The organism is Arthrobacter sp. P1_D4 (genome assembly GCF_056406115.1).
Map to the genome: position 1 here is coordinate 114,670 of NZ_JBFUAU010000007.1, position 57,671 is coordinate 172,340.

At 62.6% G+C, this 57,671-nt stretch carries 49 protein-coding genes and 1 tRNA gene (2 of these 50 only partly in view); 35 read left to right on the top strand and 15 right to left on the bottom strand.

Annotated elements, in window-relative coordinates; all coding sequences use genetic code 11:
• From gltB to pyk, 3 genes are all read left to right on the top strand, one after another.
• A protein-coding gene (gltB, locus tag AC1D0A_RS08410) for a glutamate synthase large subunit (RefSeq protein ID WP_476945566.1) crosses the window boundary here: on the top strand, positions 1 to 4,040 show its 3' portion. It extends 577 nt beyond the left edge of the window; 4,040 of the gene's 4,617 nt are visible here — the last part of the coding sequence; the start codon falls outside the window, past its left edge; it ends in the stop codon at positions 4,038 to 4,040.
• Positions 4,033 to 5,490 (top strand): glutamate synthase subunit beta, encoded by a 1,458-nt coding sequence (locus AC1D0A_RS08415; RefSeq protein ID WP_476945567.1) that lies wholly within the window; start codon positions 4,033 to 4,035, stop codon positions 5,488 to 5,490. The genes gltB and AC1D0A_RS08415 overlap by 8 nt, the downstream gene beginning before the upstream one ends.
• 69 nt (positions 5,491 to 5,559) lie before the next feature.
• Positions 5,560 to 7,062 (top strand): pyruvate kinase, encoded by a 1,503-nt coding sequence (pyk, locus tag AC1D0A_RS08420; RefSeq protein ID WP_243179062.1) that lies wholly within the window; start codon positions 5,560 to 5,562, stop codon positions 7,060 to 7,062.
• A gap of 129 nt (positions 7,063 to 7,191) precedes the next feature.
• Here the strand turns inward: pyk and AC1D0A_RS08425 are convergent, their stop codons facing one another.
• On the bottom strand, positions 7,192 to 7,797 hold the full coding sequence (locus tag AC1D0A_RS08425) for an ANTAR domain-containing response regulator (RefSeq protein ID WP_018772478.1): 606 nt from the start codon (positions 7,795 to 7,797) through the stop codon (positions 7,192 to 7,194).
• A gap of 204 nt (positions 7,798 to 8,001) precedes the next feature.
• On the opposite strand from AC1D0A_RS08425, the gene AC1D0A_RS08430 reads away from it, so the two are divergent.
• The 4 genes from AC1D0A_RS08430 to AC1D0A_RS08445 all read left to right on the top strand — a co-directional run bounded on the left by AC1D0A_RS08430 (position 8,002) and on the right by AC1D0A_RS08445 (position 10,611).
• Positions 8,002 to 8,083: transfer RNA gene (locus tag AC1D0A_RS08430), tRNA-Leu, on the top strand.
• 87 nt (positions 8,084 to 8,170) lie between these two features.
• Complete coding sequence (locus AC1D0A_RS08435) at positions 8,171 to 9,301, top strand: tyrosine-type recombinase/integrase (protein ID WP_476945568.1); 1,131 nt, start codon at positions 8,171 to 8,173, stop codon at positions 9,299 to 9,301.
• Positions 9,302 to 9,437: 136 nt separating this feature from the next.
• Positions 9,438 to 9,710, top strand: coding sequence for a hypothetical protein (locus tag AC1D0A_RS08440; RefSeq protein WP_476870112.1), 273 nt, complete (start codon positions 9,438 to 9,440; stop codon positions 9,708 to 9,710).
• A 433-nt stretch (positions 9,711 to 10,143) separates the two neighbouring features.
• On the top strand, positions 10,144 to 10,611 hold the full coding sequence (locus tag AC1D0A_RS08445; RefSeq protein ID WP_476945569.1) for an HNH endonuclease family protein: 468 nt from the start codon (positions 10,144 to 10,146) through the stop codon (positions 10,609 to 10,611).
• A 220-nt stretch (positions 10,612 to 10,831) separates the two neighbouring features.
• Here the strand turns inward: AC1D0A_RS08445 and AC1D0A_RS08450 are convergent, their stop codons facing one another.
• The gene (locus AC1D0A_RS08450; RefSeq protein WP_476945570.1) at positions 10,832 to 11,635 is read right to left on the bottom strand and encodes a hypothetical protein; all 804 of its coding nucleotides are present in this window, start codon (positions 11,633 to 11,635) and stop codon (positions 10,832 to 10,834) included.
• A 144-nt stretch (positions 11,636 to 11,779) separates the two neighbouring features.
• Here AC1D0A_RS08450 and AC1D0A_RS08455 point away from each other — a divergent pair, with 144 nt between their 5' ends.
• The 5 genes from AC1D0A_RS08455 (at position 11,780) to AC1D0A_RS08475 (ending at position 15,520) form a co-directional block, all read left to right on the top strand.
• Positions 11,780 to 11,962, top strand: a complete 183-nt coding sequence (locus tag AC1D0A_RS08455) for a hypothetical protein (RefSeq protein ID WP_476945571.1) — start codon at positions 11,780 to 11,782, stop codon at positions 11,960 to 11,962.
• 440 nt (positions 11,963 to 12,402) lie between these two features.
• The gene (locus tag AC1D0A_RS08460) at positions 12,403 to 12,891 is read left to right on the top strand and encodes a hypothetical protein (RefSeq protein WP_476945572.1); all 489 of its coding nucleotides are present in this window, start codon (positions 12,403 to 12,405) and stop codon (positions 12,889 to 12,891) included.
• Complete coding sequence (locus tag AC1D0A_RS08465; protein WP_476945573.1) at positions 12,888 to 13,925, top strand: hypothetical protein; 1,038 nt, start codon at positions 12,888 to 12,890, stop codon at positions 13,923 to 13,925. Before AC1D0A_RS08460 ends, AC1D0A_RS08465 begins: the two co-directional genes overlap by 4 nt.
• A complete protein-coding gene (locus AC1D0A_RS08470; protein WP_476945574.1) occupies positions 13,915 to 14,358 on the top strand; it encodes a hypothetical protein in 444 nt (147 codons plus the stop codon). The genes AC1D0A_RS08465 and AC1D0A_RS08470 overlap by 11 nt, the downstream gene beginning before the upstream one ends.
• 139 nt (positions 14,359 to 14,497) lie before the next feature.
• Positions 14,498 to 15,520 carry an alpha/beta hydrolase family protein gene (locus tag AC1D0A_RS08475; protein ID WP_476945575.1) on the top strand — a complete coding sequence of 341 codons (1,023 nt, stop codon included), beginning with the start codon at positions 14,498 to 14,500 and terminating at the stop codon, positions 15,518 to 15,520.
• On the opposite strand, the gene AC1D0A_RS08480 is transcribed toward AC1D0A_RS08475, so the two are convergent.
• Positions 15,412 to 15,831 carry a helix-turn-helix domain-containing protein gene (locus AC1D0A_RS08480; protein WP_476945576.1) on the bottom strand — a complete coding sequence of 140 codons (420 nt, stop codon included), beginning with the start codon at positions 15,829 to 15,831 and terminating at the stop codon, positions 15,412 to 15,414. The two genes, AC1D0A_RS08475 and AC1D0A_RS08480, sit on opposite strands and share 109 nt — an antisense overlap.
• Positions 15,832 to 15,942: 111 nt before the next feature.
• Between AC1D0A_RS08480 and AC1D0A_RS08485 the strand changes: the two genes are divergently transcribed.
• Complete coding sequence (locus tag AC1D0A_RS08485; protein ID WP_476945577.1) at positions 15,943 to 16,452, top strand: hypothetical protein; 510 nt, start codon at positions 15,943 to 15,945, stop codon at positions 16,450 to 16,452.
• Between the two features lie 31 nt (positions 16,453 to 16,483).
• Here AC1D0A_RS08485 and AC1D0A_RS08490 read toward each other — a convergent pair whose 3' ends face one another.
• Positions 16,484 to 16,807, bottom strand: coding sequence for an ArsR/SmtB family transcription factor (locus AC1D0A_RS08490; protein ID WP_223985981.1), 324 nt, complete (start codon positions 16,805 to 16,807; stop codon positions 16,484 to 16,486).
• 185 nt (positions 16,808 to 16,992) lie between these two features.
• Here AC1D0A_RS08490 and AC1D0A_RS08495 point away from each other — a divergent pair, with 185 nt between their 5' ends.
• The 4 genes from AC1D0A_RS08495 to AC1D0A_RS08510 all read left to right on the top strand — a co-directional run bounded on the left by AC1D0A_RS08495 (position 16,993) and on the right by AC1D0A_RS08510 (position 21,829).
• Positions 16,993 to 17,892: an RNA polymerase sigma factor gene (locus AC1D0A_RS08495; protein WP_476945578.1), complete on the top strand. Its 900-nt coding sequence runs from the start codon at positions 16,993 to 16,995 to the stop codon at positions 17,890 to 17,892.
• Positions 17,893 to 18,868: 976 nt separating this feature from the next.
• Positions 18,869 to 19,753: a C40 family peptidase gene (locus AC1D0A_RS08500; RefSeq protein ID WP_476945579.1), complete on the top strand. Its 885-nt coding sequence runs from the start codon at positions 18,869 to 18,871 to the stop codon at positions 19,751 to 19,753.
• A 491-nt stretch (positions 19,754 to 20,244) separates the two neighbouring features.
• Positions 20,245 to 20,997 (top strand): hypothetical protein, encoded by a 753-nt coding sequence (locus tag AC1D0A_RS08505; protein ID WP_476945580.1) that lies wholly within the window; start codon positions 20,245 to 20,247, stop codon positions 20,995 to 20,997.
• A gap of 97 nt (positions 20,998 to 21,094) precedes the next feature.
• On the top strand, positions 21,095 to 21,829 hold the full coding sequence (locus AC1D0A_RS08510) for a hypothetical protein (protein ID WP_476945581.1): 735 nt from the start codon (positions 21,095 to 21,097) through the stop codon (positions 21,827 to 21,829).
• Positions 21,830 to 22,244: 415 nt separating this feature from the next.
• Here AC1D0A_RS08510 and AC1D0A_RS08515 read toward each other — a convergent pair whose 3' ends face one another.
• The 3 genes from AC1D0A_RS08515 to AC1D0A_RS08525 form a co-directional block, all read right to left on the bottom strand.
• Positions 22,245 to 23,600, bottom strand: a complete 1,356-nt coding sequence (locus AC1D0A_RS08515; RefSeq protein WP_476945582.1) for a hypothetical protein — start codon at positions 23,598 to 23,600, stop codon at positions 22,245 to 22,247.
• A 121-nt stretch (positions 23,601 to 23,721) separates the two neighbouring features.
• The gene (locus AC1D0A_RS08520) at positions 23,722 to 24,351 is read right to left on the bottom strand and encodes a hypothetical protein (protein ID WP_476945583.1); all 630 of its coding nucleotides are present in this window, start codon (positions 24,349 to 24,351) and stop codon (positions 23,722 to 23,724) included.
• Positions 24,348 to 25,202 (bottom strand): hypothetical protein, encoded by an 855-nt coding sequence (locus AC1D0A_RS08525; RefSeq protein WP_476870011.1) that lies wholly within the window; start codon positions 25,200 to 25,202, stop codon positions 24,348 to 24,350. The genes AC1D0A_RS08520 and AC1D0A_RS08525 overlap by 4 nt, the downstream gene beginning before the upstream one ends.
• A 236-nt stretch (positions 25,203 to 25,438) precedes the next feature.
• Between AC1D0A_RS08525 and AC1D0A_RS08530 the strand changes: the two genes are divergently transcribed.
• The 9 genes from AC1D0A_RS08530 to AC1D0A_RS08570 all read left to right on the top strand — a co-directional run bounded on the left by AC1D0A_RS08530 (position 25,439) and on the right by AC1D0A_RS08570 (position 38,257).
• Positions 25,439 to 25,726 carry a hypothetical protein gene (locus AC1D0A_RS08530; RefSeq protein WP_476869107.1) on the top strand — a complete coding sequence of 96 codons (288 nt, stop codon included), beginning with the start codon at positions 25,439 to 25,441 and terminating at the stop codon, positions 25,724 to 25,726.
• 3 nt (positions 25,727 to 25,729) lie between these two features.
• Positions 25,730 to 27,100: a type IV secretion system protein gene (locus tag AC1D0A_RS08535; protein ID WP_476945584.1), complete on the top strand. Its 1,371-nt coding sequence runs from the start codon at positions 25,730 to 25,732 to the stop codon at positions 27,098 to 27,100.
• Entirely contained in the window at positions 27,093 to 28,598 is a 1,506-nt protein-coding gene (locus AC1D0A_RS08540) for an SCO6880 family protein (RefSeq protein WP_476945585.1), read from the top strand. The genes AC1D0A_RS08535 and AC1D0A_RS08540 overlap by 8 nt, the downstream gene beginning before the upstream one ends.
• A gap of 227 nt (positions 28,599 to 28,825) precedes the next feature.
• Positions 28,826 to 30,040 (top strand): ATP-binding protein, encoded by a 1,215-nt coding sequence (locus AC1D0A_RS08545; RefSeq protein WP_476945586.1) that lies wholly within the window; start codon positions 28,826 to 28,828, stop codon positions 30,038 to 30,040.
• Between the two features lie 191 nt (positions 30,041 to 30,231).
• Positions 30,232 to 31,860: a type IV secretory system conjugative DNA transfer family protein gene (locus tag AC1D0A_RS08550; protein WP_476945587.1), complete on the top strand. Its 1,629-nt coding sequence runs from the start codon at positions 30,232 to 30,234 to the stop codon at positions 31,858 to 31,860.
• Positions 31,847 to 32,359, top strand: a complete 513-nt coding sequence (locus tag AC1D0A_RS08555) for a hypothetical protein (protein ID WP_476945588.1) — start codon at positions 31,847 to 31,849, stop codon at positions 32,357 to 32,359. Before AC1D0A_RS08550 ends, AC1D0A_RS08555 begins: the two co-directional genes overlap by 14 nt.
• Before the next feature lie 163 nt (positions 32,360 to 32,522).
• Positions 32,523 to 33,602 (top strand): ArdC-like ssDNA-binding domain-containing protein, encoded by a 1,080-nt coding sequence (locus AC1D0A_RS08560; RefSeq protein ID WP_476945589.1) that lies wholly within the window; start codon positions 32,523 to 32,525, stop codon positions 33,600 to 33,602.
• 57 nt (positions 33,603 to 33,659) lie between these two features.
• Complete coding sequence (locus AC1D0A_RS08565; RefSeq protein WP_476945590.1) at positions 33,660 to 34,163, top strand: single-stranded DNA-binding protein; 504 nt, start codon at positions 33,660 to 33,662, stop codon at positions 34,161 to 34,163.
• 869 nt (positions 34,164 to 35,032) lie between these two features.
• Complete coding sequence (locus tag AC1D0A_RS08570) at positions 35,033 to 38,257, top strand: hypothetical protein (RefSeq protein WP_476945591.1); 3,225 nt, start codon at positions 35,033 to 35,035, stop codon at positions 38,255 to 38,257.
• Between the two features lie 610 nt (positions 38,258 to 38,867).
• Here the strand turns inward: AC1D0A_RS08570 and mobF are convergent.
• From mobF to AC1D0A_RS08605, 7 genes are all read right to left on the bottom strand, one after another.
• On the bottom strand, positions 38,868 to 42,425 hold the full coding sequence (gene mobF / locus AC1D0A_RS08575; protein ID WP_476945592.1) for a MobF family relaxase: 3,558 nt from the start codon (positions 42,423 to 42,425) through the stop codon (positions 38,868 to 38,870).
• Between the two features lie 1,006 nt (positions 42,426 to 43,431).
• Positions 43,432 to 43,710: a hypothetical protein gene (locus tag AC1D0A_RS08580; RefSeq protein WP_476945593.1), complete on the bottom strand. Its 279-nt coding sequence runs from the start codon at positions 43,708 to 43,710 to the stop codon at positions 43,432 to 43,434.
• A gap of 406 nt (positions 43,711 to 44,116) precedes the next feature.
• Positions 44,117 to 44,941, bottom strand: a complete 825-nt coding sequence (locus tag AC1D0A_RS08585) for an HTD2 family dehydratase (protein WP_476869415.1) — start codon at positions 44,939 to 44,941, stop codon at positions 44,117 to 44,119.
• Position 44,942: 1 nt separating this feature from the next.
• The gene (locus AC1D0A_RS08590) at positions 44,943 to 46,349 is read right to left on the bottom strand and encodes an MmgE/PrpD family protein (RefSeq protein ID WP_476869416.1); all 1,407 of its coding nucleotides are present in this window, start codon (positions 46,347 to 46,349) and stop codon (positions 44,943 to 44,945) included.
• A gap of 8 nt (positions 46,350 to 46,357) precedes the next feature.
• On the bottom strand, positions 46,358 to 47,542 hold the full coding sequence (locus AC1D0A_RS08595; protein ID WP_476869417.1) for a cytochrome P450: 1,185 nt from the start codon (positions 47,540 to 47,542) through the stop codon (positions 46,358 to 46,360).
• Positions 47,539 to 47,730 carry a ferredoxin gene (locus tag AC1D0A_RS08600; protein WP_476869418.1) on the bottom strand — a complete coding sequence of 64 codons (192 nt, stop codon included), beginning with the start codon at positions 47,728 to 47,730 and terminating at the stop codon, positions 47,539 to 47,541. The genes AC1D0A_RS08595 and AC1D0A_RS08600 overlap by 4 nt, the downstream gene beginning before the upstream one ends.
• 172 nt (positions 47,731 to 47,902) lie before the next feature.
• Positions 47,903 to 48,838: a LysR family transcriptional regulator gene (locus AC1D0A_RS08605; RefSeq protein ID WP_476945594.1), complete on the bottom strand. Its 936-nt coding sequence runs from the start codon at positions 48,836 to 48,838 to the stop codon at positions 47,903 to 47,905.
• Positions 48,839 to 48,956: 118 nt separating this feature from the next.
• On the opposite strand from AC1D0A_RS08605, the gene AC1D0A_RS08610 reads away from it, so the two are divergent.
• The 5 genes from AC1D0A_RS08610 to AC1D0A_RS08630 all read left to right on the top strand — a co-directional run bounded on the left by AC1D0A_RS08610 (position 48,957) and on the right by AC1D0A_RS08630 (position 53,872).
• Positions 48,957 to 50,162: an FAD-dependent oxidoreductase gene (locus tag AC1D0A_RS08610; RefSeq protein ID WP_476945595.1), complete on the top strand. Its 1,206-nt coding sequence runs from the start codon at positions 48,957 to 48,959 to the stop codon at positions 50,160 to 50,162.
• A gap of 63 nt (positions 50,163 to 50,225) precedes the next feature.
• On the top strand, positions 50,226 to 51,374 hold the full coding sequence (locus tag AC1D0A_RS08615; RefSeq protein ID WP_476945596.1) for a CaiB/BaiF CoA transferase family protein: 1,149 nt from the start codon (positions 50,226 to 50,228) through the stop codon (positions 51,372 to 51,374).
• 23 nt (positions 51,375 to 51,397) lie between these two features.
• Positions 51,398 to 52,228 carry an HpcH/HpaI aldolase/citrate lyase family protein gene (locus AC1D0A_RS08620; RefSeq protein ID WP_476945597.1) on the top strand — a complete coding sequence of 277 codons (831 nt, stop codon included), beginning with the start codon at positions 51,398 to 51,400 and terminating at the stop codon, positions 52,226 to 52,228.
• Positions 52,229 to 52,314: 86 nt separating this feature from the next.
• Positions 52,315 to 53,112, top strand: coding sequence for an SDR family oxidoreductase (locus tag AC1D0A_RS08625; RefSeq protein WP_476869423.1), 798 nt, complete (start codon positions 52,315 to 52,317; stop codon positions 53,110 to 53,112).
• A gap of 31 nt (positions 53,113 to 53,143) precedes the next feature.
• Positions 53,144 to 53,872: an alpha/beta fold hydrolase gene (locus tag AC1D0A_RS08630; RefSeq protein ID WP_476945598.1), complete on the top strand. Its 729-nt coding sequence runs from the start codon at positions 53,144 to 53,146 to the stop codon at positions 53,870 to 53,872.
• 14 nt (positions 53,873 to 53,886) lie between these two features.
• On the opposite strand, the gene AC1D0A_RS08635 is transcribed toward AC1D0A_RS08630, so the two are convergent.
• Complete coding sequence (locus AC1D0A_RS08635; protein ID WP_476869425.1) at positions 53,887 to 54,009, bottom strand: hypothetical protein; 123 nt, start codon at positions 54,007 to 54,009, stop codon at positions 53,887 to 53,889.
• Between the two features lie 106 nt (positions 54,010 to 54,115).
• Between AC1D0A_RS08635 and AC1D0A_RS08640 the strand changes: the two genes are divergently transcribed.
• The 4 genes from AC1D0A_RS08640 to AC1D0A_RS08655 form a co-directional block, all read left to right on the top strand.
• Positions 54,116 to 55,030, top strand: a complete 915-nt coding sequence (locus AC1D0A_RS08640; protein WP_476869426.1) for a dioxygenase family protein — start codon at positions 54,116 to 54,118, stop codon at positions 55,028 to 55,030.
• Entirely contained in the window at positions 55,027 to 56,082 is a 1,056-nt protein-coding gene (locus tag AC1D0A_RS08645; RefSeq protein WP_476945599.1) for a maleylacetate reductase, read from the top strand. Before AC1D0A_RS08640 ends, AC1D0A_RS08645 begins: the two co-directional genes overlap by 4 nt.
• Before the next feature lie 453 nt (positions 56,083 to 56,535).
• Positions 56,536 to 56,727, top strand: coding sequence for a ferredoxin (locus AC1D0A_RS08650; protein ID WP_476869418.1), 192 nt, complete (start codon positions 56,536 to 56,538; stop codon positions 56,725 to 56,727).
• Positions 56,728 to 56,773: 46 nt separating this feature from the next.
• A protein-coding gene (locus AC1D0A_RS08655; RefSeq protein ID WP_476945600.1) for an NAD(P)/FAD-dependent oxidoreductase crosses the window boundary here: on the top strand, positions 56,774 to 57,671 show its 5' portion. Its footprint extends 338 nt past the window's final position; the window shows 898 of its 1,236 coding nt (coding positions 1-898); the start codon lies at positions 56,774 to 56,776; its stop codon lies off the right edge, out of view.

A 57,671-nucleotide genomic window follows, 5' to 3' on the forward strand; every position in this document is an offset into this window, starting at 1 on the left:
GGATCCGCAAGCGCGCCCAGAACAAGTTCGGCGTGTACTTCCCGTCGCTCTCCTCCCGGACCATCGTCTACAAGGGCATGCTCACCACCGCGCAGCTCGAGCCGTTCTACCCGGACCTGTCGGACAAGCGCTTCAAGACCAAGCTCGCGATTGTCCACTCGCGCTTCTCCACCAACACGTTCCCGTCCTGGCCGCTGGCCCAGCCGTTCCGCACCATCGCGCACAACGGGGAGATCAACACCGTCAAGGGCAACCGCAACTGGATGCGGGCCCGGCAGTCGCAGCTCGCCAGCCCGCTGCTGGGGGACTCACCCGAAGAGCTGTTCCCAATCTGCACCCCGGGCGCCTCGGACTCGGCCTCCTTCGACGAGGTTGCCGAACTGCTCTGGCTCTCCGGCCGGCCCATCACGCACTCGATCATGATGATGATCCCGGAGGCGTGGGAAAACCACGCCACCATGGATCCGGCCCGCCGCGCCTTCTACGAATACCACTCGATGCTCATGGAGCCGTGGGACGGCCCGGCGGCCGTCTCCTTCACGGACGGCAACCTGGTCGGCGCCACGCTGGACCGCAACGGCCTGCGTCCGGGCCGGTACTGGATCACCGAGGACGGCCTGATCGTTTTCGCCTCCGAAGTCGGCGTGATCGACGTCGAACCCTCCAAGGTGGTCAAGAAGGGCCGCGTCTCGCCCGGCAAGATGTTCCTGGTGGACACGGAAGCCGGCCGGATCATCGACGACGCCGAGGTCAAGGCCGAGGTTGCCGCAGCGAACCCCTGGGCCGAATGGGTCAAGGACAACCTGATCGACCTCAAGAACCTGCCCGAACGCGAGCACGTCGTGCACACCGCCGCCTCGGTCAACATCCGCCAGCGCACCTTCGGCTACACCACCGAGGAACTGAAAATCCTGCTGGGCCCGATGGCCCGCACCGGCGCCGAACCGCTCGGTGCCATGGGCTCGGACACCCCGGTGGCCGTGCTGTCCAAGCGCCCGCGGCTGCTCTTCGACTACTTTGTGCAGTCCTTCGCGCAGGTCACCAACCCGCCGCTGGACGCCATCCGTGAAGAGCTCGTCACGTCCCTGACGTGCGCAATCGGCCCGAACGGCAACCTGCTGGACACCAAGCAGGTCCGGCAGCCGCAGGTCTCGCTGCCGTTCCCCGTGATCAACAACGACCAGCTCGCCAAGATCGCGAACATCGAGAGCGCCGACGGCGGCAAGGTCGCCATGAAGGTCCGCGGACTCTACCGCCCCGAAGGCGGCGAGAACTCCCTCCGGGCCCGGCTCACCGAAATCTGCGAGCAGGTCTCCGGCGCCATCAACCGCGGCGTCCAGTACGTGGTGCTCTCAGATCGCGACTCGAACGCCCAGTGGGCCCCGATCCCGTCCCTGCTGCTGGTCAGCGCCGTGCACCACCACCTGCTGCGCAGCGCCAACCGCACCAAAACCGCGCTCGTGGTGGAAGCTGGCGACGTCCGCGAGACCCACCACGTCGCCGTGCTCATCGGCTACGGCGCCTCCGCCGTGAACCCGTACCTGGCCATGGAATCCGTGGAACAGCTCATCGCCTCCGGCGACGTCGTCGGGGTCACCCCGCAGGACGGCGTCTACAACCTGATCAAGGGCCTGGGCAAGGGCGTCCTGAAGATCATGTCCAAGATGGGCATCTCCACCGTGGCCTCCTACACCGGTGCCCAGACCTTCGAAGCGCTCGGCCTCGGCCAGGACCTCGTGGACGAGTACTTCTCCGGCACGCATTCCCAGCTCGGCGGCGTCGGCCTCGACGTCATTGCCGCCGAAGTCCTGGCCCGGCACCGCATGGCCTACCCCGAGAACGGCATCGAACTGCCGCACCAGCCCCTGCTCGGCGGCGGCGAATACCAGTGGCGCCGCGACGGCGAACCCCACCTGTTCAACCCCGAGACTGTCTTCCGGCTCCAGCACGCCACGCGTGAACGCCGCTACGACATCTTCAAGGCCTACACCCGCGGCGTTGACGACCAGTCCGAGAACCTCATGACCCTGCGCGGTCTGCTGAAGTTCAAGGCCGGTTCGCGTCCCGCGGTGCCGCTTGAGGAAGTGGAACCGGTTTCCAGAATCGTCAAGCGGTTCTCCACCGGCGCCATGAGCTACGGCTCCATCTCCAAGGAAGCCCACGAGACCCTCGCGGTCGCCATGAACCGGCTGGGCGGAAAGTCCAACACCGGTGAAGGCGGCGAGGACGTGGACCGGCTGCTCGATCCCACCCGCCGTTCCGCGGTCAAGCAGATCGCCTCCGGCCGCTTCGGCGTCACCAGCCTGTACCTGTCCAACGCGGACGACATCCAGATCAAGATGGCCCAGGGTGCCAAGCCCGGCGAGGGCGGCCAGCTGATGGCGCAGAAGGTCTACCCCTGGGTGGCCCGCACGCGGCACTCGACCCCCGGCGTCGGCCTCATTTCGCCGCCCCCGCACCACGACATCTACTCGATCGAGGACCTCGCGCAGCTGATCTATGACGCCAAGCGCGCCAACCCCTCGGCCCGGGTGCACGTCAAGCTCGTCTCCGAGGTCGGGATCGGCACCGTGGCGGCCGGCGTCACCAAGGCGAAGGCCGACGTCGTGCTGGTCTCCGGGCACGACGGCGGTACCGGCGCCTCGCCGCTGAACTCGCTCAAGCACGCCGGTGTCCCGTGGGAACTCGGCCTCGCCGAGACGCAGCAGACGCTCATGCTCAACGGCCTGCGCGACCGTGTGGTGGTGCAGGTCGACGGCCAGCTCAAGACCGGCCGCGACGTCGTGATCGCCGCGCTGCTCGGCGGCGAAGAGTTTGGTTTCGCCACCGCCCCGCTGGTGGTCTCCGGCTGCATCATGATGCGCGTCTGCCACCTGGACACCTGCCCGGTAGGCGTCGCAACCCAGAACCCCGAGCTGCGCTCCCGGTTCAACGGCAAGCCCGAATTCGTGGTGAACTTCTTCGAATTCCTTGCCGAGGAAGTCCGCGAAATCCTCGCCGAGCTGGGTTTCCGCAGCATCGAGGAGGCGATCGGCCATGCCGAGATGCTCGACTCCCGCGACGCGATCAACCATTGGAAGGCCGAAGGGCTGGACCTGGATCCGATCCTGCACGGGCTCGAGTTCGACAACGACGCGCCGCTGCGCAACCTCACCGGCCAGAACCACGAACTCGACAAGCACTTCGACCAGCGCCTGATCGCCATGGCGGCCGAAGCGCTGAGCGACCGCACGCCGGTGAAGATCTCCGTAAACGTCATCAACACGGACCGCTCCGTCGGCACCATGCTCGGCCACGTCGTGACGAAGACCTTCAGCACCGACGTCCTGGCCACGGACACCATTGACATCACGCTCAATGGCACCGCGGGCCAGTCGCTCGGAGCGTTCCTGCCGGCCGGCATCACGCTGCGCATGTTCGGCGACTCCAACGACTACGTCGGCAAGGGACTTTCCGGCGGCCGCATCATCGTCCGGCCGGACCGCACCAACGTGTTCCCCGCCGAGCGCAACGTAATCGCCGGCAACGTGATCGGCTACGGCGCCACAAGCGGTGAGCTGTTCCTCCGCGGCCAGGTCGGCGAACGCTTCCTGGTCCGCAACTCCGGCGCCACCGCGGTGGTCGAAGGCATCGGGGACCACGGCTGCGAGTACATGACCGGCGGCCAGACGCTCATCATCGGCCGCACCGGCCGCAACTTCGGCGCCGGCATGTCCGGGGGCACGGCCTACGTGCTGGACCTGCAGACCGAGCGCGTCAACAAGCAGGCCCTCGAGTCAGGCGAGCTGCAGCTGCGCGAGCTCGACGCCGAGGACCGTGACATCGTCCACGGGCTGCTCGTCAAGCACCTCGAGGAAACCGAGTCGCTGCTCGCGGCACGGCTCCTCGAGAACTTCGATGACACCGCAGCCCGCATAACCAAGGTGCTGCCGCGCGACTACGCGGCCGTCCTGCAAACCCGTCTTGACGCCATCGAAGAGGGCCTGGACCCCGACGGCGAAGAAGTTTGGTCTCGAATCCTGGAGGTGACCGGTGGCTGATCCACGCGGATTTCTGAAAGTACGTCAGCGTGAAACCCAGCCGCGCCGTCCCGTCCCGGTCCGCATCATGGACTGGAAAGAGGTCTATGAGGCCCAGGAAAAGGGTGTCCTGAAGAGCCAGGCAGGCCGCTGCATGGACTGCGGCGTCCCGTTCTGCCACCAGGGCTGCCCGCTGGGCAACCTCATTCCGGAATGGAACGACCTCGTCTGGCGGGACAAGGGCGAGGAAGCGATGGAGCGGCTGCACGCCACCAACAACTTCCCCGAATTCACGGGCCGGCTGTGCCCTGCCCCCTGCGAGGCGTCCTGCGTACTCGGCATCAACCAGCCCGCGGTGACCATCAAGCAGGTCGAGGTGTCCATCGTGGACCAGGCCTTCGAGAACGGCTGGGTCAACCCCCTGCCGCCCGCGCGACTGACCGGCAAGACGGTCGCCGTCGTCGGGTCCGGCCCCGCCGGGCTCGCCGTCGCCCAGCAGCTGACCCGGGTGGGCCACACTGTGGCCGTGTACGAGCGCGACGACAAGATCGGCGGCCTCCTGCGCTACGGGATCCCCGACTTCAAGATGGAAAAAGAGCAGGTGGACCGCCGGCTGGAGCAGATGAAGGCCGAAGGCACCCGGTTCCGCACCGGGGTGGCCGTCGGCACCGACGTGACGTGGGAGCAGCTGCGCCGCCGGTACGACGCCGTCGTCATCGCCACCGGGGCCACCGTCCCGCGTGACCTGCCGATCCCGGGCCGCGACCTCGACGGCGTCCACTACGCCATGGATTACCTCGTGCCGGCCAACCGGGTGGTGGCGGGGGAGACCGTGGAGAACCAGATCAATGCCGCGGGCAAGCACGTGGTCATCCTCGGCGGCGGCGACACCGGCGCCGACTGCCTCGGCACCGCGCACCGTCACCAGGCCGCGTCCGTGACCACCCTGGCGATCGGCAAGCAGCCCCCCGTCGAGCGGGCCGGCCACCAGCCCTGGCCGACATTCCCCACCTTGTTCGAGGTCGCCAGCGCGCACGAGGAAGGCGGCGAACGCACCTACCTCGCCTCCACCGTGGAGTTCGTCGGGGAAAACGGCAAACTCAGGGGCGTCAAGGTTGCGGAGACGGAATTCGTCGACGGCAAACGCCTGCCGAAGGCCGGCACCGAGCGGATCATTCCGGCGGACCTCGTCTTCCTGTCCCTGGGCTTCACCGGCGCCGAGCCGGCCGGGATCACCGACCAGGTCCAGGCCGACTTTGACGGCCGCGGCAACGTGGCACGCGACGGCTACTACATGACCAATACTGAAGGCATCTTCGTCGCGGGCGACGCCGGCCGCGGCCAGTCGCTCATCGTTTGGGCCATCGCCGAAGGGCGCGCCTGCGCGGCCGCGGTGGACAAGTTCCTGATGGGCAGCACCATTCTGCCGGCACCTGTGGCGCCGACCGACCGTGCGATGGCTGTTCTGTAGTCCCACAGGACCTCCGGGATTCATCCGCACTTCAACTTAATCCATGCAACACACCAGTAGGGTAGGTATATGAGACGCGCTAAAATCGTGGCCACTTTCGGACCGGCAATCGCAAGCTTTGACAACACGCTGGCCGTGCTGGAAGCCGGCGTTGACGTGGCACGCATGAACATGAGCCACGGCGATTACTCCGTGCACGACAACACCTACGAGAACGTCCGCAAGGCTGCGGGACAGCTCGGCAAGGCCGTGGCCATCATGGCCGACCTGCAGGGCCCGAAGATCCGCCTCGGACGTTTCGTCGACGGTCCCCACCTCCTGGAGGTCGGTGACACGTTCACGATCACCACCGAGGACGTTCCGGGCACCAAGGACATCTGCTCCACGACCCTCAAGAGCCTGACAGAGGACGTCAACCCGGGCGATGCCCTGCTGATCGACGACGGCAAGGTCGCCCTCCGCGCGATCGACGTCGACGACGTCAAGGTGGTCGCCCAAGTGATTGTCGGCGGCTGGGTTTCCAACAACAAGGGCATCAACCTGCCCGGCGTTGCCGTCAACGTGCCGGCGCTGAGCGAAAAGGACGAGGACGATCTGCGCTGGGCCATGCGCCGCGGCGTGGACATGGTTGCCCTGTCCTTCGTCCGGGATGCTTCGGACATCGTCCGCGTGCACGAGATCATGGACGAGGAAGGCCGCCGCGTGCCGGTCATCGCCAAGATCGAGAAGCCGCAGGCCGTGGAGCAGCTGCACGAGATCATCGACGCCTTCGACGCCATCATGGTGGCTCGTGGCGACCTCGGTGTGGAACTTCCCCTCGAGGAAGTGCCGATAGTGCAGAAGCGCGCCATCGAACTGGCACGCCGCTGGGCCAAGCCGGTCATCGTGGCCACCCAGGTCCTCGAGTCCATGATCGAGAACCCGCGCCCGACCCGCGCCGAGGCCTCCGACTGCGCCAACGCGGTGCTGGACGGTGCCGACGCGGTCATGCTCTCCGGCGAGACCAGCGTGGGCAAGTACCCGATCGAGACGGTCAAGACCATGGCCCGGATCATCGAGTCCACCGAAGAGCACGGCCTGGAGCGCGTTCCCCCGCTGGGCACCAAGCCCAAGACCCGCGGCGGCGCCATCACCCGCGCCGCCGTCGAGATCGCCGATCAGCTGGAAGCGAAGTACATCTGCACCTTCACGCAGTCCGGTGACTCGGCACGCCGCCTGTCGCGTCTGCGCCCCATCAGGCCGGTCTTCGCCTTCACCCCGGTGGAGCACGTCTGGAACCAGCTCGCGCTGACGTGGGGCATCCAGCCGGTCCTGGTCCCGATGGTGGGCCACACCGACGAGATGACGGCCCAGGTTGACCGCAGCCTGCTGGAGCTCGACGTCGTCGAGGACGGTGACCTGGTGGTCATCGCCGCTGGTTCACCTCCCGGAAAGGCCGGGTCGACGAACCTGCTGAAGGTCCACAAGGTGGGCGACCTCGCCGACTTCGGCGGCCAGGGCGAAGCAGCCGTGGCCAAGGACAAGCTCGGCCCGTGGCCGGAAAAGAAGAAGAAGAACCGGGTCCAGGCCTAGTTCTGATAGCTTGAACGCAAAAGGGAGGATCCCCGCCGGCTGGCGGGGATCCTCCTTTTTTGGTGTTTGGTGCTTCGAGCGCGCGGCTGCCGGCTTCCGGCCGCGGAGCGCGGCCGGCACCGCCGGCCGCTAGTTGACCTGGTTGATGATGGTTTCGGCCACCTCGCGCATGCTGAGGCGGCGGTCCATCGAGGTCTTCTGGATCCACCGGAAGGCTTCCGGTTCCGTCAGGCCCATCTTGGTGGTCAGGAGGCTTTTGGCGCGCTCCACGAGCTTGCGGGTGGCGAACTGCTCCTGCAGGTCGGTGACCTCGCTCTCGAGGGCCTTGATTTCCTCGTGGCGGGACAGCGCGATCTCCAAGGCCGGGATGAGGTCCGCCGGGGTGAACGGCTTGACCACGTACGCCATGGCGCCGGCGTCGCGGGCGCGCTCCACGAGCTCTTTCTGGCTGAACGCGGTGAGCAGGACCACGGGGGCGATCCGGGCCTTGACGATCTTCTCCGCGGCCGAGATGCCGTCCATGACCGGCATCTTGACGTCCATCAGGACCAGGTCGGGCTTGAGCTCCTCGGCAAGCTGGACGGCCTTTTCGCCGTTGTCCGCCTCGCCGACAACGTCGTAGCCTTCGCCCCGCAGGATCTCGATGATGTCCAGGCGGATGAGGGTCTCATCCTCGGCGACGACAACGCGGCGCGCCGGCTGGGAAGTGGGGGTTGACTCCGTCTGTTCTGACACGGGAACTCCTTGGAAAGGTACGGCGGGAACTCAACCATCATAGGTTTTGTCCGCCATGTACTTGGACCGGTTTGGTTCGATGCGGCGTCACTGGCGCGATTCTGGAATTCAGCCTATCTGCATGTAGAGTAATTTCGCGCACTGGAAGCGATCGCGTTGCTCACAGCACTGTGGCAGGCTGATTGTTACACCGGTGTACTCCGCGCCCGAGTGGCGGAATTGGCAGACGCGCCGCACTCAAAATGCGGTATCGAAAGGTGTGTGGGTTCGAGTCCCACCTCGGGCACAGTGTTTCCGCAGGTCAAAGGCCTGTTTCGTCTTTGGGTGTTGACAAAACCGCCCAAAGTGTTGACAGCGGCGTACCGTTTTTGGTGTGGCCAGCATTCGAAAACGCACCAAAAAGGACGGAACAGCGTCCTACATGGTGCTCTGGCGGGACCCGAAGAGCCGCGAGCAGCAGGGCCTGACAGTTCTCACTCTCGTCGAAGCGGAGACCCTGAAAAGGCTTCTGGACGCCAACGGACAATCCTTCGAGATCGCCCAGCACGCCATCCTCTCCAACGCCAAACGCACACCCACCATCGCTGAAGTCATCCAAGAGCACATTGATCTGTTGGTTCGGCCATCGAGTGGAACCATCAAGACGTACCAAACCATGTTGGATCTCCATGTCCGCAATGTCATCGGTCATGTTCCCGCGGACAAGCTCGACTATCGACTGCTCGCGCATTGGGTGAAATCGATGATGGCAAAGGGGCTCGCGCCGAAGACGGTTCATAACGTTCATGGCCTCATCTCCGCCGCCATGAACACTGCAGAGATGCTGGGCTACATCCCGCGGAACCCTTGCCGGGGCGTGCAGCTGCCTCCCATTGAGAAGGCTGAGGACGAGGCCATGTTCCTCACCCATGCTGAGTTCAGCCTCATCATGGAGGGAATGGGGGAGCGCTACAAGGCCTTCACCAACTTCCTGGTCATGACCGGCACCCGCTTTGGAGAGGCCACCGCGCTGACCGTGGCGGACGTGGACCTCCTGTCCAAACCCCCGACAGTGCGGATCAACAAGGCTTGGAAACGGGACGGGCAGTCGAAGTTTTACGTTGGTGCAACGAAGACCGGTGCCGGCAAGCGGACCATCGGACTGAACCCCGCACTCGTGGAGCTGCTGATCCCGCTGGTCGCCAGCAGAGCGGGGAAAGAACTTGTGTTCACTACGCCCAAGGGCGGGCGCATCATCCACAAGCTCTACTGGCACCACTACTGGGTTCCGGCTGTCCACACGGCCCAGGCTATCGGCCTTACCAAGAACCCACGGATCCACGACCTCCGCCATACTCACGCATCCTGGCTGATCCAGGACGGCGTGCCCTTGTTCACCATCTCGCGCCGGCTGGGGCACGCCTCCACGCGGACTACCGAGCAGGTGTACGGGCACTTGATGCCGGCTGCGCTGCAAGCCGGTGCTGACGCCACTGAGCGCTCTGTGGCAGCCTTTCTGCGGTGACGGCAATGGGGCTATGTGTGGGGCCGTGCCGATGTCGCCCTCGGGGAGCGTTCGCCTGACTCGCGCTTCTGGTCATGTCGGCTAGTCTCCACGAGGCCATGAAGGTTGAAAGCAACGCCTTCCTTTTGGAGTTCCCGTGGAGATCGAATTTTTTGAACCCGCCGAGGCAGCCGCGCTGATGCGCTGCACGGAGTCATGGCTGCGCGATGGCGCGGTCAGCGGACGCTTCCCCCACGCGTGCTGGGGCAAGGGCAAGATCATTTTCACTTCGGAGCACATCCTGGAAATCGCGAAGTTGAGTGAGATCCTTCCCGGCAGAGCTGGTTCTCCGCTCTCTGTCAGCCGGCCGGCGCCAAAGGAACGGCTCATTGGCACCCGTTCGAAAGTCAGACTGGCTACGGCGAACTAAGTATGGGTGACGTTTCCCGTTCGGGCCACAGTTTGAACGGTTGAGCCAGGGAGTGGCACCCGAAGCAGACTTCCCCAGAGGACTAAGTGCGTAGACGTGTGGCGGGCACCACGGACACGGTTACCCGCGGTGGCGGTGGCCGAAGCTACGGCGGAAAAATCCCTCTCGTCAAAAGGACCATGAATATCAACTGTTCTCTCGCCAAAGTCCTGACCGCTGTCACCGCCTTGTTGCTGGCTGGATCATTAGCAGGATGTGGCGCCGCAGTCAACGCCCTTGAGGTCATCGAGTCTGCTGCCGGCATCGGTGCGCCAGCCACTGTGGACCCGGCTTCTGCCACTGACGCCGCCGACGCCCTCGTCCGACTCGAGAGTATCCCGGTGAAAGGTCGCGCCCCGAAGACTGGTCATACACGGGACGAGTTCGGACCGGCGTGGGCGACACTGACAGCAACGGCTGCGACACCCGCAATGACATCCTTGCCCGGGACCTGACCAACGAAACGTTCAAGCCCGGCACCAACAATTGCGCGGTCTCCACGGGAACCCTGACCGACAAGTTCACCCGCGGCCAGGACACCAGCTCAGGCGTCCAGATCGACCACATCGTTCCGCTCAGCGATGCCTGGCAGAAGGGCGCACAGCAGATCAGCGCTGACCAGCGCAAGGAACTCGCGAACGACCCGTTGAACCTCATGGCCGCCGATGGTCCCACCAATGGTGCCGATGGTGACAAAGACGCCGCCACGTGGCTACCGCCGAACAAGGCCTTCCGATGCGAGTACGTCGTCCGCCAAACTGCCGTCAAGGCCAAATACAGCCTCTGGGTCACGGAAGCCGAGCATGACGCCATGGCAGGGGTACTTTCGAGCTGCAAATACGTCACGTCCGTGCGTCGTTGACGGGCGGACCGGCCGAATTAGTTGCATCTACGTTGGGTGGAACGGTCCCAGAAGCGCTTATTCGTTCTGTACGTCTGAAGACCTACGAGCAGGTCCAGGCCGTGGTCTTGCGATCCAACAGTACTGAGGCCGCGCGGGCGCAACGTGCACCACTACCGGGAGAGCTAAGCCTTGCGCAGGGCTCCACAGGCCTCGATCCACCGCTTACCCACCGGAAACGCTATGACGGGCTGCCCGCCATAGCTTTGATGATCTCGGCCACGACTGTGACGACGACGGCTGCACCAGCACCAATCCATGCGGCCCGCTTCTGTACGCCCGTCTGAAACTTCTGCTCGCGAACTGTTTGCCGACTGTCCTCGTTGACAAGGGGGAAGTCGCCCTTGAGCTTGCGCAACTGATCCTTAGAGGGGTCGGTCGTGTATCGCCGCAGCGCGTCCACGACGCGGCCCAAGTCCTGTTGTACTCGGTCGCCCGTGTGAAACTTCATGCCAACGATGCGGACGCAGTGGACGCCGCCGTGATCGTGGACATTCATAGCGTTGAGGCTATCCCGTGGATCCGATTTTCGTCTCTCGTCCCATCCAGGTGACGAATGCATGATCACGCTGGTTTCGGGCGGCAGCCCGACTGTGAGGTTGATTTTGGTTAGCTGGTCAGTCGGGGTTTCGAGGATGTTGGCCACAGCAAGCTCAGGAGCCAGCTCAGGCTGCCCGTAGGTGGTGACTACACCGTTTCCTCCACCGTACTCGTCCAAGATCTTTACGAAGCTCAGGAGAGCCTCCCGGTCTGCGAAAACTCGTGGAGCGAAGGACGCGTAATCTACCTGCTGCATCCACTCAAAAGACGACGTAAGACTTGTCTCGACGTTGCCGGTCACATCGTCAGTGACTAGGAGGCTGCCATTTGTCTGCTGCCCCTGATAGGCGTGGCCCAAGACGTACCGTCCCCACATCCCGGACCACTTGCCCCAGCCCACATACGTAATCCACAGGCGTCGGATCTTGCGAAATGGTTTGTTCATGATGATCCCCCGGGACTTTCCTGCAGTGACGCGACAATGAGTTCCCACATTAGTTGAACAGCGGCGCAAGCCCGGCCCAAACTGGTGAGCGGGGCTGCGTGGTTGGGGAACTACTCCGGTCTGGCCTGCCCCTAGGATGGGGCCATGACTGAATCCGAGAACAAATCCCTGGCCTACGCCGAATACGATGAAAACGGGAACCACAACCCTGTGCGTTTGCCGGCCACAGAGGACTCCGAACAGTGGGAGCTGGAGATTATCCGGGAGAATATCGAGAACGACCCGAACGACCCAGACTCTCCGATTTACCGTGGCCACAACTGGTAAGCGCTGGACTAGTAAGGGCTGGTCGACCGCATCAAATGCGCCTGAAAGATGTTCTGCTAAGCCAACGTTATGACTTCACATGACTTTCTGCCGGAGACAACGGCAACAATGCGAGCTTCGTCCGGATGTTGATCCCTCTCCGGGTCCGGAGGACTGAGATTTGTACCGCCGTTTCGCTCGGGGCACTGTCGTCTGCGTAGTACCTAAAAGCAACTGCCCGGAAAGGCCATGACTACCCTTCCCTCGTGCGCAGGAGCCTTTGCTTTTGGGGCGCCTGAGATCGTCACTTTGCCTGCGTAGCGGTAAAGCCACTTCTGGTCCAATCTGCCTCTGGACATGTCCAGAGCTGAGGCGTTCAATTGAAGCTCGGCGCCGAACGCGCCGCGGTGGCTGGCGTCAGCGGCGGTCACCCTTGCTGTCAGCTGCAATGAGGGGGCGGTATGGACCAGCAAACATCGCAAGGATCGGAGCCAGAGCAGATTGCAGTGGAAGCGTTTCTGGCGCTGCAGCTACCAAGCCGTCTGAATCTGGATGGGCTAGTTGGGATCGTGGCAGCCCAACGCCGGCGTCGAATCGAGATTGAAGCCACGACGGTCCTCAACGGCACGTCCGTCTGTGGCCTCTGGCTGTCGACAGATACTCGGGAAATCATTCTGCACGCCGTTACGGACTCAGAACTCCATAGGCAGCAGTTCATCCTGCATGAGCTCGGGCACATGATCCTGCGCCACGATGAGTTGGGCGTTTCCTCGGACTATGCCGGCAGCCTCTTCCCGAATCTTGACGGAGAGCTGGTGTCACGGGCTTTGGCACGGAGCAGCTTCGTTGACGACCTGGAGGCCGCGGCTGAGACTCTCGCAGATCTTCTTGCCGGCGCTATCCGCGACAGCACTATGGAGCCAAGATCCTTTGAACAGGTCTTCGGGTGATCCAGGCTATCGCTGCCTCCGTCATCTGGGGCCTCGTACTGTGCCTCCTGCCCGGCGCCCGCACCAGAAAAGACCACAGCATTCTCGTTGCCGCCGTAGCAATCGCAACGGCGCTTTCCTTGAATGTCGACCCGATATATGTCGCGGGTGATCAAGCGCTCGGGGGCCGCAACCTTCTGGATCTGTCCGCGAACATCCTGATGGTCGTGGGAATCTACTTCCTTTCCCAGGCAATCGTCCGGGCTGCCGAGATCAAGGATGCACCTGTTCGCAGGGGACGTCGTGGCCTCCTGATTTTGGGTCTAGTGTCCGCGGGGCTGGTCCTTGCATTCCTCTGCATCGAAGCACCCGTGTCCTCAACAAGATTCATGTTGGATTACGGGGACCAGCCTGCTGCCGCCGTCTATTCCGTCATCCAGTTTGTCTACATCGGGGTGGTCGTCGGCGTGACCGGATACGTGTGCTTTAGATTCCGACGGCGGATGGCCACGTCTCACTTTCGCGTCGCCTTCGCTCTCATTGGCATTGGGTGCTCCCTGGCTCTCGTCGTCGTGTTTGCTGTCCTGGGAATGGACGTCGCCCATCTTCGGGGAGAGCAGTCGACGATGGAGCAGTTGGCCGCCGTTTACGACACGAGTTTTGTCGGGGCGATGGTGTTCCTGTGTGCTGGTCTGGCCCTCCCACCGGTCGCCCGTCGGATCGTTCGACGAGCACAACTGAAGACGCAAGCTGGGTTACTGGAAAATCTCACATCCATCTGGGAAAGAGCGACTGCGACGCGCAAGGATGGACGCCTGGCGCCGTCCACTGCAGCCATCGAGCGGGGTGATCCTGAGGCGAGAAGACTTCATCGGATGCTTGTCGAAATTGAGGATGCTCTCCTGATGAATCCGGCCGCTGCTAAGTTGCTTGATGAAGCTGATTTCGAAACGTTGGCCCGAACTGAGGATTACCTCGCATCCAATCGAGACCCGCAGGATGGTCGAGTAGGTCTGGGACGATGGGGGAGGAGGAAGGATCCTAGTGACAGATGATGCCGCAGGACCCTCTGAATCGCCGCAGGCGAGGCTCGCCCGCAAGATAAATCTGTTGCTGGATCTGTATGAGATCCGAGGGGCAGGGCCCTTGGCTTACAAGGAAATCAGTCGAGACATGGCTGAACGGGGCACCCCGTTGTCACGGTCAAGGTGGGCTTACATGCGAAGCGGTGATAGCTCCCTGGCTATGGATAAGGAGCTGCTCCAGAATCTCGCGATATTCTTCGGCGTGGATCGCCGGTACCTTCTCGATGACTCAACAGATGTACCCGAGCTGGTGGAAGCTCAGCTGAGCCTCCTGAAATCGATGCGCGAGGCCCGGGTTAGGAACTTTGCGGCCAGGCAATTGCAGGATTTATCACCTGAAACGCTCGCGCGACTTCGGGTTGTCATCGACGAGCATGTCAGGAGCAACGATGAAGAGTTCTAGATTGCTGGGCCCTCTAACCACTGGTGCCGTAAGTGCGGCCGCAATAACGTTCCTCGGCGCCGCTTACTTTGCGCGCCGAGTCGTGGTGCCGACGACTACGCGCCGGGAGGATCTTCCCATAAGGCAAGTCTTCGTAGGAGTGGACGGATTCCTGAGGATCGAACTGCCGACTACGCCATTGACGAGAGCGCCCGGCCAATACAGCTTTTGGTTTGGCAATGGCAAGGGCCATGCCTGCATCGGGGCCGTCGTAGCCGAAGACACGAACGACGGAACAGTGACGCGGCTCGTCGAGCGCGTTGACTCCGGCGACCTACACGCCGCCAGAGCCGGCATCTGGAGCGGCTACGCCTTCTCCAAAGCCGAGCAACTCGGCCTTCCTTTTGAGGAAGTGAAGATTCAGGTCGATAACGGCATGGCACCTGCATGGAAATTCGAGCCCACGACGGCCGGTCCGACGGTTTCGACATGGGCTATCCACGCACACGGAATGGGTGGGAAACGCGCTGGTGCCCTTCGCGGCGTTCCTGTTGCAAGCAGGCTCGGCCTGACATCACTGGTCGTGTCATTCCGCAACGACGGCGAAGCGCCGCCGTCGTACGATTCCCGGTACTCTTTGGGCCAAAACGAGTGGTTGGATCTCGAAGCGGCCATCCAGTTCGCCGTGGACCACGGTGCTAAAAGGCTCGTTTTGTTCGGATGGTCGCTGGGCGGTTCCATGGCTCTGCGGGCCGCGAATCTTTCTGCCCATTCAGATCGGATCATTGGCTTGGTGCTGGTGGCTCCCGTCTTGGATTGGGCTGAGACGTTGACGTTCAATGGGAGCGCCAGTGGGTTGCCGGAAACTGTGACCAGGGTTGGGTTGAAAATGTTGGGTGCGAAAGCAGGACGCTGGGTTACTGGGCTTGAGCAACCTCTTGATCTTTCCGCACTTGATTGGGTAGCCCGCGCCGGTGACCTCAAGACGCCGACGCTCATACTGCATGGGATCGAGGACAAATCGACACCGGTGGAAGTCTCGGCGCGTTTGGCAGAACTGCGACCCGACCTCGTTCAGTTGATACGCTTCGAAGTTCCAGGGCATTCACTTGAGTGGAATGCCGATACCGAGAGGTGGGAGTCCTCGGTTACGCGGTTCCTGAAGTCGCTGCCCGCTGACTGAAATGTGGCCGCAAGGTCGGCAAGGTGTCTCTCGATCCGATCCGGCCGCGCCCTGTACGTTCCCGACCCCAGGCTGATCATGCCCGCCTCGCACAGAAGAGTGAGGTGTTTGCGGACAGAGGAAGCAGACACATTTAGGGCTGCAGCGACCTCATAACAGGTTGCCGGGCCATGCGTGATCAGATACCGAATGAGGCGGCTTCGCGTTCGATTCATCAAGATATTCGCCATGGAGACCACAATCAGGTGACGAGGAAATCTCTTTAACCCGCTGTAGACGGGTCTACAGCCAAACGATACGCTCATGTACATACCGATGGAAGAACGGAGCCCCACATATTGCGTGGCGAGTTGGCCAAGGCAATACTGGGCAACAATCGGCGGCTCGCTGGCGATAGTCAGCTCAGGTCTGGGAGGTGAAACGTGTCCGGAGATGGAGAAGGCCTCAAGGGTACGGAAAGCTCGCCCCAGGCCGAACTTGCACGCCGCTTGAACCTGCTGCTCGACGTCGTCGTTGCCGAGCGCGGACAACCCGTCACATTCCGCGAAGTCCAGGAAAAGCTGGCGGAGAAGGGGATCAAGCTTTCCAGAGCCCGCTGGTTCTATATGAAGGACGGCACGGGCAGGCTGGTGAGCGACCCGGCACTACTAGGCGCCTTGTGCGAAATCTTCAATGTGGATCCCGCTTATCTTGTGGGTAGCGAGGCCGCAGATCTGCCCCAACGCATTGATTCGCAGCTTGAGTTTGTGAAATCTCTCCGCGCTGCGAGGGTGAAGACGTTCGCGGCCCGCACCCTTGGTGACGTGTCGCCGGAGACGCTTCGGGCGATCACGGAGTACCTGAACAAGGACATCAGCCGCCGGCCGGAAGGGGAGAAGGCTGCGGCCAGTCCGCCGTCGGATGGGGATGAGACGCCGGAGCGGGCAGACTAACCGTCTGGCACATCTTTCCAAAACACTGCGGCTACTGTTCCAGCAAGTACTTAATGTGAGCGTCGAGCAGTTCCTTGATTCGGACAGGGTTCGCGGAATACCGCGGTGAGCGTCCGTGCCTACGTCCAGGCTCGACGTCGACGATCACCACTCCGGCCTCTTCGAGGGCGGCCAGGTGCTTGGCCACACTGGGATCGCCCGCGCTGACAGCGGTGACGATATCCCCGCGCGTCGCAGGCCCACTAGAGGCTAGGAACCGAAGAATTTCGTTTCGCGCTCGGTTGCCGAAGGTTGCAACGGCAGCTTCGACGTCCGCCGACCAGGCGGCGTCGTGGGGCTGCGTAATTCTCGGCATAAGGTCATTCTTCCTGAAGGTAACGCAAAAAGTAAGAACAGCACTCTTGACGATACTTTAATTATCTTCGAAAATAATTCCTGTAGCTTCTGATCGTTGTTTGGATCTCTGCATCCACTAACTGGGGTGGCCTTTTTGCGCGACTCTGCGAACTACTCGTTCTGAACAGTCAAAGCGGTGAAGCCATGGAAATCGAAGCCAAGGCGTATCAATCTACTAAGGGCTCAGACACGGTCGCTGATGTCGACGTCTCATTGCGAAGCGCACCTCCGCCGGAAGAACCCGTCATCCAGATCGACCGGATCATGGTCGCGGTTGATGGCGTGCACCGTTACGTTGTTTCCCGGCTTGCGAGAATCGGGCGGTCTTGCGATGTTGATGACGTCATGCAGGACATCAGGGTCGCCGTCTGGGACGGGGTCGCGAGGGGTCGCTACCGGGAGCTGCCCGGCATCCCCTTTGAAGCGTGGGTCCAGGGTGTTTGCAGCAAAATCTGCGCTGCCCATATCCGGCGCGAGCTTAGCCATCAAACGTTGCCGTTGCTCGTTGACTTCACGACGACGGAAAGCTCACCCGAGCTCCTCGCTGTCATAGGTGCTGGAGCGGCGGCAGACGGCGTTGAAAACTATGTTGATCAGGCCTGGGCGCAAGCCGTGCTGGGTATGGTCCAGCGCAGCGTCAGCGAGGAAACCTGGAAGCTTGCCGTTTCCAGTCTCACTGGGCCTCGGCACTACGGACCTCCGTCTCCCCAAGACCGGCGTCGGTGGCACGCCGTAACTGTCGTTCGGCAGACCGCTAAAACAATCAACACGGCATTGAACTGCCGGCCCGAACCCGGATTGGGCGTCGACGATCTCTGCCGGTGCGCTGCGAACTGCCTGCCCACGAATGTCCTCCGGAGCGTCGCGGAGACCATAGTCCGGCCGGGACTGCGAGGAGTGGATAGGTCCGTGCAGATGGCAGCTCTGGCCGGTGAGCTCGGCGTCACTGAGAGGTACATCGCGGTAAATATCGGCTTTGCCCGGCAGTTGTACCGAGCGGCTTGGCGCGTGCTTCAGCACGAAGTGAATAGAGCGGCTCTGTAGGTCATGGGTGTTCGACAATGGGTTGGGCGATGAGTTGGTTCCGAGGAGTTGGCCGCCGGCAGTGGTTCGCTGCGGGGCTGATGGTCCTGCTCATAATGAGTGCAGTCTTCCTACTTTGGCCTTCCGATGGGTTCAGCGGGCAGGTCGCGCCAGCGACGTCCGCGGCCGCGCCGGCAACGGCGAGGCCGTCAGGCGCTTCCACGGAACGAGGGGAGCCCTCCGCAGGTCCTAGTGAGGCCGCCATAACGGCGGAGGCAACGCGTGATGGTTTGCCACGTACCCGCGATTACCGGGCGCTCGCTGTAGCCGCAGCCCAGGGACTCTACTCCTGGGACAGTCGATCGTCGTCGTACTCGGACGTATACGCCAAGGTGCGGTCTTGGTGGGAGCTGCTGCCTGATGGATCCAATCCTTTATCTGTACTGGTTAGGGAGTTTGAGGGAACTGGCGTGACAGCGGGTACGTTCACGAGGCTGGCAGGTCAGTCTGCTCGCCGAAGCGGCACCGCAGAGTCCCTGCGTTGCGATCTTGAGTTGGCCAAAGTCCAGGAATATCCGGCCCCGTGGGAAGGCCTTCACGTTTGCACGGTGACGGTGCAAGTTGTGGACGAGTCCAGCAACGGCAGAAATGCTTATGCGGCACCGGTCACGGTGATGGTCAACTGTCCTCCTGCCGCCACCGCTCCATTTGGGCGCTGCGCCATGGTTGCCTTCTACGCGACCGCAGAGAGAATCGTCTACTAGTGGCTGCAGTGGGGGCCGTCCCAGGCCTAATCCGGCGCCGAACATTGCTGAAGGTCGTATCGGCGGCCGCTTCCCTCGCTTTGTTTGTTGGCGCTGTGGCATTTGCCGGAGGCGTGGCTGCGATAACTGGTATGGCGCGTCAATCCGCAGTTGCTTGTACACCAGAGGGCACCGAGGTGACCACTGCGCCTAACGTGACTGGTGCTGGCTTGGAAGTTCGGAATGCTGGGCGATTGCTCTACGAGCTGACGCCTCGGCAGGAGAGCATTGCACGGACGTACATCGCGGTCGGCAAGCAGCTTGGAATATCGCGCTCCGGGCAGATCATTGCCATTATGATGGCGCTGCAGGAGTCAAGTCTGCGCATGCTCGCAAACCCCAGCGTGCCGGCTTCCTTGCACTTTTCTAATGACGGAGTCGGACGTGACCACGATTCGATCGGGTCAGCCCAACAGCGTCCGGCGGCGGGCTGGGGGACAGTTGAGCAGCTGATGAACCCCTCCTATAACGCGCGTGCCTTCTACGGCGGCCCGTCGGGGCCGAACCGCGGCAGTCCTCGGGGGCTGCTGGACATCCCCGGTTGGCAGGCCATGGACAAGGGTCTGGCTGCCCAAGCCGTCCAGGTGTCTGCCTTTCCCGAACTGTATGCGCGTTGGGAGCCGGCTGCGACTGCAATTGTTGCTGCGCTTGAGGCTGGCACTGCTCCGGCACCCTGTGCTAGTTCCTTCCCAGCGCCGCCTGCGGGATCTTCACGCAACGCGAGTCCGCTACGGCAGGACATATTGAAGTTCACGCAGGAAGGTCTGGGCGGGCATTACGTGTGGGGCGGTACTGCCTTCAAGGCCTGGGATTGTTCCGGCTATGTGCAGTGGATCTACAGGCAAGCCGGAATCGAGCTGCCCCGAGTAGAGCAGTGGCGCGTTGGTGTCCGAACAGAGGATCCTCAGCCAGGCGACCTTGTTGTTCAAAATCCACAGGGACCCGGCAATTGGGGCCATGTGGGCATCTACGCTGGCGACGGCATGATGTGGAGTGCTCTCAACCCTGCAGTGGGAACGCTGCTGCATCCTGTCAGCTGGAATCCTGGCGCAGCCTATTTCGACCTTTTGGGGCGCTGAGAGCGCACATCGGCTTCGATGGTCAAACGCAGAGCCCGAGCCAGAGGCGCATGTTCAGCGAATAAAACGATCCCGGTTACGACCCACCCACCTCGCTAGGGTTAGCGGCGAAAATTGCGGGGGTGTCGTAGTTCTGCGACATTCAGACCCACCCGTCTTCCGGTCGAACCAGCTGGGACCAGAGACGCTGGCGATGGTGCCCTTCCTGGACTGAAAGCGCTCATGGGAGGTCTCAATCCGTCCGTGCGAGTTCGTTAACTACGCACGGCTCTTTGGTGAGACGACGATGGTTCGCTCGAACCAAACCGAGTATCGCGGCCTGATGCAGCACCTCACGACTACATGCTCGAGTTTGCTCGACCTCGTCGACATGGCTGGCCTCGACTACACCCCACTCCGAGCACGGGGCATCTGGTGGCTAAGCGGCCTTCTCAGATTCTCCTCCGCAAGCGCGAGCTCGGTCGTGGATTCATTTGCCGATAAAGTGCGGTATGACCGATCCACTTCCAGGTGCAAGCACGAGTGCTGGCCCTCTGCCGACGTCCGAGCCAGTTGAGTTCAATGACGATGGAGCGTTCCGCCATGACGGTGCTTGGAACTCGTTTCAATTCGATCCACCGCTGACGCACAATGACTGCCTTGAACTCGTCTCACACGCACAGGAGCTCGGTTACCGGATGCTGTTCCGGCGGACCGACTATTCGCTCGAAGAGATCCAGGAGCGACTTGTCAAGGAGGGGCCCGGTTCGTTCTTGAACATGACCTGGCTCCAAGAGGACATCTCTCCCAAGGAGCCGCCGAAGACCGCGGAGCAGCGGATGTCGGACCGCATGACCAAGCTCGGGCCAGCCAATGACCTCATCATCACCGATCCATACCTGTTCACGAGCTCCCGGAAACGCGACAGCCACGATTACGCGGCCTCGGTAGTGGGCATGATCGCGCCAGCTCTGGTGAAAGGACTGCGCATCACCGCGATCGTGAGCCCGTCGCAGAACGACGACACAGTGCGCACAGCGGTCCTCGATCAGCTGCACGCCCGAGGCCAAGACCTCGACATCACCGTGGTGGAATCGCATGACTTCCACGACCGGTTCTGGATCGCGGATCGCGCAAGAGGTCTCATCGTCGGGACATCGCTCAACAAGATCGGCACTCGAATCTTCTTCGTCGACGAGCTCAGCAAGTCGGACGTGGCTGCAGTTCTCGCCGAGGTGGATGCGATCGTCGGCAGGCAGCAATAGCTGACCGGGTCCCCATGGCTGCAAGCGCCTCTCGACGCATGACCTGTACGCCGTGGCCGACCCGCTCGAAGACCAGCGGAGAGAGGACAGAACGCGCATGAAGCTCGCTTACAAGGACGAGCAAGACATAGTCGACCTCGCGTCACGCATCGACGATGCGGACGTGTGCTTCTACCCCGCGGAGAGCGACGTTGCGCACCGGTTCCTAAAATCTCTTCGAAGCGGAGGTCTCTCTCAGCGCGAGCGACCCGACTTCGAGGACCCCGCCGCGTCGCTCCTTCTGGAGGCGATGGTCGTGGACGACCATCCGCGGCCGGGCAAGAAGGACAAGACGCGGGCGCGCGAGGGCGCGGTGCTCCGTGAGCTCAAGGAGGCCGGGCTCGACGTCCGTCCAGATGTCAGAGTCTTCGCATCGGTCATCAACGGGCTTCCGACAGGCCAGGACCACAACTACCGGGCCTACGTCGACCAGTTCATGCGCACCGTGCTAAACCACGCAAGCAAAGCGGAGGTGTACCGGGCCGAACGGTCGGGGTACGACCTCGGGTTCCTCGTCTTGGACGAGTCCACGGCCTACTTCGAGACCTTGGGCGCATTCGGGCCGCCCGGCATGGGCCGACCTCATTGGTGGTTCGCCGATTCGGCCTTCGTGGATGCGATGACGCGCTCCAGCGCGGACTGCGTCGTCTGGCTGACGCCATACAAGAGCATGCATGCGGCCGACAATGGCGAGTTCCCGCTCCCGACGATGACGATCATCGACGTCGCCCTGTTGAGCCGGGAGGAGCACCTCGTCTACGACACGCGCCGCATGGTCTCCTCCGAAGAGTGATACCGGTGCTGCAGGTGCTCAGGGCGCAGCGGACCGGAAACTGACCCCGTGGCGGCTGGCGGCTTCTCCGATCGTCGCGCCTTCCATACCCGCAGCAGTGCGTCGACGACCGACCACGGAGCTACATGGCTATGCGTCGGCCTCGGCCACGGAGTCGCCGTTCTCATCATCCACAGGCAGCGCGACCACGACCTTGCGCGTGGACAGGAGCGTCCGGACCGGGCTATGAGGGCCCTCCATCATCGACGCTGAGCGCCACCAGATCAACGGCAGCGCCGGGCTCCCAAACGGGACGAAACCCGACCCTCGACGCCATACAGGGGACCGGGTTTCAGAAAGTGCGTCTCGCTAGGCGGGTCTCAGGAAGTGACTTCTTGGGGCACTGCTTCCCGTGGGTGGGTTTCGTTCCGTGCGCTCAACTACCGCTGAAGAAGACTGCTTTGAGTAGGTCAGAAGCATCGACGAGGTCTGCAGCAGGGGCCTCGAATTCGCCTCTGGTGACCTCATTGTTGCCGTCCTCGGTGAGCACCCACGTCACAGTCACTGAACCCGCTCGCGGGTCCCGTGCCAGGAGCACATAGTCATCCTGGTCGCTCGTCCACGGAACGTTGGGCCGGAACGACTCGGGCGTGAGCGTAACTTCGACGTCGTCGCCCTGGTTGGTCCAGCCGACGGGATAATCACGCGGCGTGATCCTAAAATCCGAGGGATCGGGTCCCAGAACGTAGCGGCTCTGCTGCCTCACAACCGGCTCCACCACCTTCTCGAAGTCGGCATCGTCGGCCTCGCGGAACTCGAGCGCCTCGCAGTTGTGGAACGTCACGATTAGGTGGGGCTTGGCGATGAATCTGTCGCGGCTGACGACGCGGATTCCTGCACCTGGCAGCGCTACGCCGAGGAAGTGCTCACGCCCCCTAGAGATATTGGTGCTTTTCTCATTCCGCCATGAGACCAGGCGTGCTGCACGATCCTCTGCCGATCTGGGCTCCGGGCGGCCGAAGAAGTTGGGCGGCGTTATCGTCAACAGCGACGTACTCCGAACCGGCTCTGGGGTCGCTCTAAATTGTTCCTCCTCGAACTGATACAGCCGGTCGATCACCTTGTCGACGCTACCGACGCGGCCGATAGAGCCGAGGATCGCAATCTCGAGTTCGATGGGCGGCTTGCCGCCGCCGCGGGCACGTTCAACGAGGGCCAGTACCTCACCGGCCCGAGCCGGGCGGGTGTTGCTGGTGCCTCGCACGTAAACGGCACCGTCCTCGAGGCTGTCCCGGCGGTCGTCGCTTTGGAAGGTCTTGTGGCATGGATAGATCGGCTGACCGTCCTGCGGCGGCTGCGCGATGACGAACAGCACCTCGCTGGCGTCGTCGACGCCGATCCTGCCGAACTCGAACGCTGGAAACTGCGGCCCGAGGTACGGCCGGAGCCGGTCTTCCAGCTCGTGGGCCTCGACGCCGCGGGGGACACCCGGGGCGGCGTCCTTCTGCGCGCCGACGACCATCACCGCGTGGCCGCGGAAGTGGCGTGCAGCCTCCTGCGGCCGACGGTTCGCTGCTCCGAGGAGGAACTTCGCGACCTTCGCCACGCTTGTCTTGCTGCTGAGGTCCAGGCTGCTCTTGACCTCCAGATAGGTCGTCTCGGCCTCGTCGCCGACCGCCAGGACGTGATCCAGGATGAGTCGCAGGGAGCGTTCACCGAGGGGCAGAGTACCGGTATCGAGCCCCATGGGCTTGGGCTCGGACGGGCTCGCCATAGGGGGATCGGCGGTCATGGAATCGATCTTTTCATTCACAATCGAGCGCAGCGATTGATTGATGACGACCTCTTCACAGGTCTGCGAACGTCGATATAGATGTTGGCTTGCACATTGCTCGTTCGAGCAGTCGGAGCCGTCATGACGAAGGCTTTTCAATATCAAGAATCGAGTGCACTTCGGCCGAGGTCAGCAGTAGAGGTTCCGTCAAACCACTCATCACCTGCGCGCCCGACGCAGTGAACTGCGCTGCGAAAGCTCCTATCAGGGCCCTGATGTCTCGCTCGATCTGCGACCAGTTCTCATCGATTTTCAACATTACCCGTAGGTGTAGCGGTTGAAAATCTGCCTCGGGCAGCCCATCCAGGTAATTGCCTGCCCTCTTGAACCGATCCAGGTCCTGCAGAAAGCCATCCTTGAGTTGGTGCTGCAGCATTTTCCGCTCAGCCACAACTCCCATCAAGCACATTTCATACGCGTCATCGATACGGTCGACCGCCCAGCCATTCTCGAAGCGCGTCAGCTCTAGGCCACCGCCCAGAAACCCATCGCCCATCTCCGTCCTGCCCCTTGGCGACATGACAGACACACCGAGGAACTCGATGTTGAGACGTGCGGCAGCGACGGCATGGCCAGCCTCATGGACCAGTATGTGCTTCAGAACGCCGTGACGGCCGCAGTTGGCGCGATCCCAGGCATCAGCTGTTTTCGGATCAAACGGCTGATCGAGCCATTCAACCTCGGCTGCTTCTTCAACATGTTCTGTCATGGGGTTGAGGATCCTTCGGTGATGCGCCGCAGTATGTTCGCCAGCAGGATGGCAGAGTCAGCGGCCACGCCGGCGTAGCGGCGGTTTATCGTCGCGCCATGTTTGACGCCCTGAGCTTGCTCGATCGCCGCGCGCACGAGTTTCCGGAGTGCAGCATTCTCGGATCCAGCAAGATCGACTTCGATCACCCGTTCCAGGCGGTTCTTCGTACTGGCGACCGGTGGCTCTGCTTCGCCGTCGAATAAGTGCCGTTCCGGGACATATGCGGCTTCCGAAAGGCGTTCCAGGATGATCACGCAATCGTTGCCCACATTGCGGTAGTCCTGCTCGGTTCTTGCGTTCTGGAAGTGCCGCCGGAGTTCCGTGATTTCTTCGTCTACCCGGGTCCAGCCGGTGCGAGGGTGCGATGTTACAGGATCGACGAGAGTCGAGGCGACGGTACCCGCCTCGAGATCAGCGAGCTGTTCGTGCAGAGGATCGAACAGTTCTGAGAGCATCTGCCGACGTGCCTGCCAAGAATTGGAGCCGTTGTTGTTTTTCCAGTAGCTGTAGAACCCGTCGAAATCATAGAACGGGGGTCGGAAGTCGAGGCCCAAGCGCTTCAACACCGCCCTTAGGGCAGCCATCACGGCACGGGACTCATGAACCGAGATCCTGGGATTATTTTCAGTGCCGCGATTTTGATACTCGTCATGGACGAGTCTGGCCAAGGGGACGGCGATCTCGACATCAGTAGCAGATTGAAGTGGTCCCGCGTGGACCCGCTCTATGAGATCGGTGTTTAGCGCCTCCTGTTGACGGGCCCAAACATCGGCGGCCTCTGCCTCTTCGAAAAAATCGTTCTCTCGCACCCTGAGAGTCTAGAACCACCTTGAGCAATGTACGGCTGGGACTCGGCGACCAGCGGAGATTCTGCCTACGTGCACCCACCTCTAAAGTCATTATTCACTGGAGTCATTGCGAGTCTGGTGCTCTTGCGGCTTGTAAGAGGGCGATCTCCGGTGGAGTCATGTCGCTGCGCTCCAAAGCTCCCATGAACCAGTGAGCTCATCTGCTCACTCCATGGAATACGACGGACGGAGCACCCATGTTTTTCGCAGCGGTGGACCCGGGGATCATCCCCAACGCGAGCTTTCCCTTCCTGGAATCGCTCAAACAGATCGGCGGCGGCATCCTTGTCGGCGCCTTTATCATCATTGCCATCGTGGCCATCATCGGTGCCGCGATGCTGCTGGCCGGCAAACTTAGCCAGTCGTCACGACTTGCCTCCGGCGGGGGAGTAATCCTTCTATGGACCGGCCCGGTGGCAGCCATTCTCGGTGGCATCAACGGCTACATCCTCTGGTCGCAGACCGCCTTCCCGCTTGGGTTTTAGCTCATGCCCGTTGAGTGCGACCTCAATGGATGGTGGCCGCCCGGTTGTGGTCTGGTCTCGCAGGCGAACGACAACGCCTTGGGCGCGGTCACGTCCCTCTTCGCGAACATCCTCCAGAATATGGCGTCTTGGCTTTGGGCCTTCATCACCGGGGCCTTCACCGTCTCGGACGTCGACGACTCCCAATGGCTCTCCATCCGAAGCCTCACGAGCTGGTGGGTGGTTGTCATGATGACGCCGCTCGTCGTCGTGATGATCCTTCAGGTGCTGTCCGGCCTGGTTAGCCAGCAGCCCAGACGGATCGGACGTGCGATGCTCGGCGGAGCTGCTGCCATCCCGCTGGTTGGGGCGGCCGTCTATCTGGTCCGGCAACTGACGCGGGCCAGCGACCTAGCCTCGGCCGCGCTGCTCGAATCGATTGGCTCCGGTCCCTACCTGGTGTTCATGAGACTCTTTGGCTTCGAGCGCGCACCGGAAGGAACAGGGCGAGAATGGAACCTAATCTCGCTGGCACCAGGGAACACCGGGGGCGCTCCTGGTGCCGTCGTCGTGACGGTGATGGCAGTCATTGTCGTCTGGATCCTTGCATTCATCCTGATGTGCTCGATGATCTTCCGCTCCTTCGCGCTCGTCGTGTTGGCCGCCGTCGCCCCCGTTGCGCTCATGTTGCTTCCTTGGGACAAGACAAAATCCTGGGCGCGGCGATGGTGCGAGGTCGTCATTGCCTTGGTTCTGGCCAAACCGTTGGCCGCAACCGTCTTGGCTGTCGCGGTGAAGCTCTTTGCCGAGTCGAAGTCCTTTGCAGGATTGGCAGCCGGGACGGTGGGCATGGTTCTAGCCTGCGGTGCACCAATGATGGCCCTGCGGCTGGTGAGCTTCGCCGGCGGGGAACTCGCGGCCGCCGCCCAAACCGCAGGAGGCGGCCACATCCTGTCCAGGAGCAGCAATGTAGCGGCCCGCCAAATCAGCAGGCAGACGGGTGGGCGCCTTACGCTCTCGAGTCTGGTGAGTCGGTCCGCAATGACTCGGCCGATCAGCTCAAGCCGTAGCGCCATCCCCACACAGGTGTTGGCATCCACTGTCCGCTCCGGAGCGTCTTCACCTAGCGGCGACGGGAGTCGACTGGCTCTGAGCAGCGGAGCCTCAATTGGCGCTCCGACCGCCCCGCACTCGTCGGAGTCTGTGGGCTTAATGCGTGGCCATCCCCATAGACAAAACGGCGGCGCCTCAGAATCTGCGCGGCAGGCAACTCTGGAAGCGGCCGATCGGCGAGCGCAGCCGAACGCCAGCGCACCAGGCCCAGCAAGAGTCCGGCCTCCGAAACCCCCGTCACCAAGAATCGACCCTCCGAAGGGAGGTACTCCTCATGTCTGAGGATTCGCGCGTCCTTGAGGCCGTCAAGTTTCCAAGATACGAGCGCCGGGGATTCTTCCTCGGGCTCAAGTGGTACCAGTTGCTGATCATCGCAGGGGGAGCGTCCGTCGCCATCGTGGCATCAGCCAGTGCTGGGCCGGCAGGCCTGTTCCTCTCCGGACCTATGTGGCTCGGGCTCATGCTGCTTGGACTTCTCCAGTACTCCCGCATCCCTTACCCCGTGTGGGCGAAACAGTTCGCTTTGTTCTTTTACCGTGCGGCGACAGGCCAGACCCGTTTCCTCGCAAAACCCGCAACGCCACAACTTGCTGGGCGGCTTGCCCTCCCGGGCGGTCTAGGCAATTTGGAGATCCGAACAACGGCCGGCGGCGAATGCTTTATCGTCGACCGCCACGGCAAGGAGGCGATGGCTCTGCTGCGGTGCAGTACGCGATCGTTTGCGCTCCTGGACGCGGATGACAAGGCATGGGCCGTCCAGGCGTGGTCACGTGTCCAGGCCGGCATGGCCCAGCGTCAGGGCGTGGCCCGGATCGCCATCCAGGATTACACCGTGCCCTACCCATCGTCGGCCCTTTGGGATTACTACAGAGGCAACGCCGTGCAGGCCGGAGCTGGCGGCGGGAAGCTCACGTGGGGGCAACGTGCGTACGAGGACTTGCTGGGTGCTGCCGGGTCAACTATGAGCCATGAGCTTCTTGTGGTGGTGGTTTTGGACACCAGCAAGGCTCGACGGCGGATCAAGGAGTCAGGCGGGGGACTCACAGGCCTCGAACGCGTGTTGCGGCTTGAAGTCGAGGCCATAGGAACGTCGTTGGGGACTCACAGCGTCAAGGTGGAGGAATGGGTCGGCGAAGCGGGGTTGCTGGGCATCATTCGTGGTGCATTCGATCCTGCGGCATTGCCGTCGGCGAAAGTGCCGGTGGCGACAGCCCCAGCCCCGCCGTCAGACGTGCCGGCAGGTAAGGGGACGGCTAACCTCGATCGGCATCGTCCGATGGCTGTTGAGGAACACTGGACGTACCTGCGGACCGACACCGGGTTCCACCAGACTTTTTGGATCGCCGAATGGCCCCGGCAGAAGGTCTTCCCGGGGTTCCTGCACCCCCTGATTTATGTTGGCGAGTTCCGCCATACCTTTACTGAAGTCATACGGGCAGTGCCCACGGCTGAAGCCCTGCGTGACATCCGCTCCGCGCAGGAGGCGCATGAGACCCGCCGCCGCATCAGCGCCCGCTTCGACAGGCCTCTCACTCGTGAGCAAAAAGCCGAGGAGGAAGAGGTGCTCCAAAGGGAGGAAGAGATCGTTGCCGGCCATGGTGACGTGCGCCCTGCGGCTTACATGACCATTACGGCGACCTCGCTCGAGGACTTGGCACGGCACCGCCAGGAACTTGAATCCGCCGCTGCTGGCGCATTCGTCGAGCTGCGGCTCCTATACGGACAGCAGTGGGCTGCGTTTGTCGCCGGCGGGCTGCCGCTTGGGAGGGGATTGCGTTGAAGCAGGCAACGAAAAGCCTTGAGTACGTCCCGTCGGGGAAGAACCGAAGCGAACGGAAGGCACGACGCCGGATCTCACCTCCCGGGGCAGCATGGGCGAGCGCAGCCGCAGAGGACAAGCAGCAGGATTTCCAGGCGTTTCGCTTCACAGGTGACTGGGGGAGCAAAGAGCAAAACTCCCTGCGGGGTCCGCATCGGTTGCGTCCCGCGCCGCACCGAGCCTCGACGATGACATTTGCCGCCGCGTATCCGTTCCTTACGGAGTCGGGCCTGGGGCACGAGGGAACCTACATTGGCACAGACGTGTTTGGGTCCGGGGCGTTCTCCTACGATCCGTGGATTCTGTATGACAAGGGGATCATCAGCGGCCCTTCCATGGTCGTGATTGGAACGGTGGGCACCGGCAAGTCCATGTGCGGCAAGTCGCTCGTGACGCGGTCAATCACGCTGGGGCGGAAGGCCGCCGTCGCGTCTGATCCCAAAGGTGAGTGGGTCGGCGTCGCCAAGGCCGTGGGCGGCAAGGTGATCTCCGTTGGCCCCGGCCGCCCTGCAAGAGTAAATCCTCTCGACGCCGGGCCTCGCCCGAGCGCCCTCACCGAGGCTCAATGGCAGGCGGTGGTGAGGCAACGGCGTCGCTATCTGCTGGTGGCCTTGGTCTCCCTCATGCGGCAGGGCACACCGCTCCGCCCTGTTGAGCACACGGCCTTGGACATCGCCCTCATGGAAACCATGGCCGAGAACTCAAACCCCACCTTGCCCATGGTGCTGGACCACCTGCTGAAACCCTCCAAGGAGATGACTGCCTTGGTTGGTGTCGAGGGAGGAACCGCAGTCAGCCACTCCTTGAGGCGCACGGTTTCCGGAGATCTCGAAGGTATGTTCGATGCCCCGTCCACTGTGGCCTTCGACGCTGACGCCCCGATGATGGTGATGGACACCTCGGCCCTGATCGGGGCGTCGGAGCAGGCACTTTCGCTAGCGGCGGCCTGCGGCGCCACGTGGTTGGAAGCTGCCATTACAAATCCCGACGGCGGCAAGCGGCTGGTCGTGTATGACGAAGGGTGGCGGATGCTCGCCGATCCGTACATGTTGGCGAAGATGAGCGAGCAGTGGCGGCTGGCCAGAACTTATGGGATCGCGAACCTGCTGATTATGCACAAGGTCGCGGACCTCAACGAGATCGGGGACAGCACCAGTGGGCACCGACAGAAAGCCCTTGGCCTGCTGACTGAGGCTGACACCAGGATCATTTACAGGCAGAAGCATGACGCGATGCGCCTGACCAAGGAGGCGCTCGGCCTCACCGAAGCTGAATGCGAGCACGTGGAGAACCTTCCCAAAGGGGTCGGGCTCTGGAAGGTGGGAAACCGCTCTTTCATCGTTGCCAACCGGGTGACAACTGACGAGCTGGCTGTTTTCTCAACCGACGACAGGATGCTGTGAGAGCCCGCGGCAGCTCGCGGGCTGCGAGTGACAATCCGCTGGTCACCGCGGGTCTTGTTGCGGCGGCAGCCTACGTCTGTGTCTGTGCAGTGGTTCAAGCTGCAGCTCACGTAGCCGGCACTATGCGTTGCGGCAGTATGCCGCCGTCGCCCTTTAACCCGGCGGCCGCCGTCGGACTTCTCACCAACAGGATGGAATGGATACTTGTGCGCCCATCTGACTGTGAAGTCGGCGCAGACAGTGTCTGGTGGGTGCTGGCCCCGGCGCTACTCGTGGTCGGCGCGCTCGCGGTCGGGGGACTGGTCGCGTGGCGGCGATGGAAGCAATCAGGCGGGTGGCTGCGCCAGGACATCCTCAACCGCGACGGCGTAGCCCGCCGCGCCGAGGTTCTTCACGACTTCGGGGCGAGGGCTGTGCGCAAGAGAGGGAAGTTCACACGCCCAGGAGTCGTGAACCCCTCCGTGCAGGACCTGTCGTGGACGCTGGGCCGCTCCCGCGGGGTCACGGTCCACGTCTCCACGGAAGAGTCATTGGTGATTCAAGGCGCACCGAGATCCGGTAAGGGTCTGTACGTTGTCATCAACGCCATACTTGATGCGCCCGGCGCCGTCGTCACGACTTCCACGCGCGCGGACAACCTGGTTGTGACGTTGAAGGCCCGGGCGTCCGGCGGACGACCCGTGACAGTCTTTGATCCGCAAGGTATGTCCGGAATTCCATCGTCACTTCGCTGGTCGCCCGTGCGCGGGTGCGAGGACCCGGACATGGCTACCCGTCGTGGGCTAGTTATCACAGCGGACACTGAGATGAAGGGCGAGAACGCAGCATGGCAGAAGCGCTCGCTGATAGTCCTTCAGTGCCTGCTCCATGCTGCCGCGCTGTGCGGCGAGGGAGTGACGGCATTTCGACGCTGGTCTTCCAGCCCGGTACTCGCAAGGGAAGCACTCGAGGTGCTGGGCCGGCCCGGGGCCGCGCTGGGATGGCAAGCGGACTTGATGGGGATACTGGAAGACGACCCGCGGAACACGTCCAACTCGTGGATTGGGGTATCGGCGGCGGTGGCACCACTGTCGTCACCGAAAGTGCTGGCCGCCCTAAACCCACAGGACGAGTCCGAAGAGTTCGATCCGAAAGCCTTCATACGGGACCGGGGAACTCTTTATCTCATCGGCACCCGAGCGGGGGCGGCCGCTGCAGGGCCGTACCTGTCCGCACTGATCGATGACATCGACAATGCAGCGAGGGAGATGGCGTTCGTATCACCGGGAGGCCGGTTGGAGCCGCCCCTTTCGTTGATCCTCGATGAGATCGCGAACCTGGCTCCATGGCCCGGACTGCCTGTGGCACTCTCTGACGGCGGCGGCATTGGCATCTCGACACTCGTGGTTTTGCAATCCCTATCCCAGGCTCGTTCCGGCTGGTCCATTGATGAGGCGGCCACGATCTGGGACTCGGCCATCATCAAGGTGATCTTTGGGGGCGGATCCGACGAAAGGGACCTCCGCTCGCTGGCCGGATTGCTGGGGGAGCGGAGTCTTACGCTGACCACACGGTCGTGGTCCTCGCAGGGCCGGCAGGACGGTGAGCAAATACGCGAGAGTCCGGTCATTGCTCTGGACGAGATTCGACGCCTGCCTGTTGGAACAGCCCTCATGCTCGGCCGGCGCACCCGACCCATCCTGTTGGACCTCCTTGAGTGGCACAAGCGGAAGGACGCAGGGGAGTTGCGCCGCCTGAAAGCCGAGATGGAGCGCGAATTGGCGGACGGGCACCGGCAACGCCAACAGAAGAAGGAAGAGGCGCCGGATGCACAGCCATGACGACACGGACCAGTTTGATGTCCCGTCCTCGGCTTCCTTTGGGGACGACGAGCTCACCGCACAGTTGTTTAGGTCTGCGTTCCCCATCCCCGCTGGCCCCAAGAATGTGACCCGACGCTGGAGGGAGATGACGCCGGAGCAGTCGCAGGACGTCTGGGGGTCCCTCTTCACATGGGTGACATGGCTCGTCGCCACCTATCAATTGACGACCTCGGTGGTTCCGGATTGCTGGTGGCGGCACTCAGAGATCGTGGCTGAGCTTTACGCTCTGCAGCGCGCGGAGCTTGCCTCCTACACGGAGGACGACCCTGGATTCGGTCCGCTCGCCTTCCACGAAAGGCTCCCACACGCCGTCGAACGCTTGAGGACGCACACCAGGACCGCCGGATGCGTTGGTCTTCAGGTGCACAAGGAGCCTTCACCCCGCGTCCTGGCTAATGACGACCCCGCGTTCACCGAGTGGCGCAAGGATGCTCATCAGCTGGTTTCTGAATTCTGAGTCATGTCGCTCGTGGCAGTCCGAGCCATGAACGGGTGTCTGCGCAGCAAATACTGCGATCCAAGAAGCATGAAGGGTGGCTGTCGTGGCCGCTACATCCGAAGTTCCGTCCACCATCCCGTCTGACCAAAGTTCCGCGCTGGCAGGACCGGGCGCTCGCCGTATGGCTCCTGAGGAGCGCGTTGCCGCCCTCATGGATGGTTTGCACTCAATCCTGGAGAACGCGGTTGAGTCACCCTCACATTGGCAGGTCCTGCTCGATGCTTCCGCCAACTTGTGGCGCTACTCGGGCGGGAACGTTGCCTTGCTGATGATGCAGATGGCGCAGCGGGGTACGGACGAGCCGACGCTCGTCGCGGGGTACAAGGAATGGGAACGGCACGGCCGTACTGTCCTTCGCGGTGAGCATGCCCTATGGGTCATTGCACCCAGGACCTCCCGTGTCCAACAGATGCTGTTGCCCGACGGTACCCGCCAGCGCATTCCCGTCGGCAGTAAGCTGCCCGGCGGTGCGGTCGATGAGGGGAAGAAGACGCTCATAACCGGTTGGCGGGGCCAGGCAGTCTTTGACGTTTCCCAGACTCAGGGAGCCCCGCTGCTGGTTCCTAGACCGACCAACTCATCGGTGGAGGCGCCTCAATTGTGGGAGGCATTGGCTCGAGTTGCGCGCTCGCATGGTTTCTCAATTAGCGTCACGGACGCGCAATACGGACTAACAAGCGGCTTCACCGACTTCGCTCAGCGCCAGGTGCAGGTGGGCGGGTGGTTGGACCCTGAGGAAAGGATTGCCGTGCTGGCGCATGAGCTTGGGCATGTCCTACTGCATGGTCCGGAAGACAATGTGGGCAAGCTCTATGGCAGCAGCGTGGACCACCGCGGGCTGGCTGAAGTCGAGGCCGAGTCGGTTGCCTACACCGTGTTGAAGGCGCACGGGATTGATCGGGGCCCGCAGTCAGCAAGCTACTTGTCCGGCTGGGCTGACGCCGTGATCGCGGCGGAGCATTCAGCGAAGGGCCACGGCTCCTCCCGGAATCAGCCTGCTTCTCGCGTGGACATCGCGAAGTCCGTCCTGGGCCGCGTCACGGCGGCCGCCAAGCAAATCCTTGAAGTCACTGATCCTCCGGGACTCGGTGGGAAGGTCACTGCGGCTGAGATCTCTCCGACGGTTAGTAGTCCGGACACCTATGCAGGCCTGAAGCAGCCTGGTGAGCCGTCGCGTGGCTTGGAGATCTCGGGCCCATAACCGACCCCCAAAGCGTCGGACGGGACCGCCCCGTCTGCGAAGGAAAGGACAGAAGATATGAGCACCAAGATTCCGGTCAACATCGTCGGCAATCTCGTCGCCGATCCCGAGCTCACGTATGGGGAGTCGGGTGTGGCGCACGCCAGACTGCGGGTGGCTGTAAACCAGCGGATCCAAGGAGCAGACGGAATCTGGCAGGACGGAGAGCCTGTATTCCACAACGTCTCGGCATTCCGGGCGCTCGCCGAGAATTCCTCGACCTCCCTTAGGAAGGGCGACCCCGTCACCGTTTCGGGTGAACTCGAGTTCCGTGCCTTCGAAAAGGACGGGGAGAAGCGGGAAGCACGCCGCATCGTGGCTGAAACCATCGGTCCTGACCTCCGCTTCGGCACCGCCGCGTACCAGCGTTCTCCACGAGCGGCGACTGCTCCCGAAGCTGAAGCGGGTGCGGGTCTGCAGGCGGCTCCTGAAGCGGCCCTACCTGCCTACAGCATTGCTACGAAGGGACCGGTTGAGTGGGCCCCTTTAGGCGGGCCGGCGCGGAACGAGATTAGCCTCTGAAGCAAGGCGTCCGTGGTTCCAGTGCCTTGAAAACTAAAAACGCGCTATGGCCTGGTCCTCTTTTGGGACCAGGCCATTACGTCATGCCTTCTAGGAGCTGTACGTCTGGATCGCGCTGTCAGCGCACTCGCTTTCGCTGACATAGATCGCTGCCGCTTTTGCCCCGGACCATCCACGTTCGGCTACAGCCTGCTACTGCCCTTCCAGTCATCTGGCTGCACACGTTTGATGCTCGAGGAGTGCGCCCACCCCATGTGGTACTTCCCGGAAGAATCCAGCCACTCAACGAGACCGTACTTGTGCGTCCACCCGACAGCCTTGCCATAGATGCCGCCGACGTACACGAGCGGCCGACCAAACTTCGGAAAGTCTCGGATAGGTGCGCGGTCATCTATTGGGCGGTTTGCCTCGGCGTCCATGCGAGCCATCATGCGCTCGACATCTTCAGGGGAGCCAGACTTGATCACGAAGACAAGTATAGAACATATGTTCGAATGCGGCTTGGAATTCCATCTGCTCGCACGTGCTGCTCGTCGCTCCAGCACGGCCCAAACGAGGCCGATCTGCTGCCAGACTGCATCCCAAGGGGCAAGCCGAGCGTGGCCAGTACTTCACGCCGCTTCAGCTAGCTCGCGTCGATTCCGGGTCTCCGCGGCTCCTCGACTGTGTGAGTCCAGCCAATCACTCAGCAGCAACTGGACCCGAGTTACGGGCCAACCGTTCCGGAAAAGGGGGACGCCTCGGTTCTTCGATCCTTGGTGCGGACGGTACTTTAGAGACATTCTGGATTCGAGGACACAGGGAGGCGGTCGCGCTAGGAGCGGCCGGGTTGGCACGACCGAAAGACAATCGCGCTGGGGGAAGGATGCATGAGCCTTACGGATCATTTGAGGAACTTCGGATCTCCCGCCCGCGCGTATCTCGACGGCGTCTCGCCGATCCTTGCAGGCATACAGGGCAGGTCTAGTCGGGGCCAATCAATGGCCCGGGCACTTGGGCTCGAGGGTCTGGTCCGAAGCAGGACGGTTGTGCCTCCGCCACTCGGTGTCGACGCCGCCCGCTCAGGCACGGCGATCGACTTCCGTGCGCGAATCGCGCTCGGGGGCTTTGACCCCCATGACTCTGCCGCGGCCTTCGGCGTCGCCGTGCTGCCCCTCCATGAGGACGAGATTGAGAATGGCTCCCACCGCGCGCAGGTCCTCGCTGAGGCATTCGATGTAGCCGTTCGGATCGTCGAGAGCCCCTCGGACGCGGCTGAACTCGACCGTGCCGCGCTCGTGCTTGCGCACTGCGAGCAGGTCTACCGCCGTGGTGCCGCGGCTCTGAAGAGATCTCTCGGTGAGGCCTTGGATCTTGCTGACAATGGCCTCTCGTTTGCCATGGCCATCGACGAGCCTTCGCTCACCGATCTTCGAGCGCTGATGGAGGCCAACGCCGGTCAGCTCGACGATTGGCAGGGGAGAAGCGCGGCGGGTGAGCGCTACGAACCGAACCCAGTCTTTGCCGGCTCCAATCTTGTTGGCGGCGCTGATGCCGACTGGCTGGTGGGGGACACGCTCATCGACAGCAAGGCCTATGGGAAGCTCACCGTCCCGACACTGAGAGACTTCCTCCGCCAACTGCTGGGTTACGTCATGCTCGACCTCGACGACGCCCTCGGCATCCGCAGCGTCGGGCTCTGGCTTCCGCGCCAGTGCCTGACGAAAGTCTGGAGCCTTGACCGTCTCCTCGGCGGGGACCCGGACAAGTTGCTGCCGAAGCTGCGTGAGGGTTTCCCGGGAGTCGCGGGCAGGCGGCAGCTGGCTGTGCGCGAAACCGTGACGCGACGCCGCAAGCACCAGATCCTTGCCGACAACAAGCACACCCCACGACGCATGCTTGTCGACTTGGCCCGAAATGATGACGCCGACATCCGCTTCCGTGTCGGACGAAACGCCGCCACCCCCGAGGAAACGGTGCGGGAGCTCGCCAAGGACAGGTACGCCAAGGCCCGCGAGGGTGTGGCACGGAACGAGCGCACGCCGGTCGACGTGCTTGAAGTGCTACTTCGAGACAGCAGCGTCGGCGTCCGAAGAGCAGCCGCAGCGAACCCCCGCACGCCGAAGGAGTCCGCGAGGGCCCTGGGCCGAGGCCGACCAGCAGCGACGCAAGATGCCCTTGAGGCATCGGTGACCGAAAGCACCGCTGTTCTCAGCACCAACGGAAATCACGCCGCAATGGTGCTCAGGCATGACCGCGACGACTTGTCTCTGGACTCATCATGGTTCGCCGACTTCCTGATCCTTACGCGGGCGGGCATGTCTTGGGGGCCAGAACACCGTATCCCAGTGCCGGAAGCGAGCCAGTACTGGGCCCGGAAAGCAGGGCGCTCGCTCGACGTTCCGAGATGGCTTAGAACAGGCCTCCCCGACGCGGTCAATCACAACCTCATGCGTGAGGGTCATCCGACGCGCGTGCGCCGAATCGTCGCGGATGGGTTGCCGATCTCGGAGCCCGCGGTGCGTGACAGACTCCTCGTGGACCCGGATCCCGAGATCCGATGGTCAGCACTCCGCCGCACGGCAGAGGCTCCGGATGCCTCCCTCGGCGAGCTGCTCGGGAAGCTCGCGACCGATCGGAAGGAGCGCACCCGCTTCCGGGCGGAAGGCGATGACCGTCCCGGCTGGGCGCGTGGCGGCACGCCAGCCGAGCGTGATGGAAACACCCTGCAGTTCGTCGCCTCCCACCCATCGACGCCGCTCTGGGCGCTTAGGGAACTCATGGGCACGAAGTCACCAGAGGTCCTCGTCGCCCTCATGCAGAACTTGGCACTCCCCGCGGAGGACCTGGATTCCCATCTCCCGAAACTGCGGGCGATGCGGTCCTTCGAGCCCCGCGAGCGATTGGCCGACTCTAGTCGGATCCCCGCAAGGGCAGCCGAAGTCCTCGTCGACGACCGCGACGTCCGCGTGCGCACCACACTCGCGAAGAACGAGGCGGTGCCCGTCGAAGCCCTGGCCAAGCTGGCCAGTGACCGCGAGCCGTCCGTGCGCCTGGCTGTGCTCGCGAACCCGCGCACTCCCGACGAGCTCGCCGCCTCCATCGCCGAATCTCTGATCGCCTCAAGTGCGGACGAGGCATTGTACAACGTCCTCAGAACGGTTGGCCGGCGCGACGATCTCGAACTTCCCATCGAAATGCTCGAAGGAGCGCTCGACAGGTTGTCAAAGAGCCGTGTGCGCGAGCCGGACATGCGGCTGGTCGCAGCGAGCGACGAGCGCACCGGTGCGCCGACGCTGGCTCGTCTCGCCCTGAGCACCGAGGGGCATGTCCGGCGTGCCGTCGCCGAGAACACCCGCGTCCCTTCCGAAACCTTGAAAGCCCTTTCGGAGGATCCGGATTCCTCGATCCGAGCCGCGGCAGCTTGCAACGAGGCGTTGGACGCCGGCCTCCTCCGGGCGCTTGCGCGCGACGACGATCCCGAAGTACGGGCAAGCGCTGCGAGAAGTGCGCGCCTCCATCCTGCGCTGCTCGGTGGACTGCTCTTCGACGACGACAAGTCCGTGGGGTTGGCCGCGTACAGGAACCCGGCCACAAGACCTGAGGACAAGGAGAAGGTGGCTGCCGAATGGGATCGAGCGTGGAGAGAGGCAGCGCCGAGTCGGAATGACCTCGAAGCGATGGTCGCCAGTCGGAGAGCGGAGGTGCGCCTGCAGGTCGCTTTCGACCCGCGCACGCCGCCGGACATCCTTGTTCTCCTTGGCGGGGAGCGGCGCAGCTCCCGGGTGCGGCGAGCCGTCGCGGCGAACCCGAACACGCCATCGGCCGCCCTGGCCTCGCTCGCCGAAGACAACGACGACGAAGTGCGTCAGGCGGTCGCTTTCAACAGCGCGACCCCGCCCGAGGTGCTCATCAAGCTCGCGGGCAGCCGCATGGACCTCGCCCTCATCGTCGCACTCAACCCCGATGCGCCGATCGAAATCCTCAACGCCTTGGTTGGGGACCCGGACGCCTTGGTGAACTTCGTTGCCTCGGGCGTCCGTGCGGAACGCGAGCGACAACTTGAACATCCACATCCGCCCCAGGCCCTCGCTGAGGACCGTCGTCAAACTTAGGATCCGTTCATCCGGATCCCTTGGCAAACCGATCTACACTTGGGCTGACAGCAGACGCCTCAGTTGGCCGCCCGTCAACCGGTGCCCATGCCAAGCAATCTCCGGCTCGGATGAAGTATGTGTCCGGCCAGGGCGCGCTGGGCGTCACCTGGGCTGGGTCCGGGGCGATGAGCAGAACGGCGCCGGGCCAAATCGGTTCTGACAGCGCCTCCATCCAAGCCGGCTGAACATGGTTGAAGCGGTTCCACATGATGGTGACCCATGAACCGGTGGGTTGTATTGCGTTAACGCTCAGGAGCGTCAATTCGGTCGTAGTCCCGCTTGCCAGCTTGGCATTGTCGAAAGACCTCCATCTTTCCGTTGCGTCGGCCAGCCATGTACGGCGGTGGTTGACCCGTGTCCACCAAAACCCACCTAACAGCAGCGCAGCTGCCACCAAGAGGCCGCCAACAATAACCTTGAATACGGAAGGGACTTCGGCCGCATCGAAAGACACCAGAAAGAGGACAACGGCTATCAGTACAACGGTGCTGGTCGATACCAGCCCAGCTGTAGCAACTTTCGGTTTCACCGTGGGGTTTAGGACCATAGTCTCGCCTCTTCCATCAGCTTAGAGCTGCCAGCCAGCCCTGGTAAGGACGACCTGCTGGGAAAGGGGCATATTCAATGAACTGGTTTCTCGCTGAGGTGCTATTGGACAATTGCGAGCGCCATCAATCATTACTTGGAGTTTTTCCCTCTGATCCCGCTGTTCCCACTCGTAGTCAGCGGGAGTCGCTCCCAGTGGCAGGGGTGAGTCCGAGATCCCCCACCTGTCCCTGAATAGGGCGACGTCACGAATCAGTTGGCCTGACGCACCGCTGCCAAGGGAAACCGCCAAGACGCGTTTCCACTCAGGGTCCTCTGTCAGGGCAGTCATGGCTACGGTGTCGGTCCTCTGCCGGATGCGTTGGCGGACCTGATCGACCATCTCCGCTAAGTCAGGACGAGGAGTAGCAAGACCCTCAAGCAAGGGGTCGATCGACATTGTCGGCATCCCATTCACGAACCGACGCAACCGCATGCTGAGGATAGACGCGTGGTCGTTCGCACCAGTTTTGTCTCGGAGAGTCTCCTCTAAGACGCGTTCAGCCCCCTGAAGGCTGACGGCCGTGGCCTTCCGCCACGCCGCGACGGCCGCGCCCCACGCAGGTGACTTTTCGAGTTCGAGTGACGAGCCGCCGTCGTGCTTGCTCAAGTATTCCGTGAGACTTTGAGCAGCGGCTATTTGCGCCAAATAGTCATACTCCGCGTAGAGGCGTTCGAGGGTGTCTGACTTTTTGCGCTCCGCGTCGCGTACTTCATGGGCGGTCCGCTCAGCACCTTCCGCAGCGAGTACTTCGCCTAAGATGCTCCGCCACGACGGCTGCAGCGAGGGGTCAAGGGCAGGGTGCTCAGAGTCATCACCTTCGCTGACGTAGGCAAAGTTGCCGGACCGGCCCCGGGTCATGCTGACATAGAGGAGCTCGCGGGTGAGCCGGCCCTGGGTAACCACAGTGTGACCGGTGTCGACGGTGACGCCCTGGGAGCGATGTGCGGTGGTTGCATAGCCCAGCTCAACGTGCGACTCGAGGTACGTCCGGGGGAGTATGATCCTCGCTCCTGTTTGCCGCCGAACCGCTTGAAGTGAGGCGTCCCGCTTGCTGACACTTTCGACCTCGAACAGTGTTCCATTCCGGACGAAGTCACCGTTGCTGTCGACGAGCCTGCGGTCGTTTCCGCGGGCGATGATGGTGTCGCCGGAACCGGCGTATAGGCCATCGTTGAGCAGAACGCTCAGTTCGGGATCCACCTCGCCCTTGGCCACGAGGTCGGCTTGGGCGCGTTCGTTGAGCATGCCGACGGTGTCATTGTCGGCCGCGATAAGGATGGATGACTTGCCCGCGAGCGTATCGGCCTGCCACGCTAGGTACGCCCGGTGGACCATGTCCAAGTAGGTGCCGTGGCTGATCCGTCGATGGTTCTCATAGTCCAGAATCGCTGAGTAGTCTCCCCTCCGTAGCTTGAGGGATGATGCGCCCTCCCACTTCTCGTGAAATCTCCAGATGCTGCTGAGTCGGGTGGTCATTTCTTGCCGGTCCAGCCAGCCGAGAAAACCGCCGGCGTCGATTGCGTCCAGCTGGCCTGGGTCACCCACCAAGAGGATCTTCGCATGGGCCTCGCGGGCCTGCTGGACCAGGGCGGCGAGTTGGAACGTGGAAACCATGGAAGCTTCGTCGATAATTACGAGCTGATCCGGGTGAAAGCACCATCGCTGTTGAACGGCGGCGAGCCGGGCAGCTTCCTGCGCGAGTGCGATGCTCCGGCGGTCGTCGGTATGAGCCTTCGCCAGACGAGTCTGAACGTCGAAGAAGCGCCCAGCCCGTGAACTTGCCCCTGGGCCCACCGACTCGTGCAGCCACTTTGCGACGTTCTCTGTGGCCATGGAGAGTCCGCGGCCCAACACGTCCGCGCTTGCCGCCGCCGGGGCAAGCCCGAGCACGCTACCGGCACCGTGTTCCGCTTCCCATATCGCCTTGACGGCGCCGAGGGTCGTTGTCTTTCCCGCGCCGGCTGGGCCCACGATCGCGTCGAGGCCGTTGCCGCTGAGGAGGACGCTGGCGACGGCGGCACGCTGATCGGAGTGCAGTTCCGGCTTCTCCGGCTGTCGGATTCGGTCAAGCGAATCCATGATGACATCCGCGCGCACGACTGGGCCGCCGTCGTCGTTTCTTGCCGCCATGATGGCGTCCTCGCAGGCGAGCGTTGACGTATCGGTGTAGAGGCGGGATCCGTGGAAGTCGAAGACGCTGCTTTGCCTGATGCGGACGTCCGGCGCGGCGTCTGGTGGGGCGGTGTAGCGGTACTCGTTGAGCGCCACGGACTGATGTTCGGCGGCCGTGGCGACGGCATCCATTAGTGCATTCCGGTCGGAAGCGGAGCGGCAACGGATCTGGGCGCAGACCCTTTCCGCTTCGGCGAGGAGGTTCCAGCGGTTCCAGGTTGAGCGCTTGGCGGCGACCCGTTCACGGGCAAGGGTTGCGACGGCGCCAATCCAATCGGGCGTGAGGTCCACGACCGAAAAGGCGGAAATCCGGGAGCGGTTGATCGTGGCGGCGAGGACGTCAGTTGGGTGGTAACCTCTGGCGATCGCTCGGGCCCGCCATTGGTCTGAGAGTTCACGCAGAGGCGCGGGGAGTTCGGCCTTTGGAACACGGGTAGCCAAAGTCGCGTGCTGACGAAGCTTGATGGTCGTTGCTGCGGTCGGAGGGTGACCGTGTTCCGTCTTCCATTCCGCCACGAGGCGGTCTGTTTCCACGTTGATGAGACGGGACCGGTTAGAAAACTCACGGATCAGTTCTTCGTCTATGCCGGTGAGTTGCTGGCTCGGATTGCGGGTGCTGGTGACGGGGATTCGGATATTGGTGTCGCTTCCGAGTTGTCGGTGGAGGGCGTCGAAGAGGAGTCCGTTGTAATGCTCGCTGGCGGCGACGGCGGCCTTGTATAGGGTGCGGGAGTCGAGCGTGACCCAAGCCCCGTCGGTGATGCGCTGGATGCGGTTGGCGATAACCACATGCGTGTGCAGCTGGGGGTCGCCAAGACGTGATTCCCAGTGGTCGAAGGCGGCGGCGATTGCACCCATCGCGCCTAGGTGGGCGACGCCGTTCCGTCCGGCGCGCGTGTGGACGACGTTCTCTTCGAGCCATGTAAGGGTCTCTGCGACGACGTCGTGATGGGTTCGCAGGATTCGGTCTTGGGTGCTTCGGGGGCTGAGTGCCCACAGGATGGACACCGATTTTGGCACACTGAAGGTCAGGTCGAAGCCGACGACGGCGTGCCTCACGGTCGATGGGCCGGTCTTGTTGTCGACGGCGGTGGGTTGGCTGTGCGGGCGACCCAGCGGCCCGCCCGTGTCGGGGTGAACTGCTAAGTCGAAGACTGCTTTCGCGTCAGTTTCGGAGACGGGTTCAGCGGCGGTTCTGTTGATTCCGCTGAGTCCACTGCCGATCCAGCGGCCTTCCGGTGTGCCGGCTTTCATGTAGTAGGTGGTGGCGTCCGGGGGAGAGGAGGCGAGGTCGTTCATCATCGTCGTCTTGAACAGGTAGCGCAGGCCGGATTGTGCCGAGAGCCGTGCGATGGACATTGTCATAGCCGCGGTGCTCCAGTTTGGCGCTTCGATGGATGCCACCCACGACGACGGAAAATTTCCAGGGTTGCTTGATCGAGCGCCACGCCCTTTGCCTGGGCAATGGAGACCAGCCAGGCAGAGACGTGCGCCAGATCCCGAACGTTGGTCCTTTGCGCGCGTTTGAGGCGAGAGACCTCTGACTGGAGGAGGTTGTTACTCATTCTTTGTTCCGAGTTCTCCGCTTCGAGACGATCGATCTCGCAGGCTTGAGAACGGAGCTTGGACTGGAGTACTTCGCGGTGCCGCTGGCATGATCTCGTTTTCGACTCCAGCTGTCGCTTGGTTGCTTCCAGTTGGGCTTTCAGGTCAGTGGCCAGCGAGTCCGCTTTGGGTGTTAGGGCAGGGCGGTGGCGAGTCCGACGTCGACGATCCCGCTGCCTGTTGCCACAGCGCGTCGAACAGAAGCGCTGTGTCCTGCGGGACGACTCGAAGCCTTCGGTGCACTCTTCGCATTTCTTGACAGTCACGTGTGTTCATCTGTGCTGGGCCGGCTATCGACATGACTCGACGTGGGCAACACTCACGCTGACGGCCTTGGATGCCAGAGGTGTGAGCAGTTGATTAGTGATGGACAGGCTAGGGAGCAACGAGACTTAATGCCACTGCTCTCTTCTTTGGAGCGTGCGGACGGTTCAAGTCTCCTAGGGGGAGGCGGAGTGCTGATTAGTGCAACAGCTCGTTGCACGATTGCTGGTGCTATGAGGGCCGGCACAGCTGTTGCAGGGCGAGCTTCCATCCCGTAAGGGAGTCTCAAACTGTCCAGATGGCGTCTGGACAGTTTGAGGTTCTTCCTGTTTCGGTGCTCGGCGGAGTCCGCGTGCGACGTAGACCGTGACCTGCGTTTGGTGGGCGGTTTTAGAGAATCTGTTTAGAGAGCAGCGGGCATTCAGGGCGGATATTTGTCCACCAGGCTTTATGGACGGCGCGCGACCAAGGTGTCGTGTCCTCTCGTTCACCTTCGCACGATCTAATCGCGGAACTCCCGAGTTGTGCCGCATGGCACTTCATGGTCGACTCGAACGGTGTACTTGCCGTAATCGCGTTGTATGACCAGGATTCCCTGCCTGCGTTCAAGAACGGTGGGAATGAGCCTGCTGATGGCACCGTTAAGCTTCTCGTCTCTGCTTTGGGGCTCCTCCAAAGTGATGACTTCAAGGGAAACAGGAAGCGCCGGGCTTCGGAACAGGCCGCTGCCCGTTAGCGAGAAGGCAGCGCTGGCTTCCCGCTCATGCAACTTGTAGGACACATGTCCTCCTTTACTAGGTCGACCGGCGAGTACGGTCGTAATTGCCGTTGATGTGGTTTCCTGCCGGAGCACCCCCTGATTGCAGTCCTCTCGTCTGGAAAAGCGGAAGCTTCCACCCGACTGCATATGAGGTCGAGTCCTGGGTCTCGTGCTGCAAGGAATTCAAGGACCGGCCGAGGACGTCAGATTGGGGTGGCCCCACTCACCCAGCCACTGACTGTTTCACACTTATAGTGGAGTCCGATCCAGGGTGACGCGATCAGCTCATAGTCGGGGGAGTCCTCCAGAGGTTCTTCTTTTCTGGATTCACTCGTTGTTTCATCCACTGTCTTTGCCTTCCCGGTGACGATCCGCGCATAAGTTAGTGCCTAGCCGACTGTGCCTGGTCGAAGGAATGAAAGGCGCGCTATACATCTGACAGGGTGCTCACCGCGCAGACTGCACCTTCGGCGCTGCGCGCCTCGGCACCGTTTTCCAGACCATTCGGCCCCGGGACGATGGAGAATGTCTGAGGCTTGGTCATCGGGGAGGCAAGCCGGTAACCGAAGGTCTTCCCGACCAGGTCGATCCCTTCGCGGCGCATGTGTTCACCCATCATCAGAGCCAGGAGGGGCCCGTGGATGACGAGGCCATCGTAGCCCTCGTTCAGGCACCAGTCGCGGTCGTAGTGGATCCTGTGTGCGTTGTACGTCAACGCGGAGAACCGGAACAAAAGTCGTTCATCGACTGCTTGCCTCAACACTCGGCCCGCGGGCGGGGCCGGCGGGGTCGGGGGTTGGGGCAGGGAGCCGGTTCCTGAAGCGCGGTAGACGATGTCCTGTTCTTCACGGATCAGGAGCTCGTGGGCTTGGAAGATGTCATGGCGAACGGTAGTGAACGTCAGCGGTCCGGTCCGGCCGACCTTCTCGACTGACTTAGCCACGGAAATGACTTTTCTCGCCGGCGCACCAATCTTGAGCTGCCCGAAGGTCGAAACCCGACCACCGGCGAACATTCTGCGCCGGTCAGGTCCTGGAGGTGCCGGAATACCGACTGTGGGGTGCCCGTCCGGCCCGAGCTCACTCTCACGGCTGCGCTCCAAAAGGTAGAGCCAATGCCAGAGCGGAGGGACGGTAGCGCCGACATCGAAGGGTATGTCGATGTTTATGGCTGCAGCGAGGGATTCCACCGGTTCCGCAGCGACGTACTCCGAGCGTTCGATGCGGTCGTCGGTCAAGGTATTTGGTGTCATTTTAGGTCTCTATCTTGGTCGCGTAGGTGGTAGCGCTGAGTGCCGCGATGAGATTGTCGATGGTGGGTGAAGAATCAAGATTTTCCACTGCGTCGATGAGCTTCGCGGTCGTCTCTTCGCCGTAGGGGCGAAGGAGAGCACGTGCCTTGGCGACAACCTCGGCGTGCGTCATGGGGTTCTTTTCGGAGCCCTTGGCGTCCGTCGGATTCCCGGCCGGGAGAGTGATCTTTTCGCCGTCGATCAGCTCGAAATCAAGGCGAGGGCCGTCCTCGAGCTGGATCGATTCGTCGAGCACCATCGAGATCTTGGCGAAGATCTCCTGGATCCGGGGCTCTGCGATGCGGGGCGGGTCGAATTGCTCCAGCCCGACAGAACGGTTCTCCAGCGCCACGCTGATGGCGTAGGGCAGGCTGAACTGGGCATCGAACACTGTCTCGATGGGATCGACGTTGAGCATGTTGATCGCTGTCTCCCCGGCGGTCACTGTGATGGAGCGGATGTTGGCGGGCCGCAGATCACGTTCAGCGATCAGTTTCATCACTGCATCAACCGCTGAGTGGCTGCCTCGGCAACATGCGTAGGGCTTCAAATAGGACGTGGAGACATTGAAGGTCTCGCCAAGACGGCCAAGGACTCGTTCGGGGAAACCGTGGCCGTCCCCGTAGGTGGCATAGATTCCACCCCATGGTGCCTCGAAGATCCGATGGGGTCCGGTGACACCCGCCCTGGCGAGAAGGGCAGCGTCAATACCTGATTCTCCCGCTTTGCCCGGGTGCACACGCTTGGTCCAGGCGCCGTCCTCGATGAAGGCCCAGACCCCTCCTGTGAACGATCCGGCGATGCCAAGGGCATCGGCAAAGGTGGTCGTGTCAAGCTGGAAGATCTTGGCGCAGGCGGCCGCCGCGGCGAAGGTGCCGAAGGTACCGGTGGAATGCCAACCGCGGTCGGTGTGGGCAGCGAAACCGCCGATGCCCTGCAAGAGCCGATAGCTGATGTCGTATCCGGCGCAGGCGGCAACGATCAGTTCCTTGCCGCTGGAGCCACTGAGTTCTGCGGCAGCGATCGCGGCCGGCAGGGTGGCCGAGCCTGCATGTCCCGGGCCGCCACCGTCGTCGAAGTCCCGGGCGTGGGCCGAGGTTCCGTTGGCGAGTGCTGCGTGTGCGGGGTTCAGGCGTTCGGAGGTTCCCCAGACGAGGCTTGGGCCGCCGTTCGAGATGCCGGTGAGGGCTTTACGGACGCGGCGTGACTCCTCTGAGGGGATGCCGGCCATTGCGACGGCGAGTGTGTCGAGGATGTGGTCTTTGATCCCGGAGACCACATCGGGTGGGAGGTCCTCGTAGCTGGTCTTGGACCAGTATTCGGCGAGCCGTTCGGTGAGGGACTGCTGCCGTTCAGATGTGAGTGACATGGAGTACCTTAGCCTCGGGGGCCCAGGTCGACGGTGAGCTGATTGATCGTCCACCGCCCGGCGGTCTGGCTTATGGCGGATTCGGAGTCGACGACGCGGGCCTGAGGGTAGTGGCGGACGAGGTGCCCGACTACTTCTTCGATCTCCACCTTGGCGAGTCCTTGTCCAAGGCAGTTGTGTGGGCCCGTGCTAAACGTGAGTGGCTGGTTCCGCTCGCGGCCCAGGACGAATTCACCGGGGTTCTCGAACCTCTCCGGGTCGCGGTTGGCGGACCATACGGCTACATGCATGTCAGTTCCGGCGGGGATGGTGATGCCTCCGACCTCGATGTCTTCCATGGCAATCTTGCTCACAACACCGGTTCGCGGATAAAGGCGAAGCGCTTCGATGACTGCGGTCGGGATCCAGGTGGGGTCGGCGACGATCTGCTCCCAGACTTCTCTGTTGCGCAGCAAATTCCACACCACCAGGCCGATCTGGTGACCCGTATTTACCGAACTCGCTTCGAGCATCGAGGTTGCTTCGTCGAAGAGTTCCTGCTCGGTGAGCTTGCCGTTGTCGGCGAGCGTCATCAGGTGGGAGAGCATATCGTCGCCGAGACCGTGGGCGCGCTTGCGTTCCATCAGATCCCCCAGATATTCGAACAGTTCGTCGTAGGCGGCGAGGATGTCGGGCTTCAGGCTGCGATCCCTGGCCAGCAGGGCCAGGGTTCGCTCGGAAAGTTCCTGCACTTTGGGGGCGTCGGTTCGCGGAGCACCGGCGAGATGGCAGTAGACCAGCGACGGGATGCGGCGATCTACGCCTGCGTGGAAGTCCACTGGCTTCGTGTCGTCGAGTTCCCCTACGATGCGGGTCACAATATCAGTGAGCATTTCACGGGTGTTCTGCACTGTCGCGGGGCCCATGAATCGGGCAAGCGGGGTGCGCAGGCGCAGCTGTTGCGCTCCGTCCTGCATGATGATGCTGCGAGCTCGAAAACCATGTACGGCACCATCGTTGATGCCGAACTCTTCCATCAGTCGCAGCGCAGAGTTCGCGAACCGTGGATTGCGCAGTACATCGGTGGCCAGTTGGTAGGACAGGACCGCGTAACCTTCGGGACCGGAGGCGATACCTCCGTCTGGAAGCGCGCCACCGGGGTGATCGGTCGCGTTTGGGGCGAAGAGTTCGAATGTGGGCACGGTATTCGTCATGATCGCGAGATCGCTCCCATCGGGCAGCAGAGGATGACTTCTTCGAGGTCGTCCTCGCGCTCATCCTCGACCTCGGAACGCAGCTGTTCGAGCGTGCCGTCCTGGTCGATCCGGAACACGTCGGGCATCAATGCAGCGCAGGTGCCGTTGGCATCGCAACGTTGCAGGTCCACGTTGAGTTTGATCATGGGAAAGTCGCCCTTCGTCAGGATTATCAGGCCGAGCAGCCCTTACTTCTGAGAAGGGACGCGATCGGCCGTGTCGTTCATGGTCTACCTTGCGGGCGCATGAGACATTTCACAAATACCAATATCGGGCCCTACCCATCTATTTCAGATATGCCATAGGTCACAGCCACTGTTATGGCGAGGCAGGTACGTGTGGGTCGACCGGGATCTGATCGTCGAAAAACAGTGCCGCGAACCGCTCGGCGACTGGAGTCACGACTCCTTCCCTTCGCCTCACGATTGCAATTGGCACGTTCGGCCACCCCCCGGTTACCGGGATTTGGGCGACGTCGGGGTGGAGCCGGGCCATCTCTAAACTGGAAAGAGATACGCCCACCCCAGCACCGACCAACTGCGCCGCAGTCATGACCGTGGGCACCGGAATAACCCCTGTCGGATTCGCCCCCGTCGACGCGAACTTGTCGGACCAGATCCGCCACAGGATGCGTACCCCCGGGATTCGGGCGGGCAGGATCCAGGTAGCGTCGGCCAGCGTCGCCACATCGAGTGGCGTGGTCTCATCGAGCCCCCAGGACTTGGGTGCGATAAGAGTCAGTGGAAGCTCGTCAACAATCTTCACGTCGAAATGCACCCCGTTGATAGGTTGGAGCGGCTCCTCGGCCACGACCGGCATGATCGCCAAGTCCAGGGTGCCGTCGGCGAGCCGGTCCAACTGCACCTTGGGATTGGCGTCGGTCAGATCCAGCGTCACGTTGCGGTAAATCGAGAGGAATTCAGAGATCTTGGTGCTGCCGATCCGCCACAGGCACATCGGTTCACACCCCAACTTGAGTTCGCCAGCGAGCCCTTGGCCCATGGATCGCAGCGTGTCCGCGATTCTGCGCTCCTCGGCGAGCAGGCGCTGACCGGCGTGGTGAAGGTACTCGCCGGCGGACGTTAGTTCGATGCCGCGGGGCTTGCGCTCGAACAATGTCACTCCGACCTCCTTCTCGAGTTTGGCCATCGCCATGCTCAACGGCGGCTGCGAGATGCGCAGGGCGTGGGACGCCTCGGTGATAGAGCCGTTCTCAGCAACGGCGATGAAATAGCGAACATTCCGAAGATCCATGCATTTAGCATATGGGAACCGCTACAAATTGGTATTTGATGTATGACTCGATCTGGGTGACGGTTGATGTGAGGGCGGCCACGCTCAACTTTCTAAGCACGTCCACAACGGAGGCAACATGACATACCAGCAGCAGGTGATCGTGGCCGGAGCCGGTCCTACGGGTCTGCTCAATGCGCTGGGCCTGGCACAGCAGGGACTCGACGTCACCGTCGTCGAACGCGCATCGGAGCCACAGGACGCCCCCCGGGCCATCCTCTACCACTGGTCCACTCTGGACGGGCTTGAACGGCTCGGCCTTTTCGAAGACGCTACCCAAGCCGGTTTCCTCAAGCAGGACTATGCCCATTACGTCCGGGACACGGGAGAAACCATCAGCTACGGCCTGCAGGCGCTGGAGGGCCGCGTCACTCACCCCTATAACCTCCACCTGGGCCAGGATGCGTTGGCCAAGATCATCTTGCGCCACCTCGAGCAGTTCCCGAATGTGCGAGTGCTCTGGGGACACAAGGTCACCGGGGTCACGCAGGACCGCGAAGTGGTCACCGTCACCGCGGAACACGAGGGAAATCCCGTGAAGTTGCGCGCTCCGTGGCTTATCGCAGCCGATGGTGCAAGCTCCGCTGTCAGGAACGCCCTGGATCTTCCGTTCGAGGGATTCACGTGGCCCGAGCGGTTCGTTGCCGCCAACATCCGGTTCCCTGACGACCGTAGGGGCTGGGCCCAGACCACGTTCTATGTCGACGACGTCTTCGGGGCGATCATCGTAAAAATCGACAACTCGGGTCCGCACGGCCTGTGGCGCTACACATACATGGAAGACGCCGTCCTGCCCGAAGAAGGGGTCGTCGAACGGCTCCCGCGCTTCCTGGAGCAGATCTTCGGCCCCGAGGTGGCCGCGGGCACGACCCTGGACGCCATTGCCCCCTACCGCATGCATCAGCGCAGCGCTCCCACGTACCGCGTCGGCCGAGTCCTGCTGGCCGGCGACGCCGCTCACGCCACGAATCCCACGGGCGGCTTCGGACTGACCATGGGTCTGTTCGACTCCTATGTTCTCAACGAGGCCCTGGGCGCCGTGATCTCCGGGCAGGCGGACGATTCCGTCCTCGATGCGTACGCGGATTTGCGCCGCACCGCCTTCATAACAAAAGCCAGTCCCCGCGCCACGGCCAACAAACAGTTGATCTTTCACTCGTCGGATCCGGTCCGCAGGGACAAGGACCTGGAGGTGTTCCGGCGCATGAGCGCCGATCCTGAGCTCGCCGCGGAGGTCCTCTACTTCACTAAAACGCTGGAGACGCCCTCGCTGATGCGGGTCTAAGACTTTCTTCCAGCATCACCGAAACAGCCAGCCATCCGGCATCATCACGTCAGGAGTCTTTACATGCTTCCTCTGAGCGGCATCACCGTCGTCTCGCTCGAACAAGCAGTCGCCGCGCCGTTCGCAACGCGCCAACTTGCCGATCTGGGCGCTCGGGTCATCAAGATCGAGCGGCCCGGTCCGGGCGACTTTGCCCGCGGATACGACGAAACCGTCAAGGGCATGGCAAGCCACTTTGTCTGGTTGAACCGGTCTAAAGAATCGGTGGCACTGGATTTGAAGAGCCCGGAGGGCAATCATGCCGTTCACGAGTTGGTGCGCAGCGCGGATGTGTTCGTGCAGAACCTGGCTCCCGGTGCGGCAGTGCGTCTTGGGCTCGGCGCTGAAGCTCTGCGTGGCGAGCGTCCTGAGCTGATTCACGTCTCGATCTCCGGTTATGGCGCCGACGGCCCGTATTCATCGAAGAAGGCCTACGACCTGCTTGTGCAGTGCGAAGCCGGCCTGGTCTCCATCACCGGCACCGACGCAACCCCCTCCAAGGTCGGTATTTCGATTGCGGATATTGCCTCTGGCATGTACGCATACTCAGGCATCCTCACTGCCCTGATCCAACGCCAGCAGACCGGGGAGGGAGCCACCATCGAGTTATCCATGCTCGAGGCGCTGGGGGAGTGGATGGGCTTCCCGATGAACTATGCCGTGTACGGTGGGGCCGCGCCGAAACGCACAGGCGCCTCGCACGCTGCCATCGCCCCCTACGGTCCCTTCACTTGCGGCGACTCGAAGCAGGTCTTCTTAGGCATCCAAAACGAACGTGAGTGGGCTACTTTCTGCGATCGGGTCCTCGGCCGTCGAGAAGTGGCCGAGGACGAACGCTTCGTCCGCAATTCCCTGCGTGTTGAGCACTCCATGGACCTTACCTCGGTGATCGAGCAGGCCCTTGCCCGGCACACTGCAGATGAGGTCGTGGACTTGCTCGAGGACGCCGGCATCGCGAACGCCTTGCTACGCGACATGCAGGGGTTTGCGGACCACCCCCAGCTGGCGGCACGCAACAGATGGCGGGAATATGATTCACCAGCCGGACCCTTGCGGGCACTGATTCCGCCGGCGACCTTCGTGGGGCAGGAACCGGTAATGAACCGTGTCCCCGACGTGGGAGAGGACACTGAGCGGGTTTTGACCGAGTTCGGGGTGCTGGAAACCACATGAGACCGCTAAGCATTCAGGATCCTGTGGCCACACTCCAAAGCGCTCGTTCGTTTCTCTTCGTTCCGGGAGACCGGCCCGAGAGGTTCTCGAAGGCCGTGGCCTCCGGGACCGATGTGGTCGTCCTCGACCTGGAAGACGCTGTCAGCGCAGAGAACAAAGACGCGGCACTGCAAGCGGTCACTGCCTGGCTGTCAGGAACGGGTCATGCTCTGGTACGGATCGGACGGGACGAGGACCTCGAGGCTTTGACGGGGCTTCCCGGTCTTCTCGGAGTGATGGTCCCGAAGGCCGAGAACCCAGATGCTCTGTTAAGGATTTCCGAGGCGGTGGAGCGGCCCGTGATCGCGCTGATCGAATCGGCTTCCGGCGTCCTGGCGGCCAATTCTTTGGCAAGTGTCCCCGGAGTGGCCCGGTTGGCGTTTGGAGAGCTCGACCTGGCTGCGGACATCGCGGCCCAGCCGAACCAGCGCGCAATGCTGATGGCTCGATCGCTGTTGGTCCTTGCCTCCCGCTCGCAGGGCCTCCCCGGTCCGCTGGACGGCGTGACCTCAAAACTCGACGACGACTCTTTGCTAAACGATGACCTGCACGCCGCTCTCGAGTTGGGGATGTCCGGGAAGCTGCTCATACATCCGCGTCAGGTCGCCGTGACACACAGCGCTTTCCGTCCCAGCGATGACGAGATCACGTGGGCACGGCGCGTCGTGGAGTCCACCAAGGGGGGAGAAGCTGTGGTCAAAGTCGACGGGCAAATGGTCGATGCCCCCGTGCTGCTTCGTGCACAAGCCATTCTCGCGCGCCGGCCTGAATGCGTAAGCACGATCCCGACAAGCAGCTCTGCCGGCGCACCGTGACCTGCCGTTAACGGCATGCATGCAATCAAAAACCTCGACGGTAGATCGAGAAAAAACGCCGTGAAGTTCACGGCCAAGGAGGACAGATGAGTAGGCACGTGAACGAGCGACCGGTCGCCGTGATCACCGGCGGTGGGGGTGGTCTTGGCAACGACATCGCGGATCATCTCGCGGATGACGGATTCGACCTTGCACTGCTTGATGTCTCCAAGGCGGCACTGGAAACCGCAGTGGACCGGCTTGGTGCCAGGTTCCCCGGTCTCAAGGTCCTTACCATAGCTGGGAACCTGTCCGACGAATCCATCGTCAACAAAGCATTCAATCGTATCGAAGACGAGTTCGGGCGAATCGATGCGCTCGTCAGCGCAGCTGGAGGCAGCGGCACCGCAATAGTGCGCGATCTATCCGAACTCAGCGGGGAAATCTGGCGCTCCGTGGTGGAAAGCAACCTGACCAGCACGTTCCTGTGCGCCCAGCACGCCGTTCCGATCATGTTGAAGCGCGGCTATGGGCGCATCGTAAACTTCTCTTCCCTCGTCGCCGACGGCCTCGATGGCCCTTCCGGAACCGTGGGGGCCCGTCTGGCTTACGCTGCCTCCAAGGGAGGCATCGTCAGCCTCACCAAGCAGCTCGGCAAGGACCTCGGCAGTACCGGAATCACCGTCAACGCCATCGCCCCGGGCCTCGTCCTCCCGACCACGGGCCGGGTTCGCGACTCGTTCGAATCCATGGGTGAGGAAGACAGAGCCGCCACCGCCGCCGCCATCCCCGTGGGCAGACCCGGAACCGGACACGAGATTGCCGCAGCCGTTGCCTACCTCGTCTCCGAGGCGGCCGCATTCACCTCCGGCACGGTGCTGCACGTCGACGGCGCCGCATCCTGACCACCACCCACCAATCGAAACGAGAATCCCCGTGACACACCCCCAGCTAGTTATGCTTCCGGCCCTGGGTGCCGATTCCCGCCTGTGGCAGCCGGTCATTGACGAACTCGGCGCCGAGTTCGACTGCACGGTCATTCGCGGTGAAGGGAAGACAATTGAGGCAATGGCAGACCATGTTCTGTCCAAAGCACCCAAGGAATTCATCCTCGTCGGGATCTCGATGGGCGGGTACCTCTCCCTTGAAATCGCACTGCGGAACACCGGTAGAGTGAAGGCGCTGGCGTTGTTCAACACCTCGGCCGTCGCCGCGCCTGAGGACCGCCGACAAAACTCGATCGACCTAATCTCCCTCGTCGAATCCGGCGCCTTCCAGAGGGCAATCGATCGCACGACTCCGGTCGTATCACGGGGCATTCCCGAGATCCAGCGCCTCGCGGCAGCGATGACCAAAGAACTCGGCCCGCGGGTGTTCGTCGACCAGCAGCGCGCCGTCCTTGGCCGTTCGGACCGACGTGCGGAACTGAACACCATCACATGCCCCACCCTCGTAGTGGGCAGCAACGAGGACACCATCACCCCGCCGAACCTGAGCGAAGACCTGGCACACCGGCTCCCTAATGCGCGGCTTGTCCTTATCAAGGGCAGTGGGCACTTCACCCCGCTGGAACAGCCGGCCGAGGCCGCGGCTGCGCTGGCTGATTTCATTCGCGCTCTAACAGAAGATGCAGCTCAGAATGATCAAAAGATTGCGATCACATGAGTTTTCGTCACTGGTCAGGCCTGGTACTGGGCGGCCAGCACAACACCGGAGAACATCCGGGACGGCTGCGGCACCGCCTGGCGGATCCCGATCCAGAAGGGCCGGTCGCCGCTGATCGACCCCGGGTTACCCGTCATCCAAGCGTTTGCGGGGGACGCTGGGGCGGCCCGCCTTTTCCCAGCTCCGGCCTTCCACCCCGGATCCTGACGCACCTACAAAAGCCGACCTAAGGAAACGTCCACCATGACCACAGACCTGGGGCCTGAATCGCTCACCGCCGCTGTCGTCGGCAGCTTCAAAAACACGCCCGACCAACGGCTGAAAGCCGTGCTGGAAAGCCTCACCCACCACCTTCACGAGTTCGTCCGCGAAGTGGCCCCGAGCATACAGGAGTGGGAAGCAGCTATCGACTTCCTCACCGCCACCGGGCAGAAGTGCGACGACGTACGGCAGGAATTCATCCTGCTCTCCGATGTGCTCGGAGTCTCGATGCTGGTCGAGACGATCAACGACGAAGAAACCCCGGACGCAACAGATTCAACAGTCCTCGGCCCCTTTCACATGGTTCAGTCACCGGAACGGGTCCTGGGCGAAAACATCTCTGCCGAGAGCGAGGGCGACGTGTGCGTCGTCCGAGGAAGCATCACTTCGGTCACCGGGGAACCAGTGCCCGGCGCCAGGATCGATGTCTGGCAGGCCAACACCAAAGGCTTCTACGACGTCCAACAGCCCGGCATCCAAACCATCGGCAACGGGCGGGGTCTGTTCACAGCCGACGAACACGGCGAGTTCTACTTCCGCAGCGTCATCCCCAGCTACTACCCGATCCCAACCGACGGACCCGTGGGCGACCTTTTGCGCGCCACCGAGAGGCGCCCCTACCGCCCTGCCCACATCCACTTCATCGTCGCCGCACCCGACTACATGAAATTGACCACGCACATCTTCGTCGGCGGCAGCGAATACATCGACTCGGACGCAGTGTTTGCGGTAAAGGAAAGCCTCATCAAGCCCTTCACCACCAACGCGGATCCCGAAGCGGCCGCGGCCCTCGGAGTGGCGGCGCCCTTCGTCGAAGGCGTCATCGACATCGTCCTGCACCCCGAAGCCCGTCCCCACGAAGATAGCAATGAGACCGTCAAGGAGATCGTCCGATGAAGGACTTCCAGTACCAGGCCCTGCCGATGCGCGTCACCTTCGGAACCGGCTCGCTCAAGTCACTGCCCGACGAAGTCCGCCGCCTCGGCCTGCGGCGTGTACTGGTCCTCTCCACCTCCTTCCAGGAGGACCTGGCCCGGGAAGTCTCAGATCAGCTCGGGGAGCTCAGCGCCGGCGTGCACCCCGAAGCCCAGATGCACGTTCCGGTCGAATCTGCCCACCGCGCACGCGATGTCGCCAAGGCCGCCGGGGCCGACGGGTACGTCGCTGTGGGCGGCGGCTCCACGACCGGACTGGGCAAGGCCATCGCACTGGAGTTCGGGGCCCCCATCATCGCGGTACCCACCACCTACGCCGGTTCCGAAATGACTCCCATCTGGGGCCTCACCGCCGAGGGAGAGAAAAAGACCGGCCGCGATCCCAAGGTGCTGCCCACAAGCGTCATCTACGACCCCGAACTGACCCTGACCCTGCCCGTGGGCATGTCCGTCACCAGCGGATTCAACGCCATCGCCCACGCCGTCGAGGCGCTGTATGCGCCCGACGGATCCCCCATCATCTCCCTCATGGCAGAGGAAGGCACCCGCGCCCTGGTCAAGGCGCTGCCGAAGATCGCAGAGAACCCGGCCGACATTGAGGCCCGCTCGGACGCCCTCTACGGGGCCTGGCTCTGCGGAGCCACCCTGGGAGCCACAACCATGTCCCTCCACCACAAGCTCTGCCACACCCTCGGCGGAACCTTCAACCTGCCGCACGCCGAAACGCATACCGTCGTTCTGCCCTACGCACTGGCGTACAACTCCGCACACGCGCCGGAGGCCATCGCCGCGCTGCAACGCGCCACAGGAGCGCAGGAACCCGCCAGCTACCTTCGCCAGCTGAGCCTGGACCTCGGAGCGCCAGCGTCCCTGCGCGAACTCGGGCTCACCGACATCGACGTTGAGACGGTCGTCGAACAGGCCACCCGCAACCCCTACGCTAACCCGCGCGCGGTCACCGGCGACGGCATCCGCGCCCTCCTCACCGCCGCGCTCAACGGCGAAACCGTCTAACAACCGATCCGAGAGCCGCCCGAACGGGAAAGGGCCAGCTGGGGGTCCTCGGCCCTCGGCAGCAGAGCCGCCGGGATGGGGCACACGTGACATCGGGCTCCGATACCGGGGTGGTCCGACAGGTGCTCAGGAGCCCGACCCGCAGTTCGTCTCACGAGGACGTCGCCTGCCGCCTCCGGGCGACGGGACTCAGCATGGCCGTTGTTCCACGCGAGTCGGCCCCCGCGAACTCTCAAGCACTGTCACCCCCTCATGCTCACCGGACAGGTCCGCGAGAGTACAAGGAACCGCGAACAGCCATACATAAAATAGATGGGAAGGGCGCAATATTGGTATTTGTGAAATGTCTCATATGGTCGCAAGGTGGAGAGGAAACACCGACATGGTCGTCGCATTCCTTCTCAGAAGTAAGGGCTGCTCGGCCTGATAATCCAGACGAAGGGCGACTTTCCCATGATCAAACTCAACGTGGACCTGCAACGTTGCGATGCCAACGGCACCTGCGCTGCTTTGATGCCCGACGTGTTCCGGATCGACCAGGACGGCACGCTCGAACAGCTGCGTTCCGAGGTCGAGGATGAGCGCGAGGACGACCTCGAAGAAGTCATCCTCTGCTGCCCGATGGGAGCGATCTCGCGATCATGACGAACACCCACTCTCAACTCTCAGAATCCAGTTAGGAAGTACGGCTATGCCCCAGACCGCTACCGACGTTGTCATCATAGGTGGATCCACGGCAGCACTGCGTGCTGCCGAAACCGTTACTCGGCAGGCCCCGGAACTGGACGTCACCATCATCAGTGAGGAGGCTCACCTGCCCTATGAGCTGCCGCCGTTGTCAAAGATTCCCTTGAAGGATCACGTCGATATCGAGTCTCTCGTCTACCCGGTCGCTCGTGAACTGCGAGAGAAGGGCGTCCATTACCGTCTCGGGGAGCGTGCCACGGCCATCGATCCGGCGCGCCGGGTCGTCACCACTGATACCGGCCAGGTCAGGTACCGGGCCGCTATCATCACGACCGGTTGCGAACCGATCGTGCCTCCGATGTTCCGAGGCCAGCAGGACGTGTACGTATTGCGCCGGTTCGACGACTCGGTGGCGCTGCGCCAAGCCGTCGAAGATCGTCAGCGCTCCGTGGCCATCGTCGGCGCCGGCTTCATCGGTGGCGAATTCGCTTCGACGTTGATCAGCGACGGTCGCAAGGTCTCGCTAATCGACCTGTCTGTGCACCCCTTGATCCGTTTCGGTGAAGAGGTCTCCGGCGTTTACGAAGAGCTCCACCGTTACAAGGGAGTCGCAACGTTTTTCGGCGTGGGAGCGACTGGGACGATCGAGCGAGATGGCAGCCGATTCTTGCAGCTCAGCGACGGCCGCGAGGTCGCAGCCGATGTGATTGTCGTGGGAGTCGGGGTGCGGCCAGCCGTGTCCTGGCTGGGTTCCTCGGGAATCCCGCTGGATAACGGCATCGTCGCCGATGAGTATCTCCATACCGTTGAGGGCGTGTTCGCTGCGGGCGACGCCGTCTGCTGGCCCAACGCCCGATTCAACGTCACCATGCGTATCGAGCACTGGACCACCGCCGCGGAGC

Excerpts from the sequence above, each read along its gene's own strand:
- pyk (WP_243179062.1), top strand. The coding sequence starts at position 5,560 with ATGAGACGCGCTAAAATCGTGGCCACTTTCGGACCGGCAATCGCAAGC.
- AC1D0A_RS08450 (WP_476945570.1), bottom strand. The coding sequence starts at position 11,635 with ATGAACAAACCATTTCGCAAGATCCGACGCCTGTGGATTACGTATGTG.
- AC1D0A_RS08455 (WP_476945571.1), top strand. The coding sequence starts at position 11,780 with ATGACTGAATCCGAGAACAAATCCCTGGCCTACGCCGAATACGATGAA.
- AC1D0A_RS08460 (WP_476945572.1), top strand. The coding sequence starts at position 12,403 with ATGGACCAGCAAACATCGCAAGGATCGGAGCCAGAGCAGATTGCAGTG.
- AC1D0A_RS08480 (WP_476945576.1), bottom strand. The coding sequence starts at position 15,831 with ATGTACATGAGCGTATCGTTTGGCTGTAGACCCGTCTACAGCGGGTTA.
- AC1D0A_RS08490 (WP_223985981.1), bottom strand. The coding sequence starts at position 16,807 with ATGCCGAGAATTACGCAGCCCCACGACGCCGCCTGGTCGGCGGACGTC.
- AC1D0A_RS08495 (WP_476945578.1), top strand. The coding sequence starts at position 16,993 with ATGGAAATCGAAGCCAAGGCGTATCAATCTACTAAGGGCTCAGACACG.
- AC1D0A_RS08505 (WP_476945580.1), top strand. The coding sequence starts at position 20,245 with ATGACCGATCCACTTCCAGGTGCAAGCACGAGTGCTGGCCCTCTGCCG.
- AC1D0A_RS08510 (WP_476945581.1), top strand. The coding sequence starts at position 21,095 with ATGAAGCTCGCTTACAAGGACGAGCAAGACATAGTCGACCTCGCGTCA.
- AC1D0A_RS08515 (WP_476945582.1), bottom strand. The coding sequence starts at position 23,600 with ATGACCGCCGATCCCCCTATGGCGAGCCCGTCCGAGCCCAAGCCCATG.
- AC1D0A_RS08520 (WP_476945583.1), bottom strand. The coding sequence starts at position 24,351 with ATGACAGAACATGTTGAAGAAGCAGCCGAGGTTGAATGGCTCGATCAG.
- AC1D0A_RS08530 (WP_476869107.1), top strand. The coding sequence starts at position 25,439 with ATGTTTTTCGCAGCGGTGGACCCGGGGATCATCCCCAACGCGAGCTTT.
- AC1D0A_RS08535 (WP_476945584.1), top strand. The coding sequence starts at position 25,730 with ATGCCCGTTGAGTGCGACCTCAATGGATGGTGGCCGCCCGGTTGTGGT.
- AC1D0A_RS08540 (WP_476945585.1), top strand. The coding sequence starts at position 27,093 with ATGTCTGAGGATTCGCGCGTCCTTGAGGCCGTCAAGTTTCCAAGATAC.
- AC1D0A_RS08545 (WP_476945586.1), top strand. The coding sequence starts at position 28,826 with ATGACATTTGCCGCCGCGTATCCGTTCCTTACGGAGTCGGGCCTGGGG.
- AC1D0A_RS08550 (WP_476945587.1), top strand. The coding sequence starts at position 30,232 with ATGGAATGGATACTTGTGCGCCCATCTGACTGTGAAGTCGGCGCAGAC.
- AC1D0A_RS08555 (WP_476945588.1), top strand. The coding sequence starts at position 31,847 with ATGCACAGCCATGACGACACGGACCAGTTTGATGTCCCGTCCTCGGCT.
- AC1D0A_RS08560 (WP_476945589.1), top strand. The coding sequence starts at position 32,523 with ATGGCTCCTGAGGAGCGCGTTGCCGCCCTCATGGATGGTTTGCACTCA.
- AC1D0A_RS08565 (WP_476945590.1), top strand. The coding sequence starts at position 33,660 with ATGAGCACCAAGATTCCGGTCAACATCGTCGGCAATCTCGTCGCCGAT.
- AC1D0A_RS08570 (WP_476945591.1), top strand. The coding sequence starts at position 35,033 with ATGAGCCTTACGGATCATTTGAGGAACTTCGGATCTCCCGCCCGCGCG.
- mobF (WP_476945592.1), bottom strand. The coding sequence starts at position 42,425 with ATGACAATGTCCATCGCACGGCTCTCGGCACAATCCGGCCTGCGCTAC.
- AC1D0A_RS08585 (WP_476869415.1), bottom strand. The coding sequence starts at position 44,941 with ATGACACCAAATACCTTGACCGACGACCGCATCGAACGCTCGGAGTAC.
- AC1D0A_RS08590 (WP_476869416.1), bottom strand. The coding sequence starts at position 46,349 with ATGTCACTCACATCTGAACGGCAGCAGTCCCTCACCGAACGGCTCGCC.
- AC1D0A_RS08595 (WP_476869417.1), bottom strand. The coding sequence starts at position 47,542 with ATGACGAATACCGTGCCCACATTCGAACTCTTCGCCCCAAACGCGACC.
- AC1D0A_RS08600 (WP_476869418.1), bottom strand. The coding sequence starts at position 47,730 with ATGATCAAACTCAACGTGGACCTGCAACGTTGCGATGCCAACGGCACC.
- AC1D0A_RS08605 (WP_476945594.1), bottom strand. The coding sequence starts at position 48,838 with ATGGATCTTCGGAATGTTCGCTATTTCATCGCCGTTGCTGAGAACGGC.
- AC1D0A_RS08610 (WP_476945595.1), top strand. The coding sequence starts at position 48,957 with ATGACATACCAGCAGCAGGTGATCGTGGCCGGAGCCGGTCCTACGGGT.
- AC1D0A_RS08615 (WP_476945596.1), top strand. The coding sequence starts at position 50,226 with ATGCTTCCTCTGAGCGGCATCACCGTCGTCTCGCTCGAACAAGCAGTC.
- AC1D0A_RS08625 (WP_476869423.1), top strand. The coding sequence starts at position 52,315 with ATGAGTAGGCACGTGAACGAGCGACCGGTCGCCGTGATCACCGGCGGT.
- AC1D0A_RS08635 (WP_476869425.1), bottom strand. The coding sequence starts at position 54,009 with ATGACGGGTAACCCGGGGTCGATCAGCGGCGACCGGCCCTTCTGGATC.
- AC1D0A_RS08640 (WP_476869426.1), top strand. The coding sequence starts at position 54,116 with ATGACCACAGACCTGGGGCCTGAATCGCTCACCGCCGCTGTCGTCGGC.
- AC1D0A_RS08645 (WP_476945599.1), top strand. The coding sequence starts at position 55,027 with ATGAAGGACTTCCAGTACCAGGCCCTGCCGATGCGCGTCACCTTCGGA.
- AC1D0A_RS08650 (WP_476869418.1), top strand. The coding sequence starts at position 56,536 with ATGATCAAACTCAACGTGGACCTGCAACGTTGCGATGCCAACGGCACC.